This is a genomic window from Faecalibacterium sp. An77, from assembly GCF_002161315.1.
Classification (GTDB): Bacteria; Bacillota; Clostridia; order Oscillospirales; family Ruminococcaceae; genus Faecalibacterium.
Map to the genome: position 1 here is coordinate 1 of NZ_NFHK01000018.1, position 49,515 is coordinate 49,515.

Here is a 49,515-nt window from a genome sequence, read left to right on the forward strand (position 1 = left end):
GGTTCAGGGGGGGTACTGGGGCGCTGGGGTTGGGTCTGCATGGCCAGCAGCCGGGCTTTCAGCTCATCGGGGGCCTTCAGCTCGTCCACCTCCATTTGATATTCAAACCATTTCATCCTCGATTTCCTCCTCCAGCATGGTATGTAGAAGGGCCCGCGCCCGGTGCAGCCAGCTGAGCACCGTATTGGTGGGTGCGCCCACCAGCCGCCCGATCTCCGCCGCCGTATACCCCTCGTAGTAGTGCAGATAAACGGCATTTCGGTAATGTTCGGGCAGGGCGCGCACTGCGTCCAGCACGCTGCCGTCGGCAGCCGCCGGCGCCGGCATGGTCTCATCCAGAGGGACATCCTTCTGGCTGGCCGCGCGGGTCAGATCATGGCAGCGGTTGATGGTTACCCGCAGAAGCCATGCTTTCAGGTGTTCTTCGCTGGAAAAGCCGCCGCGGTACCTCAACAGCTTCTCAAACACATCCTGAACCACGTCCTCTGCATCGGCGGTACTGCTGCAGTGATGCACTGCTGCACGGTACACCGTGTCACTGTATTTCTCCACCGCAAGGCGGAACAATTCTTCCTGACTGATACGCCACATAGTCGCTCCTTTACCGGCTTTGCAGGCCCTTTCACCTGAGATACGTTTTGCCCCTGGCAAATATTGCATCCAACCGCCGGTGTTTTTTATGGTGACCGCCCGGGCGGGTCCGGGCAGGCTGTTCGCTTGAATCCGGCTCTATTGTACCATCTCCTGTGGTACAGAGCAGGCGCTTTGCGCCGATTTTGCATCCATATCCTTTGGACATTATACCAAAGCCAGTCCGCGCAACGCGCGCACCTCTGGGTCAAATAGCTGCTTTCGCAGTTATTATACCGTGTCCGCCAAAGCGGACAAAAACCAATCCGCGCGCTGCGCGTACTTCTGGGTCAAATAGCTGCTTTTGCAGCTATCTTTTGCAGCTATTATACCATGGCCCGGCCCAAAACAAAAGGCCCCCGCTCCCTGAAAAGAACTGCCAGCCCAGCCAGCCCCTGCCTGCAAAAAAGCCAGGCCCGGGGGCCGGGTCTGGCTGTGCCGATGCAAAAGTGTCAGAACTGGGACCGCCAGCCCGCCTCAAAGGCCTCCTCGAAGGCCTGTTCGGCGGGGGTGTCGGGGGCCGGAATCTCCACCGTCTCCCCCGTCCAGGAGGACAGGTAGATGGCATTGGAGAGGGTCAGGCTCTTGCGGCCCTCCTCCCAGGGGGCCAGCAAGTCCCCGCTGCGGCCGGTGCGGACGCAGTCTGCAAAGTTCCGCAGCACATCCGCATAGGCGTCGGGGTCCTTCTCCATGGGATGGGTCTCCCAGTGGGCGGAGGGCTTCTCAAAGCCGGTACCGGGGGCGTTGCGGTACTCCAGCTCGGGGCGGTCCAGGCGGGCAATCTTGACCCCGTCGGGCTCGCAGACGATGAGGCCGTCGTCCAGGGCGATTTCCAGCCGGTTGACCCCCGGTGCCTCGCCGGTGGAGGCAGTGAACACGCCGGTGGCGCCGCCGGGCCATTCCAGATAGGCGGTGACCTCGTCCTCCACCGGGATGGGATGGTATTTGCCGTTGTGGCAGAAGGCCCGGGTCCGGGCCGGCATGCCGCAAATCCACTGAAGCATATCCAGATTGTGGGGGCACTGGTTCAGCAGGGTGCCGCCGCCGTCCTTCTCCCAGCTGCCCCGCCAGCCGCTGCCGGCATAGTAGGCGTTGGACCGGTACCAGTCGGTCACCGTCCAGCTCACCCGCTTCACCTTGCCCAGCTGGCCGCTGTGCACCAGCTGATGAATCATACGGTAGGACGGGAAGGTCCGCTGCTGGAAGATATACCCGCACACCAGCCCTTCGGGGCGGGCCTGTTCCATCTGGCGGGCCTGGCTGCTGCGGATGCCGGCGGGCTTATCGCTCAGCACGCACAGCCCCCGCTGCATGGCGGCCTCCGCCTGCTCCTGATGGAGCCGGTGAGGGGTGGCGATGATGACCGCATCCAGCGCCAGCTGTCCGGCGTCCACCGCCCCAAACAGGGCGTCCGCCGTGGGGTACACCGGCAGATCCTCCGGCAAAGTCAGGCCCCGGGCCGCCAGCATCTCGGACTTTACCCGGGTGACCGCCGCCAGGGCCATCCCCGGCACCTTCCCCGCCAGCAGCAGGCCCGCATACTGACTGCCCATATTTCCCATGCCGATGACGGCGGCGCGAAGGATTTCTTGTTCTCTCATGGTGCAAACGCCTCCCTTTTACTTCCAGATCCGGGGGCCGCTCTGGCGCTGATACCAGCCGCCGGACATCCCCTGCCCTGTGGTTTCCTGTTCCAGTCCCGTCCCGGGGGTCACCGCCGGGGACGTCATCAGCAAAGCCGTATAGGCGTCCTCCAGCGCGTCGGCCAGGGGGTAAATCTCCTCCCCTGTCTCCATGTACCGCTTCATCCCCACCAGCATCCGGGCGATGGCGGTTTCGTCCTCCGGCAGGCCGCACCGGCCGAAGGGCGGCGCATACAGTTCCCGGCCCCGGAAGGTGATGCCCAGCACCTCCCCGCCGGGGTCCTGGCGGATGTCCAGGGTGTCCCATTCGGGCAGGTTGGCCTGGTTGAGCCAGCAGACCTCCCGGCCGTCCAGCTCGCCCCGGGTGCCCCGCAGGCGGAGGGTCCGGGGCCGGATGGGGCTGCGGTACTGGTCGGACATAAAGTCATAGGACCCGGTACGGCCACTCTCATACTCAAACAGGGCCTGGCGCTGTTCCTTCATCACCACCCGGCCCTCGGTGAGGACCTCGGTGCGGGTGCGGGTGTCGGTGACCGGCACCAGGAAGGTATTGCCGGTGACGCGGAACTCCTCCCGGCCCAGGCCCAGCAGGCCCCGCAGCATGCCGGCGGCGTGGTAGTCGTGCATGGCCGACAGGTACGCCGACACCGGTTCCCCCAGCAGGCCGCTGTCCACCAGCCGCAGCACCGCGGTATAGTAGGGGTAGAAGCGATACTGTTCCGCCACCTGGACCCTGGCCCCCGCCTGCTGCATCCGCCACAGGGTGTCCAGCTCCTCCCGGGTGAGGGCGGCGGGGGTCTCGGACAGCACCCCGAACCCACGGTCCAGCCACTGGCGGACCACCGGGGCCATATTCTGCTTGCTCACCGCCGACACCACAAAGTCGGGGCGGCTGTCGACCACGTCCGCCTCCCGGGAGGTGGCGGGCAGGCCGTATTCCTGCCGGAGACGGGCCGCCTTTTCCTCGGTGCGGCAATAAAGGGCGGTGAGCTCAAACTGCTGGGGCAGGGCCTGGGCGATCCGCCCGTAAAACAGGGACCGCCAGCCCGAGCCGATGACGGCATACCGGATTTTCTGCATGGTGCGCTACCTCCTGCTTGTTCTCTAAAACGCGAAAAGGCCCCACAACGTGCTCGTTGTGAGGCCTCCTCTTGGAGCTGGTGACAGGAGTTGAACCTGCAACCCACTGATTACAAATCAGTTGCGCTGCCATTGCGCCACACCAGCAGAAGTGAATACGCAGATAGTATACCACTTTGCCGGCGCTTTGGCAAGGCAAACTTATTTCCCGGCCCCGGCACGGAGGGCGGCGTCCACCGCCGCAAAGTCCTCCAGCGTCAGCTGTTCGGGGCGGACCCGGGGGTCCAGGCCGGCGGCTTCCAGGGCCGCGGTCACCTGGGGCCGGGGAATTCCCAGGCCGGCGGCGATGGAGTTGGCGGCGGTCTTGCGGCGCTGGCCAAAGGCCGCCCGCACCAGGGCGAAATAGGCTTTTTCATCCGGCACCGACACGGCGGGGGTGGGGCGGATATCCATCCGCACCACCGCACTGGTGACCTTGGGGGCGGGATAGAAGCTGCCGGCCTGGACGCTGAACATCATCCGGGGCTGGGCAAAATACCGGACGGCGCAGCTGACCGCGCCGCTCTCCCGGGTGCCGGGCAGGGCCGCCAGCCGCTCGGCGGCCTCCTTCTGGACCATGACGGTGATGTTGTCGATGGGGAGCTTGTCCTCCAGCAGCTTCATGATGATGGGGCTGGTGATATAGTAGGGCAGGTTGGCGCAGACCACCACCTTCATCCCGGGGAATTCCTGGGCGGCCAGGGCCTTCAGGTCGGTCTTGAGAACGTCCTGCAGGACCACCTTCACGTTGTCAAAGCCGGCCAGGGTTTCCTCCAGCACCGGGGGCAGCCGCTTGTCCACCTCCACCGCCACCACCTTGCCGGCGCGGCGGGCCATCTCCTTGGTCAAAACGCCGATGCCGGGGCCGATCTCGATGACGCCGCAGCTGCGGTCGATGCCGGCGGCGTCCACAATCTTGGGCGGGACCCCCGGGTTGACGATGAAGTTCTGCCCAAAGCCCTTGGACAGGGCGAAGTCGTATTTCTCACACAGGGCGCGGATGGTGGCAAGGTCGGTCAGCTCCATAGGGGGTCTCCTCTCTCTCAAACCCACAAAAGACCTCCGGCGCGGGCCGGGGGTCTTTTGCAAAAACAAATTCTTCTCAGGCGGCTTCATCGCCGGAGGCAGCTTCGCTGGAAGCAGCCTCACTGGATGCGGCCTCGGTGGAGGCGGCCGAATCGGCGCCGGCGTCCTCCGCGGGAGTCTCAACCGCTGCGTCCTCGGGGACGGCCTCACTGGAGGCGGCCTCGCTGGCAGCGATCATGCCGCTGACGGTGGCGCTGCCGGTCATGGTCTGGGCGGTGCTGACCGCGCGCTGGACCTGGGGATCGGTGTCCAGGGTGAAGTCGTAGAAGGCGCCCTGTTCATCGCTGTTCAGAGCCCGCTCCACGTCCACCGTCAGGCCGGTGCCGTCAAAGCTCTCGCCGTTGGAGGCCACCAGCTTGGCCACTGTGACCACCACGGCGCTGCCGTCGCTCAGGCGCTGGGGGCTGCTCTGGATGGTGCCCTTGCCGTAGGTGGTGGTGCCCACCAGGCGGGCGCCGCTCATATCCCGCAGGCAGCTGGCGAACAGTTCCGCCGCGCTGGCGGTGTTGCCGTTCACCAGGCAGACCATGGGCAGCTCCACCACGCTGTCCCCGCTGCTGCTGCCCAGGGCCTCACGGGTGCCGTCCTTGGCCTCGGCCCAGGCCATGACCCCCTCGGGGCAGACCAGGTCGATGCAGTTGAGGGCGGCGTCCAGCAGGCCGCCGGCATTGTCCCGCAGGTCAAAGATCAGGCTGGCCGCGCCGGCGCTGCGCAGGCTGCGGATGGCGTAATCCAGCTCGCTGAGGGTGGTGGCGTCAAACTGGCGGATCTTGATATAGCCCACGTTGCCCGCCGTCATCTGATAGTCCACGGTGGTGGCGATATAGCCCGAACGGGTCAGGTCCACCGCCTGTTCGGTGGAGGTGGAGTCCAGCCAGGCGATATGCACCGTGGTGCCCGCCTCGCCCCGGAGCCGGGCCTGGATGGCGTCGGCGCTGCTGAAGGTCTTTACATCCTCGCCGTCAATGGAGATGATGTAGTTGCCGGCGGTGATGCCGGCCTCCTGGGCCGGGGAACCGTCGTAGACCTTCAGGACCTTGGCGTAGCCGGTCTGGTCCTGGGCCAGCTCCACACCAATGCCCATCAGGACGCCGTTCTGGATGTCCAGCAGCTCGGTGTAGGCCTCGGCGGTGTAGTACCGGGCGTAACGGTCGCCGGTGCCCACCAGGTAGCCCGCCGCGATGGTGTCATACAGCAGGGTCTCGTCGATGGTGTAGTAGTCATTGCTGCGGACGTAGCGGTCCAGCTCAGCAATCTTGCTGTACATGTTCTCTTTTTCCTTCACGTTGCTGACGGTGCTGTCAAACAGCCGCATGGCCAGCAGCATGGTGACCGAGAAGGTCACGGTCATGGCCAGGATGACGATGGTCAGCATCATCCCCACCGAGATTTTCTTATTCATCGGCGCCTCCTATCAGCCCAGCAGCATCGCAACGGTGCTGCCCAGCAGCGACAGTGCCAGCAGCCCTGCCAGGATGATGCACGCGACGCGCTGAAAGCGCTTGTGTTTATCGGTTTTCATACTTTCATACCGCCTCTCTGCGTTTTGGGATCAACTTAAATGGGAATATAACTGCGGGGGTTCACCCGTCCGGCGTTGGTCTTGCCCTGCCAGACCTCCAGGTGGAGGTGGTTGCCGGTGGAGTTGCCGGTGGAGCCCACATAGCCAATGACTTCGCCCTGGCTGACGTAGGTTCCCTGCTTGGCGGCAATCCGGCTCATATGGCCGTACAGGGTGGAATAGGCCTTGCCGTCGCTCATGGTGCCGTGGTAGATGACCACGTAGTTGCCGTAGCCGCCGGTGCTCCAGCCTGCCACCGACACATAGCCGCCGGCGGCCGCATAGATGGGCGTACCGCCCGGGGCGGCAAAGTCGATGCCGCCGTGGAGCTTGTACACACCGGTGACGGGGTTGGTGCGGTAGCCGTACTCACTGGAAATGCGGCTGTAGGTCTTGAGGGGGCAGATGAACCCGGTGAAACTCAGCTGGCTCTGGCTGGCGGCCGCCGACGAAATGATGGACTGAATCTGCTGCTGCACAGCCTCATAGTCCATTTCATCCGACTCGATGGCCTCCTGGGCCTCCTTCTGGGCGGCCGCGGCCTCGTCCTGGGTCAGCTGGGCCTGGGAGATGCTGGCGTTCAGCTCGCTCTGCTTGGCCTGCATCTGGTAGTTTTTGGCGTCCAGGTTGGCCTTTTGGGTTTCCAGGGCGGCCTTTTCGGTCTCCAGCTGCTTATAGTCGTTCTCCAGATCCAGCTTGGCGGCCTCCAGGTCGTCCAGCATCTGGGTCTCCTTGACCGAGATATCCTGCATCATCTCGCTGAAGGTCAGCAGCTGATACAGGTCGGTGACCGCCGACAGCATGGCCACGCTGCCGCCTTCCCGCAGCTCCTGCATGGCACCCATAAAGGTCTTGAAGTCGGCCCACTGGTTGTCAATGTCGATTTCCTTCTGGTCGATCTCGGCCTGTTTGGCGATGATCTCCTGTTCCTTCTGGCCGATGGCGTTCTGGACCTGGGCGATCTCACCCTTCAGCACCGAAATCTGGCTCTGGATCACGGTGACCTGCTGGCGCAGCTCCTCCTCCAGAGCGGCAGCGGCGCTCTCCCGCTTTTTGGCGTCGGCCAGCTCCTGACGGTGCTGGGCCATGCTGGACTGGATCTGTTCCAGCTGTTTCTGCAGGTCGGACACGCTGGTGGCCGAGGATGCCTGCGGCACGGCGCTGAGGGCCGTCATCAGGCAGAAGGCCGCCGTCAGCAGACTGACCGTCCGCAGCAGCCGCTCCTTCAGCCGGATTCTCTTTCCATGCTTCGCCGTCTTCACCAATGTCCCTCCTTTTGTTGTCAACACGTTGTCGCACCCGGTCATCAGACGTTCAGGTGCTTGCGGATCGAGAACAGGCTGCCCAGGCCGCCCACCACGGCGCCGCCGGCCACGCTGCTGGTGAGCACGGTGGACCAGACATCGTCCACCGGCACCAGCGAGGTGCCCAGCAGGATCTCCCACACGCCGCTCAGGCCGCTGGCGGCGCTGATGAGGTAGTAGTACAGACCCAGCACGCTGCTGGCCGACAGCACGCCGGCAATCAGGCCGATGGCCAGGCCCTCCATCAAAAAGGGCAGGGTCACCAGCCAGTTGGTGGCGCCCACGTACTTCATAATCTCGATCTCACGGCGGCGGGCAAAGACGCTCAGGCGGATGGTGCTGCCCACCGTGATGACGCTGACCACCATCAGCACCAGCACGAAGGCCCGGCCCATCCGGGTGACGCCCTCCTGGATCTGGACAAAGATGCTGCCCATCTCCACCGGGGCGGTGACTTTCACCACGCCGGGTATCGTCTCCATCTGGCTGCTGATCTGGTTCAGCTGGCTCAGGTCCGCCACCGTCACGCGGTAGTTGGCCTTGAAGGGGTTGTCGTTTTCAAACTCGTCCCAGAGGGCTGCATATTCCTCCATGTAGCTCTCGTAGGTGTTGAGGACGTCCTGTTTGGACATATAGCTGACGTTGGTCACGCCGCTGATGGCGGAAATCTGCTCCCCCACCGCCGCGGCGGTGGCGTCGTCGCAGGCGGGGTCCAGGAAGACCACCGTCTCGTTCTGGCGGCCCAGGTAGCCGATCATGCTGTCCACATTGACCTCCACCAGGCTGGCCATGGTGTTCAGGCTCATACAGACCGCCAGGGACGCCACACAGGCGATGGTCATGGCCCAGTGGGTCCCCAGGTTGCGCAGGCCGCGCCCGGTCAGAAATCCAAAAGTTGAAAGTTTCACAGGACTGCCTCCTCACGCGCAGCAGGCACATCCGAGACGATCCTGCCATGATTCAATGTAACAACACGCTGATGGAACCGGTGGACCAGCTCGTGCTCATGGGTGACCACCAGGACGGTGATGCCGGTTTTGCTCACCTGCTCCAGCAGCTCCATCATCTCGAGGCTCAGCTCGGGGTCGATGTTGCCGGTGGGCTCGTCCGCGATGACCAGCTTGGGCGCATGAACCAGGGCCCGGGCCACCGCCACGCGCTGCTGCTCGCCGCCCGACAGGTAGTCGGGGTAGCAGTTGGCCTTGTCCTCCAGGTGCACCAGCTCCAGCATATAGGGCACCCGCTCGTCGATCTCCTTTTTGGCGATGTTGGTGACGTGCATGGCGAAGGCCACATTCTCATAGACCGTCATGCTGGGAATGAGGCGGAAGTCCTGGAAGATAATCCCCATCTGACGGCGTATGTAGGGGATCTTGTGGCGGCGCAGGGCGGCGATGTCGTTGCCGTTCACATACACCTTGCCCTCGGTGGGGACAATCTCCCGCAGAATCAGCTTGAGCAGGGTGGATTTGCCCGCGCCCGAGTGACCCAGCAGAAAGACGAACTCACCCGGGTCGGCGCGGAAGTTGATGTCCTCCAGCGCCAGGCGGCCGCCCTTTTTGTATTCCATGGATACGTGTTCAAAATTCACCATTGGTATATCTGGCATGGGTATACGTCTCCGTTTTTCAGATTTTTTGCCCTGAGGCAGTCAAAAACAAGACCGGCCCCACGGTGGCCGCCGGCCGGTCCGCACCGGCGCGCCGGGCGCCGGGATACGTCTTTGGTTGAGCTGGGTCCCCGCCGACCTGTGGGCCGGGCAGGGGCCAGGCCGCAAAAGGCGGAAACCCCCTGCCCCGCACTCAGGGCATGAGGTCCCGCCCCCACGGGCGCCGCCGGGCGCCTTAATATTTGGCCGGGTTGTTGGACAGGTACTTCTTGACCATCAGCGCCACCTTAAAGACGATGGCGTCGTCAAATTCCCGCAGGTCCAGGCCGGTCAGCTTTTTGATTTTTTCCAGGCGGTAGACCAGGGTGTTGCGGTGGACAAACAGGCCGCGGCTGGTCTCGGACACGTTCAGGTTGTTCTCAAAGAAGCGCTGGATGGTGAACAGGGTCTCCTGGTCCAGGCTCTCGATGCTGCCCTGCTTGAAGACTTCCTTCAGGAACATCTCACACACGGTGGTGGGCAGCTGATAAATCAGGCGGGCAATGCCCAGGTTGTCGTAGCGGATGATCTGCTTCTCGGTATCAAAGACCTTGCTGACCTCCATGGCGATCTGGGCCTCCTTGAAGCTGGTGGCCAGATCCTTGACGTTGGAGATGGGGGTGCCGATGCCCACCACCGCCTTGATGTAGTGCTCACCCGACAGGGTGTCCACAATGCTGGCGGCCAGCTTCTCCATGTCGGAGCGGTCGATGCCTTTGCGGATCTCCTTGACCAGGACGGTGTCGGTCTCGCTGATGTTAAAGACGAAGTCCTTCTGCTTATCCGGGAACAGGCTGCTCACCACGTCGTAGGCCGAGATGTCGCCGCCCGACACCACGCGCACGATGAACACCACCCGGGACACATCGGTGGCAAAGTGAAGCTCCCGCGCCTTGGCGTAGATATCGCCGGGCAGGATGTTGTCCAGGACCACATTCTTGATGAAATTGGCTTTGTCGAACTTTTCGTCGTGATACTGCTTGATGCTCTGCAGGCTGATGGCAAGCACCGCCGCAAACTGAGCCGCCACTTCATCGGCGCCCTCCACAAAGACCGCATAGTCATTGTGCTTGGCGCTGGAGAACTGCTGATAGCTGTAACCGCCCCGGGCAAAGCAGTCCTTACCGGACACACGCTCGGCCACAAAGTCCTCCTGCACCTCGCCGATCAAATTCAGCTCAGAGCAGGCGATCACGGCACCGGTCTCATCCACCACACCGACCACACGGTCGATCGCGTCCTTCATCTGGTAGATCACGCTCTGAAATACTCTGTTGGCCATAAACGCATACCCCTTTTCCTCGATTGTGCGGGCCCGGGAAGCTCCGATTGGCATATTTCCACAATTTCGCCGCACTACAATCTATATTTTACACAAAAGAATTTACTTTTGCAACATATTTCACCAAAAAAGATTGGTTTCTCTTGGTGAAATTATCTCCCAGGGCATTTTTCGGGCCAAAAACCCCTTGAAAGCGTGATTCTGACCTCTATTTTATCTTGAAAATGTGATGCTTGTTTGAAAGTCTGGTGAAAGCCGGCCCTCACCGGACGGCAATTTCCGCCACTTCGGCGGCGGTCAGCTCCCGCCACTGGCCGGGGGCCAGAACGTCATCCAGCCAGACGCTGCCGATGGCCTCGCGGTGAAGGGCGTTCACGCCGGCCCCATAGACCCCGAACATCCGCTTGATCTGGTGGTACACCCCCTGGCGCAGCACCACCCGCACCGTCAGGCCGTCCGCCGACAGGGGCGTCACCTGGGCCGGGGACAGTTCCAGCCCGTCGGCCAGGGTGACCCCGGCGGCAAAGCCCTCGGCCATCTCCCGGGTAAGGGGGGTGTCCAGGGTGACCCGGTAGGTCTTGGGCACATGGCGCTTGGGGGCCAGGATGTCGTGGGCAAAGGCCCCGTCGTCGGTGAGCAGGACAAAGCCTGTGCTGGTTTTATCCAGGCGGCCGGCGGGGAACAGCTCCCGCCGGGGGTAGGCGCTGCGCACCAGGTCCACCACGGTGGTGTCCCGCCGGTCGCTGGAGGCGCTGACCACCCCCTCGGGCTTGTTCAGCATGATGTAGACAAAGTCCTGATGGGTGCGGCTCTGGCCGTCCAGGCCGATCTCGTCCACCTCGCTGACCTGCTGGTCGGGCCGCTTGCAGACGGCCCCGTTGACGCTGACCCGTCCGGCGCGAATCATCTCCCGGCTCTCGCTGCGGGTGCACTGGGCGGCCTCGGCAATGTACTTATCCAAACGCATGGGATCTGTTCCCCTCCTCTCCCGGGCGGCAGGCCCGGACCCGCCGGCGGTGCGGCGGGGTGTATTGTGCCTCTTATTGTATCATATTTTGGGGCGTTTGGGAATGAATACATTTTTCTTTCGGGCCAAAACCCCGCCGCCAGCCAAAACCCCCGCCTTCCCGAGTCGGGAGGGCGGGGGTGAGGGTTACGGGGTCTCCCAATTCAGTTTGGGCGGGGTTTTTTCATTTACAGGAGAAGTATACCAGCCGCCGGCGGCCTGGCTCAGACCAGCCAAGCTTTCATTGCCATCAAAGGCGGTCTTCCAGGTAACGGTGCTGCCGTCCACCTTGGTGGCATTGATATCGCTTTCAGAGTCTCCTATACCATGTGTCGGGCCGGTGCAGCTCCAGTAGCAGGCAGTGACAGTGCTATAGTTGAGGCCCACCACGCCGCCGGCGGTGCCGGATGTGGAGGTCACCGTGCCGGTGGCATAGCAGGCGGTGACGGTGCCGGTGTTGCCGCCCACCACGCCGCCGGCGTAGGTGTCGCCGGTCACATCGCCGGCGGCATAGCAGGCGGTGACGGTGCTGTAGTTGACGCCCACCACGCCGCCGGCGGTGCCGGATGTGGCGGTCACATCGCCGGTGGCATAGCAGGCGGTGACGGTGCCTCCGTCGTTCCAGCCCACCACGCCGCCGGCGATGTTGTCACTCTCCACCTTGCCGGTGGCATAGCAGGCGGTGACGGTGCTGTAGTTGACGCCCACCACGCCGCCGGCGTAGGAGGTTTTACCGGTGGCGGTGACGCTGCCGGTGACATGGCAGTTCTCGACGGCACCGAAGTTTTCGCCCGCCACCGCGCCGACGTAGCCGTCGGCATTGGTGCTGCTGACGATGGGGCTGTCCAGGGTCAGGTTTTGCACCTTGCCCTTCTCGCCGATATAGCCGAACAGGCCGGCGTAATCATCGCTGCTGCTGACGCTCAGCCCAAAGATGGTGTGCCCCTGGCCGTCAAAGGCGCCAGTGTAGGGGGATTGTCTGGTGCCGATGGGGGTCCATTCGCCCGTGATGGTGATATTACTGCCCAGGGTGCAGCTGGTGGAGGGGTCTGCCTTTGCCGCCTCGGCCCACTTCTGCAGGCCTGCGGCGGTGTAGACGGTGTAGGTGTTGGAGGCCTCATCATAGGTGTAGTCCGGCTTGGGCTCGGGGTCGTCCTTGTCGGGGGTGCCCGCCTTGAGCACCTCCACGTCCACCGCGATGTAATAGCCGCCCTCGGCCTCGATCATGGCCACCCGGGCGGTGTAGCTGCCGTCATCGGGCAGGGCGCCAAAGGCGCTGGCCCAGCCGTTGACGGCGCTGCGGGCTGCGGCGTCGGGGTCAGTACCGGGCTGGAACACCAGCTCCACCCCGTGGTCCCCCTGCCGGCCCTCCTCCAGCTGGCGCAGGGTCAGCCGGACGCCCGAGAGGTTCAGCTCCTCCACCAGGGCCGCCAATACCTCCTCCTGGGTGGAGCCGGCCGCGGCGGCCTTTTTGAGGGCGGCGGTGAGGTCGGGGTCCACCTCCACCGTGACATTGTTGTACATACCGCTGAGCAGGTCGGCGATCACCTGGGACAGGGCTTTGCTGCCGCCGCAGCCCGCCAGGAGGCTCAGCGCCAGCGCCGCCGACACCAGTAGCGCCGTCAGCTTTTTCATACAGGTCATGGGTTCCTCCTTTGGTTGGCATCCGAAAAGGTGTACTTTTCCAGGCAAGGGTGTTCGGACATCTGTCATGTAAAATTATACCAGAAAAAACGCCGGGCATCAATTCATTTAAAGCAATAAACCGGCCCCTTTGGGGTGTTCAAAAAGGTATACTTTTTTGAACGGACAGCCGGGCCGTGCAAAAACTGCTGAAACCAAAAAAGTCCCAGCCGGACGACATGTGCGTACGGCTGGGACACCTACAGGGAAATTTGCCGCAGAGAGTGTGCGAGGCCGCGAGGCCGAGTGCGCGGTTCTGCGGCAAATTTTGTCCCCAGGGGCAAACACAGCGACCGCGTCCTGTGGACGAAACAGGGAGCTGTGTTTGGCTGCGCAGCCGAGGCGCTGCCTGCGGCAGAAACAGCCGAGGCGGAGCAGGGGCCGCCGTCCAAATTTTCAAGCGGACTGCGTCCGGCGCAGAAAATTTGGGTAACGGCAACCCGGGGCAGCGCTCCAATTTTCGCAAGGGCGCACCTGCGGCCCGCCGGGAAAATTGGCCAAGCGCAAGAGGACAGCGGTCTGTTTTTTGCAAGGGCGCCGCGACGCCCGCCGCAAAAGCAGGGAACCGCAACCAAGGAATTTCTGTCACGCGCATGCGTGCAGAAATGGGTTCCCCCTAAAGCGTGTCGTTTTTCGACACGCTCAAACACCCCCCGCCCCAATCCGGGGCAGAGGGTGTTTTTTTATTTATACCGTTTCAGGCGGGCGGGATCAGACGCTCAGGTCGGCGTTCTGGTCCAGGGCCTCGGGGTACCGGGCAAAGATGGGCTGCAGCACATTGGCCAGGAACTCCTCCACCTGCTGGGGGGCGCGGCCCACAAAGTTCTCGGGGATGAAGCCGGCCTCGATCTCCTCGCGGGTCAGGCCAAAGGCCGGATCTCCCGCAATCCGCTCCACCATGTCGTTGGGCAGGCCCTCTTCCTTGACCTGCTTGCCGGCGGCGATGGCGTGCTGGCGCAGGCGCTCGTGGAGCTCCTGACGGTTGCCGCCCTTCTCCACCGCCTGCATCATGATGTTCTCGCTGGCCATGAAGGGCAGCTCGGCCATCAGACGGCTGCGGACCACCTTGGGGTAGACCACCAGGCCGTCGGTGACGTTCAGCATGATGTTCAGGATGGCGTCGGTGGCCAGGAAGCCTTCCGCCATGGCCACGCGCTTGTTGGCGCTGTCGTCCAGGGTCCGCTCAAACCACTGGGTGCCGGCGGTGAAGCTGGGGTTCAGCACATCCGCCATCAGGTAGCGGGACAGGGCGCAGATGCGCTCGCAGCGCATGGGGTTGCGCTTATAGGGCATGGCCGAGGAACCGATCTGGTTCTTCTCGAAGGGCTCCTCCATCTCCTTGAAGTTGGCCAGCAGGCGCAGGTCGGTGGCAAACTTCATGCAGCTCTGGCCGATGCCGGCCAGGGCGTTGAGGATGAAGGCGTCCACCTTGCGGCTGTAGGTCTGGCCCGACACCGGGATGACGGCGCTGGGATCAAAGCCCATCTCTTTGGCGATCTCGGCGTCCACGGCGCGGATCTTGTCGGCGTCGCCCTTGAACAGCTCCATGAAGCTGGCCTGGGTGCCGGTGGTGCCCTTGACGCCCCGCAGCTGCAGGGTCTCCAGGCGATGCTCGATCTCGCCCAGGTCCATCACCAGCTCATTGGCCCACAGGGTGGCGCGCTTGCCCACGGTGGTGGGCTGGGCGGGCTGGCCGTGGGTGTAGGCCAGGCAGGGCATATCCTTGTATTCCCTGGCGAAGCGGGCCAGCTTGGCCAGCACGCCCACCAGCTTGGTGCGCACCAGTTCCAGGCCCTGGCGCATCACGATGATATCGGTGTTGTCGCCCACATAGCAGCTGGTGGCGCCCAGATGGATGATGCCGGCGGCCTGGGGGCACTGCTGGCCATAGGCGTAGACGTGGCTCATGACGTCGTGGCGGACCAGCTTCTCCCGGGCGGAGGCCACATCGTAGTTGATGTCGTCCAGGTGGGACTCCAGCTCGGCGATCATGGCGGGGGTGATGTTGTCCAGGCCCTGGTTCATCTCGGCCCGGGCCAGGGCCACCCACAGGCGGCGCCAGGTGCGGAACTTATTGTCGTCCGAGAAGATATACTGCATCTCGTCCGAGGCATAGCGGGTGGAAAAAGGACTGATATAGCGGTCATGCTGAGACATTGGTTTCTCTCCTATCTGGCCCGGCCGGCTGGGGCCGGGCCCTGCAACGTCGAACCTTACAGGCGGAAGTAATCCACGCCGCCCTCAAAGATGGGCTGGAACTTGTCGCCGGTGACGTTCTCACACAGACGGTCGCCGCGGCGCTCCGAATGACCCATCTTGCCCAGGATACGGCCGTCGGGGCTGGTGATGCCCTCGATGGCCAGCAGCGAGCCGTTGGGGTTGTAGCGCTGGTCCATGGTGGGCTGGCCGTCCAGGCCGATGTACTGGGTGGCCACCTGGCCGTTGGCCACCAGCTGATCCAGAACCGCCTGGGGCGCCACAAAGCGGCCCTCGCCGTGGCTGATGGGCACCAGGAACTCCTCGCCCAGCTGGCACCGGCTCAGCCAGGGGCTGCCGGTGGAGGCGATGCGGGTGCGCACCAGCATGCTCTGGTGGCGGCCGATGGTGTTGAAGGTCAGGGTGGGGTCCTCCGCCGTGATGGGCCGGATATCGCCGTAGGGCACCAGACCCAGCTTGATGAGGGCCTGGAAGCCGTTGCAGATGCCCAGCATCAGGCCGTCCCGCTGGAACAGCAGGCGGCGGACCGCCTCGGTGACGGCCGGAGACCGGAAGAAGGAGGCGATGAACTTGGCGCTGCCGTCCGGCTCGTCGCCGCCCGAGAAGCCGCCGGGCAGCATGACGATCTGGGAGGCGTCGATGGCCTTGACCAGGGCCTCGCAGCTGGCGGTGACGTCGGCGGGGGTCAGGTTGCGGATGACCAGGATCTCGGGGTCTGCGCCGGCGGCACGGAAGGCCTTGGCGGTGTCATACTCGCAGTTGGTGCCGGGGAACACCGGGATGATGACCTTGGGCTTGGCCACGCCGATCTTGGGTGCGGCGGGCGGGGTAATCCTGCCCGAGATGGGCTCCACGGCGGGGCCGGCCTTCCGGTAGGGGTAGACGGGCTCCAGCTTGGACTCCCAGACCTCCTGCAGGGCGGCCATATCCAGGGTCTCGCCGCAGGCGGTGAAGGTGTAGTCGTGGACGGTGACGCCCAGCAGCTTGCCGGCGGGGGCGCCGGTGGCAATCTCCAGCACCAGAGAACCATAGGCGGGCTCGAACAGCTCCTCCATGGACATGTCGGCGATCATCTCAAAGCCCACATGGTTGCCCAGGCCCATCTTGAACAGGGCCTCGGCGATGCCGCCGTAGCCCACGGCGGAGGCGGACAGGACAATGCCCTTCTCCATCATCTGGGCGACGATGAAGTAGTTGGACTTGAGGGATTCAAAGTTGGGGGTGATGCCGTCCTCCTTGTAGAAGGGGCGCAGCAGCACCACCGAGCTGTGGCTCTTCTTGAACTCGGTGGAGACCACATGGTTGGTCTTGCCGATGGCGGTGGCGAAGGACACCAGCGTGGGAGGCACATCCAGGTCCTCGAAGGAGCCGGACATGCTGTCCTTGCCGCCGATGGCGCCGATGCCCAGGCCGATCTGGGCGTCCAGAGCGCCCAGCAGGGCGGCCAGCGGCTTGCCCCAGCGCTCGGGCTTGTCGCCCAGGCGCTCAAAGTACTCCTGGAAGGTCAGGTAGGCGTCCTCATACCGGAAGCCGGCGGCCACCAGCTTGGTGACGCTGTCCACCACCGACAGCATGGCGCCCTTGTACTGGTCGGCGCTCATGAGGTAGGGGTTATAGCCCCAGGCCATGCCCGAGCAGGTGGTGGTCTCGCCATCCACCGGCAGCTTGGCCACCATGGCCATCTGGGGGGTCAGCTGGTACGTGCCGCCGAAGGGCATCAGGACGGTGGCGGCGCCGATGGTGGAGTCAAACCGCTCGCTGAGGCCCTTCTTGCTGCAGACGTTCAGGTCGCCCACCATGGACTTCATCTTCTCGCCGAAGGTCTCGCCGGCCCACTGGGGCTGCCAGACGGTGCCCCGCTCCACATGGACCTTCTGGTGCTTTTCGGCGCCGTTGGAGTTCAGGAACTCGCGGCTGATGTCCACGATGGACACGCCGTTCCAAACCATCTTGAGGCGCTTTTCCTCGGTGACGGTGGCCACCACGGTGGCCTCCAGGTTCTCCTCCGAGGCCAGGGCGATGAACTTGTCCACATCCTCGGGGGCCAGGGCCACGGCCATCCGCTCCTGGCTCTCGCTGATGGCCAGCTCGGTGCCGTCCAGGCCCTCATACTTCTTGGTGACCTTGTTCAGGTCGATGAACAGGCCGTCGGCCAGCTCGCCGATGGCCACCGACACGCCGCCGGCGCCGAAGTCGTTGCAGCGCTTGATCATCCGGCAGGCGTCCTCACGGCGGAACAGACGCTGGAGCTTGCGCTCGATGGGGGCGTTGCCCTTCTGGACCTCTGCGCCGCAGCTCTCCAGGCTCTCATGGTTGTGGGCCTTGGAGGAACCGGTGGCGCCGCCGATGCCGTCGCGGCCGGTGCGGCCGCCCAGCAGGACGATCTTGTCGCCGGGGGCGGGGCACTCGCGGCGGACATGGCTGGCGGGGGTGGCGCCCACCACCGCGCCGATCTCCATCCGCTTGGCCACATAGCCGGGATGGTAGATCTCATCCACCTGGCCGGTGGCCAGGCCGATCTGGTTGCCGTAGGAGGAATAGCCGGCGGCTGCGGTGGTCACCAGCTTGCGCTGGGGCAGCTTGCCGGGCAGGGTCTCGCTGACCGGAACCAGGGGGTCCCCTGCGCCGGTGACGCGCATGGCCTGATAGACATAGCTGCGGCCGGACAGGGGGTCACGGATGGCGCCGCCGATGCAGGTGGCTGCGCCGCCGAAGGGCTCGATCTCGGTGGGGTGGTTATGGGTCTCGTTCTTGAACAGGAACAGCCAGTCCTGCTCCTCGCCGTCCACGTCGCACTTGATCTTGACGGTGCAGGCGTTGATCTCTTCGCTCTCGTCCAGGTTCTTCAGGATGCCGCGCTGCTTCAGGGCCTTGGCGCCGATGGTGGCCATATCCATCAGGCAGCGGGGCTTTTTGTCCCGGCCGGTCTCCTGGCGCAGGGCCATGTAGCGGTCAAAGGCGGCCTGGACCACTTCGTCGTCGATCTGGACGTCGTCCAGGATGGTGCCGAAGGTGGTGTGGCGGCAGTGATCCGACCAATAGGTGTCGATCATCTTGATCTCGGTGATGGTGGGGTCACGGTGCTCGCTGCGGAAATACTCCTGGCAGAACTTGATGTCGCCATAGTCCATGGCCAGGCCCTTTTCGGCGATGAAGGCCTTGAGGCCGGCCTCGTCCAGCTCACCAAAGCCGGTGAGGGTGGCCACGGCCTGGGGCACGGCGTAGGTCATCTTGAGGGTTTCCCGCACATCCAGAGAGGCCTCCCGGGCCTCCACCGGGTTGATGACGTACTTCTTAATCTCGGCCAGCTCGGCCTCGGTCAGGCTGCCTTCCAGCAGGTAGACCCGGGCCGACCGCACCAGCGGGCGCTCGCCCTGGCTGATGAGCTGGATGCACTCAGCGGCCGAATCGGCCCGCTGGTCAAACTGGCCGGGCAGGTACTCCACCGCAAAGGCTGCGCCCTCGTGGGCGGGCAGGGTATCATAGGTATTGTCCACCGGGGGCTCGCTGAACACGGTGTTGGCGCACTGGCGGAACAGCTCCTCCGAAATATCCTCGACGTCGTAGCGGTTGAGCAGCCGCAGGCCGGTCAGGCTGCGGATGCCCAGCAGGGTGGTCAGCTCATTCTGGAGCTGACGGACCTCGCCGTCGAAGCCCGGCTTTTTTTCCACATAAATTCTGTAAACCATAGGCTCATCTCCTCTGTACTGGATACAGCTTTTTATCCGTCCGGCCCCCGACGGGGCAGCCCGATTTCCATACCGGGCGGCCCGCAAGGGGTCCTTTTTTGCTTCTTGTCTTCCCTGCCGCCGGGGTTACTTCCGGGCCTCCAGGGCCTGGAGGGCCCGCCGGCCGATGTCGCTGCGGCGGTGGAGCTTGTCAAAGTGAATCTGGTCGGCAGCCTGATAGGCCTTGGCCAGGGCGGCGGGCAGGTCCCCGCCGGTGGCGGTGACGCCCAGCACGCGGCCGCCGGAGGTGACCAGCTTGCCGTCCTTGACGGCGGTGCCGGCGTGGTAGACGGTGACGTCCTCTGCGCCGGGCAGCTGGCCTTCGGTCAGGCCGGTGATCTCCTTGCCCTTCTCATAGCTGACGGGGTAGCCGCCCGACGCCAGAATGACGCAGGCCGCCGCGCCGTCCCGGAACTTCACCTCGGTGTCGGCCAGGGTGCCGTTGGTGCAGGCGTTCATGACGGTCAGCAGGTCGCTGTCCAGCAGGGGCAGCACCACCTGGGCTTCGGGGTCGCCGAAGCGGCAGTTGTACTCGATGACCTTGGGGCCGTCGGGGGTCAGCATCAGGCCGAAGTACAGGCATCCCTTGAAGGGGCAGCCCTCGGCCTCCATGGCCCGGATGGTGGGCAGGAAGATCTCCTCCATGCACCGCTGGGCCACCGCCGGGGTGTAGTAGGGGTTGGGGGCGATGGTGCCCATGCCGCCGGTGTTCAGGCCGGTGTCGTTGTCGCAGGCCCGCTTGTGGTCCATGGAGGACACCATGGGCTTGACCACCTTGCTGTCGGTGAAGCTGAGGACGCTGACCTCCGGGCCGGTGAGGAACTCCTCCACCACCACCCGGCTGCCCGATGCGCCGAACTTCTTGCCCAGCATGATCTCCTGGATGCCGGCCTCGGCGGCGGGCTCATCCTCGCAGATCAGCACGCCCTTGCCCAGGGCCAGGCCGTCGGCCTTGATGACCACCGGCCAGCGGTTTTGGGCCCGGATATACTCCATGGCCTTGGCGGGGTCGTCGAAGGTCTCATAGGCGGCGGTGGGGATGCCGTATTTCTTCATCAGGTTCTTGGAAAAGACCTTGGAGGCCTCGATCCGTGCGGCAGCCTTGTCGGGGCCAAAGGCGGGGATGCCCACCGCGGCCAGGGCATCCACCATGCCCAGGGCCAGGGGGTCGTCCTGAGCCACCACCACGTAGTCGAACTTTTCCTCCTGGGCGAAGGCCACCATGGCCTCCACGTCGGTGGCCTTGATGTCCTTGCATTTGGCGTCATAGCCGATGCCGCCGTTGCCGGGGGCGCACCAGATCTCACCGCAGTCCGGGCTCTTTTTCAGGGCGCGGATGATGGCATGTTCGCGGCCGCCGCCGCCCACTACCAGAATTTTCATCGCAGTATCCCTCCCCTTTCCGGCTCAGTGATGGAACAGCCGCAGGCCGCAGAAGGCCATGGCGATGCCGTACTTGTTGCAGGTATCGATGACCTGCTGGTCGCGGATGGAGCCGCCGGGCTGGACAATGGCGGTGACGCCGCTGCGGCGGGCCCGCTCGATGTTGTCGCCGAAGGGGAAGAAGGCGTCCGAGCCCAGGCAGACGCCGGTGACGTGGCTGAGGTACTCTTTCTTTTCCTCGGCGGTCAGGGGCTCGGGCTGGCGGGTGAAGGTCTCGGCCCACACGTCATCGCCGATGACGTCCTCGGGGGTGTCGCCGATGTAGACGTCGATGGCGTTGTCACGGTTGGGCTTGGAGACGTCGTCCCGGAAAGGCAGGTTCAGCACCTTGTCCATGTGGCGCAGCTGCCAGTTGTCGGCCTTCTGGCCGGCCAGGCGGGTGCAGTGGATGCGGCTCTGCTGGCCGGCGCCCACGCCGATGGTCTGGCCGCCCGAGACGTAGCAGACGCTGTTGGACTGGGTGTACTTCAGGGTGATGAGGCTGATGATCAGATCCCGCTTCTGCTCCTCGGTCACCTCTTTGTTCTCGGTGACGAAGTTGTTCAGCATGGTGTCGGCGTTGATCTCCAGCTCGTTGCGGCCCTGCTCAAAGGTGATGCCGTAGACCTGCTTGCGCTCGATGGGGGCGGGGCGGTAGGCCGGATCAATGGCCACCACGTTGTAGTTGCCCTTCTTCTTGCTGGCCAGGATGGCCAGGGCCTCGGGCTCATAGCCTGGGGCGATGATGCCGTCCGACACCTCGTGCTGAATCAGCTTGGCGGTGGGCACGTCGCAGACGTCGCTCAGGGCGATCCAGTCGCCGAAGGAGGACATGCGGTCGGCGCCGCGGGCCCGGGCGTAGGCGCAGGCCAGGGGGGACAGCTCCATGGCGGGGTCAATGTGGTACATCTTCCGCTCCACCTCGGTCAGGGGCAGGCCCAGGGCCGCGCCCGCCGGGGAGACGTGCTTGAAGGAGGCAGCCGCCGGCATCCCCAGAGCCTTTTTCAGCTCAAACACCAGCTGGATCGAGTTGAGGGCGTCCAGGAAGTTGATGTAGCCCGGGCGGCCGTTCAGGACGGTGACGGGCAGGTCCCCGCCGTTCTCCATATAGATGCGGCTGGGCTTCTGGTTGGGGTTGCAGCCGTATTTCAGAGCAAGTTCGTTCATTGCAATACCTCCGCGTTCAAATAAGTCATCCGGTTGAAAGGATGGGTTATTCCATTTCCTCGGGCAGGAGGGCAGGCTCCTCGGGGTCGTCCATCGAGCTGTCCACGGCTTCGTACTTGTTGTAGATCAGATCGCCGCTCTCGCCGCTCTCCAGGTCGATGACCCGGGCGAACAGGCTGACCTTGTTGTCCGGGTTCAGGTTCTCCCACAGGCCCTTGGCAAAGTCGCCCACCGTGCGGGGGCAGGCAAACCGCAAAGGCTCGCCCTCAAAGCTGGGGATGGGGTTGCCGTTGCACTTGTAGGTGCTGATGAAGTGGCCCTCCCCTGCCACCGGCTGGGGATAATCAAAGAAATAGCGCTGGACGCTGTCCCCGTTGCCGTCGGCGGACTTGAGAATGCTCATCTGGTAGCTGCCGTCGGCGTAGACCACCGCCGAGATGCGGGGGGTCCAGTTGGGGCCGTCCGGCTCAAAGGTGCGGGTGCGCAAAGCATCCGCAAAGCTCTGGCCGCGGCACATGCCGTCGTAGATGGTGTCGGTCTGGTCGCCGTTGGTGACGATATGGGTGGAGCCCAGGGTCAGCACCGGGTTATAGATGATGAGGCTGGGGTCCTCCAGCTTGGCGGGGTCGGCGGCCATGGTGCAGATGCCGCCCCGCTCGGGCAGCGGATCAAAGACGCGGTTGCGGCTGTTGGCGCTGCGGCCCATGATGAAGTAGCCGATGAATATCTGGCGTCCGTCGGGGGCCATGGCCACGGCAATGCCCCGGCCGGGATATTCGTTGTTCGCCAGGTAGGCGTTCAGGTCGATCTTTTCCATTTGCAGATTCCTCCTGTCATCACACGATCTCGCCGCTGCAGACCATGGCCACGGCCTGGGGCAGCAGCTTCCATTCGGCCTGCTCCATCACACGCTTCTGGAGCACCTCGGGGGTGTCCCCGGGCAGGATGTCCACCGCCTTCTGCAGCAGGATGGGCCCGCCGTCGCACTCCTCGTTGACAAAGTGGACGGTGGCGCCGGTGACCTTGCAGCCCCGGGCCAGGGCGGCCTCATGGGGCCGCAGGCCGTACATGCCCGGCCCGCAGAACGAGGGGATCAGGGCCGGGTGAACGTTGAGGATGCGGCGGGGATAAGCCTGGACCACGCTGGGGCCCAGCACCGACAGGAACCCTGCCAGCACCACCAGGCCGATGTCGTGGCTCTTGAGCACATCCAGCAGCGCCGCGTCAAAATCGGCGGCGGTGGCGTAGTCCTTGCGGCGGACCACACAGTGCTCCACCCCGGCCTTTTCGGCCCGCTCCAGGGCGTAGACCCCGGGCTTGGAGGCCACCACCAGGGTGATTTTGCCGTTGGGGTTTTCACCCCGGGCCTCGCTGTCCAGCAGCGCCTGCAGGTTGGTGCCGCCGCCCGAGACCAGAACCGCGATCTTTACCACAGTTCAACCCCCTCGCCCTCTGCGATGACGCCCAGGCGGTAGGCCTCCGGCTCGCCGTTGGCGTGGAGGATCTCCAGGGCCTTGTCTGCCTGATCGGCGGGAACGGTGAGGATCATGCCCACGCCCATGTTGAAGGTGTTGAACATATCACGCTCGGGAATGTTGCCGGCCTTCTGCAGCAGGGCGAACAGGCCGGGGGTGCGCACGTCGGATTTCTTGATCTTGGCGCAGCAGCCCTTCTTCAGGCTGCGGGGGATATTCTCGTAGAAGCCGCCGCCGGTGATGTGGGAGATGCCGCGGACGGCCACCTGCTCCAGAACGGCCAGAACCGGCTTGACGTAAATCTTGGTGGGGGCCAGCAGGGCCTCGCCCAGGGTGCGGCCCTCCAGCTCGGCGGGGGTCTCCTTCAGGACTTCGGGGTGGTTCTCCAGGTCAAAGACCTTGCGCACCAGGGAGAAGCCGTTGGAGTGGACGCCCGAGGAGGGCAGAGCCAGAATCACATCCCCCGGGACCATGGTGTTGTTGTCCAGGATCTTGCTCTTGTCCACCACGCCCACCGTGAAGCCGGCCAGGTCGTACTCGTCCTCGGGGTAGAAGCCGGGCATTTCGGCGGTCTCGCCGCCCACCAGGGCAGCGCCTGCCTGGACGCAGCCCTCGGCCACGCCCTTGACCAGGTCGGCGATCTTCTCGGGGACGTTCTTGCCGCAGGCGATGTAATCCAGGAACACCAGGGGCTTGGCGCCGGCGCAGATGACGTCGTTGACGCACATGGCCACGCAGTCAATGCCCACCGTGTCGTGCTTGTCCATCAGCATGGCGATGCGCAGCTTGGTGCCCACGCCGTCGGTGCCCGAGATCAGCACCGGGTGCTGGATGCCGGTGCAGTCCAGCTCGAACAGGCCGCCGAAGCCGCCCAGACCGCCGATGCAGTGTTCATTCATGGTGCGGCTGACGTACTGCTTCATCAGCTCGACCGAGCGATAGCCCGCGGTGATGTCAACGCCGGCTGCCTTATAGCTTTCCGAATAGCTCTTTTCCATGATTTACTCTCCTAACTTTTTCTCCCCCTTGGGCCGCTGGCGCAGGGGACGGTCGTGGATGTCGGTCGAGAGCACCACCTCGGGCTTGACGGCGTATTCGCCGGTGAAGCAGGCGGTGCAGAAGCCGCAGCCGGCCCCTTTGGCCAGCTGGACAACGTGTTCGGTGGACAGGTACCCCAGGGTGTCGGCGCCGATGATCTCATTGATCTGGTCGACGCTGCGGCCGGTGGCCACCAGCATCTTCTGGTCGGGGATATCGGTGCCGAAGTAGCAGGGGTACTTGAAGGGCGGGGCCGAAACCCGGAAGTGCACTTCCCTGGCGCCGGCGTCCCGCAGCAGCTTGATGATGCGGGCGGAGGTGGTGCCGCGGACGATAGAGTCGTCGATCAGGACCACCCGCTTGTCCCGGACGGTGCTGGCAATGACGTTCAGCTTGATGCGGACGCTGTTCTCCCGCTGTTTCTGGTTGCCCTGGATGAAGGTACGGCCGATGTACTTGTTCTTGATGAAGCCGATGCCGTAGGGGATGCCGCTGGCCTCGGCGTAGCCCAGGGCGGCGTCCAGGCCCGAGTCGGGCACGCCGATGACCACGTCGGCCTCCACCGGGTGTTCCTGGGCCAGGAACCGGCCGGCCTGCATCCGGGCCTCGTGGACCGAGCAGCCCTCGATGACGCTGTCGGGCCGGGCAAAGTAAATATACTCAAAGACGCACATCTGGCGGGGCTGTTTGCCGCAGTGTTCCCGGTTGCTGCGCAGGCCGTCGGGGCCTGCCACCACGATCTCGCCCGGCTCGATGTCCCGCAGGTAGGCCGCGCCCACGGCGTCCAGGGCGCAGCTCTCGCTGGCAAAGACGTAGCCGCCCCCCGGCAGGGTGCCGATGCACAGGGGCCGGTAGCCCCGGGGGTCACGGACGGCGATCAGCTTGGTGGCCGACATGATCACCAGGCTGTAGGCGCCGTCCAGCTGGTCCATGGTGGCGGCCACGGCCTGCTCGATGCTCTGGTGCTTGAGGCGGTTGCGGGTGAGCAGGTAGCAGATGACCTCGGTGTCGGAGGAACCATGGAAGATGGCGCCGTCGTTCTCCAGGGCGTTGCGCAGCTGGACCGCATTGGTCAGGTTGCCGTTGTGGCACAGGGCCATGGTGCCGCGGCCATGGCGGACAATCATGGGCTGGGCGTTGGCCCGCACACGGCTGCCGGCGGTGGCGTAGCGGACATGGCCGGTGGCCATGTGGGCTTCGGGCTTGTGGAGGGAGGCCATCACCTGGGGGGTGAACACTTCGTTCACCAGGCCCAGGTCCCGGTGGCCGGTGATGACGCCGTCCTCGTTGACGGCCATGCCGCAGCTCTCCTGGCCGCGGTGCTGCAGAGCATACAGGGCGGAGTACACCGCCACCGACACGTCCTCGGTGCCGGCCTTATCGTAAATACCAAAAACACCGCACTCCTCGTGGAGGGGGTATGCAAAATCAGACATTCTGGCTCCTTTGCTGTTCCGTAATATTCCGGTCGGGGGCGGCGCTTACAGGGCGGCCAGCTCCTGCTGAAGCTTCTCTTCCTTGGCGGCGATCTCGCGGCCCATCTTGGCCCGCTCCTCCTCCAGCCGTGCGGCCAGGCCCTCGTCCGACAGAGCCAGGATCTGGGCTGCCAGCCAGGCGGCGTTCTTGGCGCCGTTCAGGGCCACCGTGGCCACAGGGATGCCGCTGGGCATCTGGACGGTGGCCAGCAGGGCGTCCAGGCCGTCCATGGCGCCGCCCTTCATGGGGATGCCGATGACCGGCAGGGTGGTGTTGGCGGCAAAGGCGCCGGCCAGGTGGGCAGCCATGCCGGCTGCGCAGAGGATCACACCAAAGCCCGCCTCCCGCGCCTGCCGGGCAAAGGCTGCGGCCTCGGCCGGAGTGCGGTGGGCCGACAGGATGTGGGCCTCAAAGGGAATGCCCAGCGCCTTCAGCTGGCTGCAGGCACCCTTGACCACCGGCCAGTCACTGTCCGAACCCATGATAACGGCTACTTTACGAATCATACTCTTTATCCTCCATCCTTTTCCTGAAAAACGGGCCGAAGCCCCCAGCAAAACAAAAAAGGCTGTGATGCGGCTACACCACGGCCTTATTCTGCAACCAGGACGGTACGGCAAAGCACGGCGGGAGCATTCGGCGTCCGCCGGCTGAATCCCTTGAGCCAGAACAGCAGCGCCTGCGCGCCCTGCGGCTCAACCAAGCTCTTTGTCTGCAAGCCCATTGCACCGTCCATCCCCGGCGCCCCGCGGGACGCCTGTTTTTTTGCTGTCGGGAGCGCCGGGCGGCGCCCCTTCTCATCTACAGTGTACGGCAAACCGACGCCTTTGCAAAGGGATTTTACACAAATTCTCCCTTGTGTTTTACCTGTTCGGAGCACATTCGGAAAGTTTTGTGCAATTTCCCCACGTAAACTTACAATAGTACGACTTCTTTTTTACAAAGGGTCGGGCGGGGTGCGGGCTTTCTTTTTTTAAACAAACTGCCGTCAAATAAAACCGCATTTATTCCGCCGCACGGTGGGTGATGGCAGCGGTTTTGGCCTGGGCCGCCCGGATCAGATCGGCCGGGGCGCAGCAAATCTGCAGGCCGATCCGTCCCGCCGACACATACACTTTCTCCTGGGTCAGGACGCTGTCGTCAAACACCGTGACGTATTGTTTTTTCATCCCCACCGGGCTGCATCCGCCCCGGATGTAGCCGGTGACCTTGTTGATGTCGGCCACGTGGATCATGGCCACGCTCTTCTCCCCCACGCTGCGGGCCGCGGCCTTCAGGTCCAGCTCGGCCTCCACCGGGATGACGAACACGAAATAATTCCGGCTGGCGCCCTGGGTCACCAGGGTCTTGAACACACAGGCCGGGTCTTGCCCCATGCTGCGGGCTACCGTCGCCCCGTCCACAGCCACCCCTTCTTCGTGGGGGTACTCGTGGGCGGTATAGGCCACCTTGGCCTTTTCCAGCATCCGCATGGCGTTGGTTTTGGCTTCCTTTGCCATTGTTTGATACTTCCCTCTATCTGGTTTTTGCGCCGGACTTCGCCGGCTGATTTTATTTTACCACACTTTTCTTATAAAGAACACCCGGCGCGGGCCAACCGGGGGAAAATTTTTCCGTTTTCCCTCTTGACTTCACTGTCATGAAGTGCTATAGTATCCTCAACAATTCACTGTACTGAATCAAGCACATTTCACACACGGCCAAGCAAAGGAGAGGGAACCTATGATTATCATTCTCAAGCAGGACGCGCCGGAGGCGCAGGTCCGTGAATTCTGCCACGAACTGACCACCATGGGCTTCGAGATCAACGACTCGAAGGGCCGCGACACCCACATTCTGGGCCTGATCGGCGACACCAAGGCCATAGCCGAGAGCTGGGTGTTGGCTAACCCCGTCGTGGAGACAGTGCGCCGGGTGTCGGAGCCCTACAAGAAGGCCAACCGGAAGTTTCATCCCGACGACACGGTGGTGGACATTGAAGGGGTCAAGATCGGCGGCGGGAACTTTGCCATGATTGCGGGTCCCTGCAGCATCGAGAGCGAGGAGCAGATCACCTACTGTGCCCAGCGGGTAAAGGCGGCGGGAGCCAGCCTGCTGCGGGGCGGGGCATTCAAGCCCCGCACGTCTCCCTACTCGTTCCAGGGGATGCGCAGCGAGGGTCTGGACCTGCTCAAGCTGGCCCGCCGGGCCACCGGCAGCCCCATTGTCACCGAAATCATGAACACCGAGCACCTGCCCCTGTTTGAAAACGTGGACCTGATCCAGATCGGGGCCCGGAACATGCAGAATTTCGAGCTGCTGAAGGCGGTAGGACGCCAGAACAAGCCGGTGCTGCTCAAGCGGGGTCTGGCCAACACCCTGGAAGAGCTGGTGATGAGCGCCGAATACATCATGGCCGAGGGCAACGAAAATGTGATCCTCTGCGAGCGGGGCGTCCGGACCTTTGAGACCAGCATGCGCAACACGCTGGACCTGGCGGCGGTGGTGATGCTGCACAAGATGACCCATCTGCCGGTGGTGGTGGACCCCAGCCATGCCTGCGGCCAGGCCTGGATGGTGCCCCAGCTGGCCAAAGCGGCGGTGGCGGCGGGGGCCGACGGACTGATGATCGAGGTGCACAACGACCCGGCCAAGGCCAAGTGCGACGGAGCCCAGAGCCTGACCCCCGACCAGTTCGATGAGCTGACCGCCTTCTTAAAGGAAGAAGTCACCTTCTTCGGCAAAACCTGGAACTAACCTACTTTTTCGGAGAAAAAGTAGGCAAAAAGCTTTTCACACGGGACCGTTGACTGCTGTGGGCTTCACAAGGCCCTGCCGGCGGCAAGCTTTCAGCCGCTTTATAAGGTTCCCGGCCTGCGGCCCGCTTTTTCGTGAAAAAGCTTGGCAAAAAGCTTTACCTGGTACCGCTGACTGCTGTGGGCTTCACGAAGTCCTGCCGGCGGCAAGCTTTCAGCCGCTTTATAAGGTTCCCGGCCTGCGGCCCGCTTTTTCGTGAAAAAGCTTGGCAAAAAGCTTTACCTGGTACCGCTGACTGCTGTGGGCTTCACAAGGCCCTGCCGGCGGCAGACTTTCAGCCGCTTTATGAGGCTCCCGGCCTGCGGCCCTGTGAGTCCAAGGCTTTGTGCAGCCTGTTTTTCACACGGTACCGCTGACCGCTGTCTGCTTCACGAAGTCCTGCCGGCGGGTTTGGTCCGCACATGTTTATATTCTTCCTGCAATCCTCCCCTGTGCCCCGGGTCCGCCCGGGGCTTTTTTGATGCGGCGGTGTTTTCTTTCGGCGGGGTTTGTGGTATACTCTGAACGATTCATCATCGGAAAGAGGTACACCCTATGAAAGCTCATATTGCCCGCAACCAGAACGCCGGGGTTCCCATGGTCCTGGCCTGGAATCTGGCCCCCGGGGACCGGGGCATCCTGGACGGGATGGCCGACGCCTTCGGGATGAAGGTACAGGTGGTCGCCCCGGCCCAGGCCGGCCAGACGGTGGCCCAGCTGCTGGGAGAGGTGCCGGTGAACGCCGGCCGCACCCTGGCTCTGGAGCCGGGAGCCTGTCCGCCGGCCATCGTGCTGGCCAACTTCCGCCCGCGGGACGCCGCCACCCTGTTTGACCTGCTGGACCAGGCCAAGGCCCAGATTCCCCTGCGGGCCACCGTGACGCCGGCCACCCGGCAGTGGGTCTTTGGGGACCTGCTGGCCCAGATGCTGGCCGAGAAAGGACAGGTAACCGCCCTGTGAAAACCATCCAGCGCCTTTTTGCCCTGGGGGCCTGTCTGGCCCTGACGATGGCCATGCTGGCGGGCTGCAGCCGCAGCCCCAAGACCACCGTCAGCGACAACGCCCAGCGGTTCAACGCCTACTATTTTGATGTCTTTGACACCATGACCCAGGTCATCGCCTACTGCGACAGCCAGGCCGAATTTAACAAGCAGATGGAGGCCCTCCACGCCGATCTGGTGGAGTATCACCAGCTCTATGACATTTATAATGATTACGAGGGCGTCAACAACATCAAGACCATCAACGACAACGCCGGCGTGGCCCCGGTGAAGGTGGATCAGAAAATCATCGACATGCTGGACGAGGCCCTGGAGCTGTACGACACCACCAACGGCCAGCTGAACGTGGCCATGGGCAGCGTGCTGGCCATCTGGCACGACTACCGCGAGGCCGCCGAGGCCGACCCCTCGGACGCCGACAACGCCCTGCCCACCCAGGAGGAACTGGAAGCCGCCGCCCAGCACTGCGACATCAACGACATCATCATCGACCACGAGGCCGGCACCGTCTATCTGGCCGACCCCGAGATGCGGCTGGACGTGGGCAGCGTGGGCAAGGGCTATGCCGTGGAGCAGGTCTGTCAGGCCGCCCAGGCCCGGGGCCTGGTCAGCGCCTCGGTGAGCGTGGGCGGAAACCTGCGTTCCATCGGCTCCAAGCCCAAGGGCCAGTCCTGGGAGAGCGGCGTGGTCAGCCCCTGGGATGACTCCATGCTGTACGACAGCTCCTCCTCCCTGATTGCGGTGGTCCAGTCCAACGACATGGCCCTGGTCACCAGCGGCGACTACCAGCGCTACTACACGGTGGACGGGGTGCGGTATCATCACATCATCGACCCCGACACCCTTTGGCCCGCCGATTACTTCACGGCGGTCACCATCCTCTGCCCCGACTCGGGCCTGGCCGACTGCCTGTCCACCGGCATCTTCTGCATGCCGCTGGAGGAAGGCATGGAGCTCATCGAAAGCCTGGACGGCGTCGAGGCCCTCTGGTGCACCAAGGACGGCCAGATCTACAAGTCCAGCGGCTTCGCCGCCTACGAGAGCCCGCTGGAGGAATAATCCCCCGCCAAAATCAAAAAGCCCGCCCTTCCGGAGCGTCAGCTCCCGGCAGGGGCGGGCATTTTTATGCGCGCGGCGCAATACACTTTATACCAACAGGCAAACCGTCAGGGCTGGAGCTTCTGGGGCGGCTCCAGCAGGTGGGTGGAACGGTACTCCCGGGGGGAGATGCCGTGTACATTCTTAAAGGCGCGGGAAAAATGCAGCTGGTTGTCGTAGCTGACCTGGGCCGCAATTTCCCCGATGGACAGGCGGGTCTCCTTCAGCAGCTGGGCGGCCCGGGCCATCCGGTAGTGGAGCAGGTAGGCCTGGGGGCTTTCGCCCACGGCGTCCCGGAACACTTTGCCGAAATAGCTGCGGTTGAGGCCGCTGACCGCCGCGATTTCCTCCACCGAGATGTCACGCTGATAGTTCTGCTCGATGAAGGTCAGGGCCTCCTTGACGTAAAAGTCCCGGACCCGGCGCTCGCCGCCGCACCGGCGGCCCGCCGAGCACTGGACCAGGCTGTCCAGAAACAAAAAGCCGTGGGCGATCAGGTGCACCGGGCTGGCGTCGGCGTGGTTGACGATGTACAGCATCTGCTCCTGCACCTGGCGGCCCGCCTCGGCGGTGCGGGGGGTATAGACCGGCTGGCTGCCGCTGATTCCCGCCAGATGGAGGCTCTCGTGGGCGCGCAGGCCGTCAAATTCCAGCCAGGTGTATTCCCAGGGGTCCTCCGGGTCGGAACGGTAGGTGGTGATATGGCCCGGCACAATCAAAAAGCCGTGTCCCGCCGGGATTTCGTATTCGTTGCCGTTGGCCAGCAGCACCCCCCGGCCCGCAATGGCGTAGTGAAACAGGTAATGGTTGCGGGCGTAGGGCCCATAGGAATGGGTGGGACTGGTGCGCTCCCAGCCGAACTGATACAGGTTCAGATCAATGAAACGCTCGTCCTTGAATACATGAAACTTCAGTTTTTCGGGGTCTTTCATCTCTTGATCCACGACAAACACCTCCCGGGTTTATTATATACCATAATGCGTCCCCATTTCAACTAAAAAGCTATATTTCCTAGAAAATGGAATATAAAAAACTGCATTGTGGCATTCAAAATCCTCTCCATACAATGTATAATATTTCCACAAGAGTGGAGTAAAAATTATGCAACGTGCACAACGCATAATTTTCTGTTCATATTTTCATCACAATGACGAAATAGGAACAGTCCTGTCTGACCAGCTGTCCGGACAAGCGCATTCCCATCCTTCAACCCCTTACCCAAGCAAATCAAAGGAGATGGCTTATGAAGAAGATTTCTCGCCGTTCGTTCCTTGCGGCTACAGCCGCGCTGGCGGCAGCAAGCCTGACCACCGGCTGCGGCGGTGCGAGCGATGGCAAGACCCATCTGACGTTCCAGATCTGGGACGTTGCCCAGCGCGACGGTATGCAGGCCATGTGCGACGCCTACACGGAACAGCACCCCGACGTCGTCATCGAGGTGCAGGTCACCAGCTGGGACGAGTACTGGACCAAACTGGAAGCGGCCACCATGGCCAAACAGGCCCCCGACATTTTCTGGATGCACACCAACGAGATCCTCAAGTACGCCGACAACGGCAAGCTGCCCGACTGCTCGGCCATCGTCGAGACCGAGCACTTTTCCGACATTTCGCTGGCCAACGCCAGCGGCTCGGACGGCAAGCTGTACGCCGTCCCCAAGGACAAGGACTCGGTGGGCCTGGTCTACAACAAAGAAATGTTTGACGCCGCCGGCGTCAGCTACCCCGACGAGACCTGGACCTGGGACACCCTGGTGGAAGCTTCCCAGAAGATCTACGACGCCACCGGCTACTACGGCTACATGGCCTACGGCGACGACCAGCTGGGTTACTGGAACTTCGTCTATCAGGCCGGCGGCAGCATCCTGACCGAGGACAAGACCCGCGCCAACTTCACCGATCCCGCCACCAAGATGGCCATGGATTTCTACATCGGCCTGCAGAAGTACGACTGGTGCCCCACCCAGACCTACTTCGCCGAGACCGCCCCCGGCACCGCCTTCTTCTCCGAGAAGGGCGCCATGTTCCTGGAGGGCGACTGGAACATCCTGCCTGAGCTGCAGAACTATCCCGACATGGTGGGCAAGTGGGACGTGGCCGTCCTGCCCAAGTGCCCCAACCCCATGAGCGGCGATGGCCGGGCCACCATTTCCAACGGCCTGTCCTACGCCACCACCAAGACCAACAAGCATCTGGATGTGGTCATGGACGTGCTCAAGTTCTTCGGCAGCGCCGAGGGCCAGCGCATCCAGGGCGAGAGCGGCGCCGCCATCCCGGCCTACATCGGCATGGAGGACAGCTGGGTCAGCTGCTTCGACCAGTACCCCATCAACATCACCTGCTTCATTGATATGTTCGACTACTGCGTCCAGAGTGTCAACAACGCCGCCCGTCCCGAGTGGAAAACCCCGGTCAGCGACACCCTGCTGAAGATCTACACCGGCGCCCTCTCCCTGGACGACGGCCTGAACCAGATGCAGCAGATTGTGGACCAGGCCAGCGCCGAGTACTACGAAGAATAAAGGAGGCACATCATGGAAAAAACGTCCAAACTGGGCCGCGACGGAGCCGTCTGGGGTCTGATCATGGTGGCCCCCACCATCATCGGTCTGATCGTGCTGAACATCTGGCCCTTCATCGAGACCATTTACATGAGCTTTTCCAAGTCCCTGCCCTTCGGCGAGTTCGAGTTTGAGGGCATCGACAACTACATCGAGATGTTCCAGAACGCCGAGTTCTGGAAGGCCACCGGCAACACCATCTTCTTCTGCATTATGACGGTGCCCGTGGGCATCTTCCTGTCCCTGATCGTGGCCGTCCTGCTGAACAGCAAGATCCGCGGCCGCACCACCTTCCGCGCCATCTTCTTCCTGCCCATGGTCGTCGCTCCCGCCGCCGTGGCCATGGTTTGGAAGTGGATTTTTAACTCACAGTATGGTATTATTAATACACTGCTGGGCCTTGACATCGGCTGGCTGACGGATTCCCACATCGTGCTGATTACCTGCTCCATCGTCCAGATCTGGAGCAACATCGGCTACGACGCGGTCCTGCTGCTGGCTGGCCTGCAGAACATCTCGGTCAGCCTGTACGAGGCAGCGGATCTGGACGGCGCTTCCAAGGTGCGCCAGTTCTTCAGCATCACCCTGCCCATGGTCTCCCCCACGTTGTTCGTCGTGCTGATTATGCGTCTGATGTCCTCCCTGAAGGTCTTTGATCTGATCTACATGATGGTGGACGACGCCAACCCCGCCCTGAACGATGCACAGAGCCTTATGTCCCTGTTCTACCGCGAGAGCTTCATCGCCGGTGACAAGGGCTATGCCTCCGCCATCGTCGTCTGGACCGTCCTGCTGATCGGTGCCGTGACCCTCATCCAGTTCATCGGCCAGAAGAAGTGGGTCAATTACGAGGTGTAAAAGATGGATACTACTGCAACCAAAAGCATGAAAAACTCCAAGCGGGTTACCAAGGCTCTCACTTATGCAGTCCTGATCCTGGGCAGCATCCTCATGATCTTCCCCTTTGTGTGGATGGTCCTGACCTGCTTCAAGACCCAGGCCGAGAGCATGGCCATTCCGCCCCAGATCCTGCCCTCCCAGTGGAACTTTGACAACTTCGTCACCGCCCTCGAAAGCCTGCCCTTCGTCAACCTGTACATCAACACCGCCCTGCTGATCTTCTTCCGCGTGGTGTGCGCTGTGATCTTCAGCTCGATGGCCGGCTACGCTTTCGCCAAGCTCCACTTCCCCTTCAAGAACGCCCTGTTCGCCATCATCCTGGTTCAGATGATGCTGCCCAGCCAGATCTTCATCACTCCCCAGTACCTGATGCTGGCCAAGGTGGGCATGACCAACTCCATCTTCGCCCTGGTGTTCCCGGGCCTGGTCTCCGCCTTCGGCACCTTCTTCCTGCGGCAGGCGTATCTTGCCATCCCCAACGACATCGCTGAGGCCGCCTATCTGGACGGCTGCAACAAGTGGCAGGCTTTCTACAAAGTCATGCTGCCCCTGACCGGGCCCAGCATGGCCGCTCTGGCCATCTTCACCGCGGTGTTTGCTTACTCCGACCTGATGTGGCCTCTGATCTGCAACACCGACCTGAACATGATGACCCTGTCCGCCGGCCTGTCCACCCTGAACGGCCAGTTCACCACCAACTTCCCCGTCCTGATGGCAGGCAGCCTGCTGGCTATGGTTCCCATGGTCATCATCTACCTGCTGTTCCAGAAGCAGTTCATCCAGGGCATTGCCATGACCGGCGGCAAGTAAGCCGACGCGTCACCCTCTGCACTGTTTGACCGGCAGCGTCCGGCCCGCCTGCCCTGCCCCCCGCGGGCGCAGGCGGCGGCCTGCCACCCCATTTGCCGCAATGGTGCCCGGCCCCCAGATTGGCTGGGCGCCATTTTCAGGTTATAATGCTGAAAGAAGGAGGATACTGTCTATGAGTATCCGCAAAGACCCCGAAACCGGCCTGATCACCCTCCACACCGCCCATACCAGCTATCAGCTGTGGGCCGATGAGCTGGGCATTGTGCATCATCTGTACTACGGTCCCTCCATCGGCGAGGCCGACCTGCGCGGTCTGGAGTTCCGCTCCGACTGCGGTTTTTCGCCCCAGCCCGCCGGGCTGGACGCCCAGCGCGACTACTCCCTGGACACCCTCTGCCAGGAATACACCGGCAGCGGGGTGGGCGACTACCGCATCGGCTGCCTGCGCCTCACCGCCGCCGACGGCAGCCGTGCCGCCGACCTGCGGTTTGCCGGGGCGGAGATCCTGCCCGGCAAGTACGAGCTGCCCGGCCTGCCCGCCGCCTTTGACAACGGCGGCGAGTGCGAGACCCTCCGCCTCACCCTGAAGGACCCGGTGACCGGCCTGACGGTGGTGCTGCTGTACGGCGTCTACCACGACGCCGACGTCATCACCCGGGCCGCCCTGGTGGAAAACGGCGGCTCCGCCGCCATCCAGCTGGACAAGGCCGCTTCGGCCTGCCTGGACCTGCCCTTCGGCGAGTGGGAGCTGATCCACTTCCACGGGCGCCACTGCATGGAGCGTCAGCCTGAGCGCACCCCGCTGGCCCACGCCATCCAGACCCTGCGGTCGGCCCGCGGCGCCAGCAGCCACCAGCACAATCCCTTCGCCATTCTGGCCGCTCCCCACACCACCGAGGACGCCGGCGAATGTCTGGGGGCCATGCTGGTCTACTCGGGCAACTTCAAGATCGAGTGCGAGGTCAGCCAGATGCACTCCACCCGTCTGGTGGCAGGCATCAGCGACGACGACTTCCGCTGGACCCTGGCCCCGGGCGAGCAGTTCGTGACGCCGGAAGTGCTGTTCAGCTACAGCGCAAAGGGTCTGAGCCAGCTGTCCTGGCAGTATCACCACTTCCTCCAGCACAACATCATCCGCAGCGTCTGGCGGGACCACCCCCGCCCCATCCTCATCAACAACTGGGAAGCCACCTACATGGACTTTGACGCCCAGCGCATCTGGGACATCGCCCGCCAGGCCAAGGAGCTGGGCGTGGAGATGCTGGTGCTGGACGACGGATGGTTCGGCAGCCGGGTGGACGACCGCAGCGGCCTGGGCGACTGGCAGTTCAACGAGAAAAAGCTGGGCTGCACCTTCAACGAGCTGATCGGCAAGATCCGGGAGATGGGCCTGCTGTTCGGCCTGTGGATCGAACCTGAAATGGTCAGCCCCAACGCCGAACTGTACAAGGCCCACCCCGAATGGGCACTGACCATTCCCGGCCGGGCCCCCACCACCGGCCGCAGCCAGCTGGTGCTGGACATGGGCCGTCCCGACGTGGTGGACTACCTGTACGGGCTGTTCCATCAGCTGCTGGCCGACCACGACATCTCCTACATCAAGTGGGACATGAACCGCAACATGACCGATGTGTTCAGCCGGCTGCTGCCCACCGAGCGCCAGGGCGAGGCCGCCCACCGCTATATGCTGGGCCTGTACGACCTGCTGGGCCGCCTGACCCGGGACTTCCCCGAAGTTCTGTTTGAGGGCTGCGCCGGCGGCGGCGGACGGTTTGACGCCGGCATACTGGCCTACTGCCCCCAGATCTGGTGCAGCGACGACACCGACCCCATCCACCGCATCAAGATCCAGTACGGCACCTCCTTCGGCTATCCTCCCGCCGCCATGGGCAGCCATGTTTCGGCTTCCCCCAACCACCAGACCGGACGCAGCACCCTGCTGTCTACCCGGTCCACCGTGGCCATGGCCGGCACCTTCGGCTACGAGCTGGACCTGCAGCGCCTGACCGAGGACGAAAAGGACGAGGTCCGCTGCCACATCCAGCAGTGCAAGGAGATCCAGCCCCTGGTGCTGAACGGCCGCTATGACCGCCTGACCGACGCCATGACCGACACCTGCTTCACCGCCTGGCAGTTCACCGCCCAGGACCAGAGCCGCGCCATGGTCAGCGTGGTGGTCATCGACCCCCAGGCCAACCCCTGGCCCATCCATGTCCGCCTCAAGGGCCTGGACCCCAGCGCCCTCTACCATGAGACCCTCACCGACCACACCTACACCGGCGCCGCCCTGTGCCATGCCGGGCTGACACTGCCCATCATGCAGGGAGACTACCCCGCCGTCCAGATCATGATTGAAAGGATCGATGCCGTATGACCGAACAGGAAAACGCACTCTTTCGGGCCCGTTTGGCCCGCCACCACGACGAACTGCGGTGGCTGTACATGGAGCTGTACGACAATGGCTCCATGTTCGCCGAGCTGTGCAACCAGATGTACCGCTTTGCCGAGATGCGCAGCGCCGCTCTCAAGGCCCGGGACGCCGCCCGTGAGGCCGAGCCCGAGTGGTACAAGCACCGTGACCTGCTGGGCATGATGCTCTACATCGACAACTTCGCCGGCAACCTGAACGGCGTCCGCGGCAAGCTGGACTACCTGCAGGAGGCCGGGGTCAACTGCCTGCACCTGATGCCCTTCCTGAACACGGTGAAGGGCCGGGACGACGGCGGCTACGCCGTGGCGGACTTCCGCACGGTGCGGCCCGACCTGGGCACCATGGAGGACCTGGAAGCCCTCACCGCCGCCTGCCATGACAAGGGGATCAACGTCTGCATGGACTTTGTCATGAACCACACCAGCTGCGACCACGAGTGGGCCCAGCGGGCCCTGGCGGGGGACGGCGAGTACATGAGCCGGTATTTCTTCTTTGACAACCCCGAAATCCCCGCCGAGTACGAAAAGACGGTGCCCCAGGTGTTCCCCACCACCGCCCCCGGCAACTTCACCCGCCTGGAGGACGGCCGCTATGTGATGACCACCTTCTATCCCTACCAGTGGGACCTGAACTACCGCAATCCCCGGGTGTTCAACGAGATGATGTACAATTTCCTGTTCCTGGCCAACCAGGGCATGGACATCATCCGGATCGACGCGGTGCCCTACATCTGGAAGGAGCTGGGCACCAGCTGCCGCAACCTGCCCCGGGTCCACACCATCGTCCGGATGATGCGGATGATCGGCGAAATCGTCTGCCCCAGCGTCATCCTGCTGGGTGAAGTGGTGATGGAGCCGGTGAAGGTGGTTCCCTACTTCGGCACGGTGGACAAGCCCGAATGCCATCTGCTGTACAACGTCACCACCATGTGCACCACCTGGCATACGGTGGCCACCCGCGACACCCGCCTGCTGCGCAAGCAGCTGGACAGCGTCAGCACCCTGCCCAAGGAATATGTGTTCCTGAACTATCTGCGGTGCCACGACGACATCGGCTGGGGCCTGGACTACGACACCCTCAAGACCTGGGGCATGGACGAGGTGCCCCACAAGAAGTACCTGAATGACTTCTTCCAGGGCCGCACCGAGGGCAGCGTCAGCCGGGGCGAGCTGTACAACGACGACCCCACCACCGGCGACGCCCGGTTCTGCGGCACCACCGCCAGCATGTGCGGCCTGGAGTCGGCCCAGACTCCCGCCCAGGTGGACACCGCCATCGGCTTTGACCTGACCCTCCACGCCATGATGCTGTTCCAGTCGGGCATTCCCATGCTGTACAGCGGCGACGAGATCGGCCAGCTGAACGACTACACCTACAAGGACGACCCCGCCAAGGCCGCCGACAGCCGCTACGTCCATCGCGGCGCCCTGCCCTGGACCCGGGCAGCCCAGCGCACCGACAAGACCGCACCGGCCGGCCGGATCTTCCAGGGCCTCCATCAGCTGGAAACCCTCCGCCGCACCAACCCCGCCTTTGAGGCGTCGGCTCAGGTCCGCACCCTGGACACCGGGGACGTGGCCGTCCTGGGCCTGGTGCGCACCGGCGGGGACCAGACCCTGGTGGGCCTGTTCAACTTCGGCGGCGACACCCACGAGGTGGCCCTGCCCGCCGGCACCTACCGCGACATGACCGCCGCCGGACGCAAGAAAAAGACCTTCTCCGGCTCGGTGACCCTGCCGCCCTACGGCTTCTTCTGGCTGCAGCAGCAGGGCTGACACACGCAATTTCAGCTTTCTGCACAGGCAGCGTTTCCCCCATACACCGCCAGCCCCCCGCCGGGGCCGGCGGTTTTTGTTGTCCGGGGCACAGCCGGGCTTTTTTCCGCGGGGGGCTTGACATTGACGCGGCGTCAACGGCTATACTGGCCTCAAGGAGGGAACCACACCATGGAATACACCATTCAGGAACTGTCGCGCCTGTCGGGGGTGACCACCCGCACCCTGCGCTGGTACGACCAGATCGGCCTGCTGAAGCCCAGCCGCATCGCGGCCAACGGCTACCGCTGCTACGGTCCGGCCCAAGTGGACCGGCTGCAGGATATTCTCTATTACCGGGCCCTCGGGGTGGAGCTGGCCCGGATCAAGGCGTATCTGGACGACCCCTCCTTTGACCGCCGGGCGGCCCTGAAAAGCCATCTGGCCGCCCTGGAAACCCGGCGCCGCCAGCTGGACCGGCTGATTGATTCGGTCCAGCGGACCATCGACGCCCAGGAAAGGAACGAGATCATGAACGACCACGAGAAATTTGAAGCCTTCAAAGAGGAAACCATCCGGCGCAACGAGGCCGACTACGGCCCGGAGGCACGCCGCCGCTACGGGTCCGGCCCAGTGGACGCCGCCCACAAGGCCATCCGGGGGATGACTCCTGCAGCCTATCAGGAATGGACCAGCCTGGACCAGGAAATCCTCGCCCGGCTGGAAGACGCCGTCCGGTCCGGGGCCTCCCCCGACGGGCCGGAAGGCCAGGCCCTGACCCGGCTCCACCGCCGGTGGCTGACCTTTACCATTCCCGCCTGCGACGCGGCCCAGCACCGGGGCATCGCCGCCCTCTATGTGGCGGACCCCCGCTTCACCGCCTACTACGACCGCAATCTCCCCGGCTGCGCCCGGTTTTTGTCCGAGGCCGTGGCCCGCTGGGCGGAGTAAGAGGGCCAACAGCTGATAAAGAGGCCGGAGCACCGCACTCCTGCGGTGCCCTGCATGTTCGGTGCATCAAGGCGGGGGCGCGCAAAACCGAGGTACAGCTCCGGGCCGCCGCTGCCCGAATTCTCTGCGCCGAACATGGCCGTGGTGTTTATCGCAGGGCAAATATAGGGAGCTGTCCGGACGTGACGAAAAGCCAGGCCACGCAAAACCTTGCATCGTACCGCGCCGCAGGCGCAAACGCCGGGAGCGAGCCGGAGCGTACATGTTCCGCGGAACGGCCGGAGACCCGGAAAGTGTATGGTACCCAGTGAAAAGCTTTTTGCCTACTTTTTCTCGAAAAAGTAGGCAGGTTTGGATTGAAGCCGGATGCAAAACCTGATATAATCGGTCAAAAACATTCCAGGAGGCAGCTTCATGCAGGAGCACATCTTCTCTACCCTCAGCGGGGATATTCATTACTGGACCGATTTCAGCGCGCCGGAGGCTATGACTTTGGTCTTTTTGCCCGGCCTCACCGCCGACCACCGTCTGTTCCAAAAACAAATCGAATCCTTTGAGGGCCGGTATCGCCTGCTGGTCTGGGACGCGCCCGGCCACGGGGCATCCCGGCCTTTCCATCTGGACTTCACCCTGCGGGATATGGCCGACTGGCTCCACGAAATCCTCCAGCAGGAACAGGTGGACACCTTCTGCCTGATCGGCCAGTCCATGGGCGGATATGTGGCCCAGAGCTTGCTCCAGACCTATCCCGACGAGGCCGCCGGCTTCATCTCCATTGATTCAGCCCCCCTCAAGCGGCCCTACACCACCAGCGCCGAAATCTGGATGCTGCGCCACTGCGAACCGGTATACCAGGCCATCCCCTGGGACCTGCTGCGGAGCGCCGGTCCCATCGGCTGCGCCGAGACCCCCTACGGCCAGGCCCTGATGCGCCAGATGATGGACTGCTACGGCCATGCGGAATACGCCGCCCTGTCCGGGCACGGCTTCCGCATTCTGGCCGACGCCATGGCCGCCAACCTCCCCTACCGGATCGACTGTCCCGCCCTGCTGCTGTGCGGCATCCGGGACCACGCCGCCTCCACCCAGCGCTATAACCGGGCCTGGGCCCAGGGCGAGGGCCTGCCGCTGGTCTGGGTGCCCGCCGCCGGCCACAACTCCAACACCGACAACCCGGTCTTTGTCAACCGGCAGATCGACCTCTTTGTCCGCAAGCTCTCCCCGCTGCTGTGACGCCGGGCCCTGCTGCAACACGAAATCACCTTTTTGGGACGGAGAAACGGAGGCATCATCCCATGAACAAACACACCGGCACCTTATGCGTCTTTCTGGCGGCGCTGCTGTACAGCATCGGCGGTCTGTGCATCAAGGTCATCCCCTGGAACGGCATGTCCATCAACGGCGCACGCACCCTCATCGCCCTGGTGGTCATCGGCATCTATCTGGCCATCATCCGCCACAAACCCCGGTTCAACCGGTGGATCTTCCTGGGCTCGCTGTGCATCTTCGGCACCAACGCCCTCTATTCCGTGGCCAACAAGCTGACCACCGCCGCCAACACCATCGTCCTCCAGTTCACCGCCCCCATCTTTGTCATTGTCTTTTCGGCCCTGTTCTGGAAGCGCCGGCCCCAGAAACTGGATATCTCCGCCTGCGTGGTGGTGTTCGGCGGGGTGCTGTTCTTCTTTGTGGACAGCCTGGAGGCCGGCGGCGCCCTGGGCAATGTGCTGGCCATCCTGTCCGGCGCGGCCTACGGCGGCGTCTTCCTGCTGAACGATTTCCCCGACAGCGACGCCATCTCGGCGGTCTTCTGGGGCGACGTGCTGTCGGCGGTGACCGGCCTGCCCTTCCTGCTGCAGGAACAGCCCCTGGCCCCCACCGCCCTGTTCAGCCTGGTGATTCTGGGCGTCTTTCAGGTGGCGGTGGCCTACATCCTGCTGACCATCGGCCTGCGCACCACCCCCGCCGTCACCGCCAGCCTGGTGTCCGGCATTGAGCCGGTGCTCAATCCCCTGCTGGTGGCGCTGTTTTACGGCGAGACCATCGGCCGGTTCGCCTTCATCGGCGCGGCGGTGGTCATCTGCGGCGTGGTGGGCTACAACGTCCTGAAAGGCATGCAGGACAAGACCGCCCAAAGCCAAAAGACAGCCTGAGTCTTTAACCTATAGGAACTTCCAATTTTTCACCTTGATCCGCTCCGCTGGATGCAGTCGCCGTTCGCGCCTCTTGCGCTTAGCCGATTTTTGCGGCGCGCCGCGGAGGGCGCTTGCAAAAACCGGAGCGCTGCGCCAGCTTTGGCCCGACTGTTTCGTCCACTGGACGCGCCAGGCCAAAGCTGCCCTGGACCCAAAAGAGGAAGTCGCGGCGTTCAAAAGCCTAAAAAACACTGTCATGCCTGGCCCGTAAAAACTTACAGGGCCTCAAATGGCGGCACGGGTGTTTTTCTTAACGGCTTTTGCCCGCCGCTCCAATAAAATCCCCCGCGGCTGCGCCGCCGCCCCCAATGGGGGCTTGCGGCCACTCCACTAACCTAGAAACCGCAAAAAGACCCCGTTTCCATCAGGAACCGGGGTCTTTTCTTATAAAAAATGTCCAGACCGGACGACATGTGCGTACGGTCTGGACAGATACAAAGAAGCAGCGCTTACTTCAGCACCGCGCCCAGGTTGGCGCTGGTGACCATCCGGGCATAGCGGCTCAGCCAGCCGGTGCGGATGTTGGGTTCGGGGGCCACATAGCGGGCACGGCGGGCGGCCAGCTCCTCCTCCGACACTTCCAGGTTGATGCTGGCGTTGGGGATGTCGATGGTGATGGTATCCCCTTCCTCAATCAGGCCGATGGGGCCGCCCGAAGCGGCCTCGGGGCTGACGTGGCCGATGGCCGCGCCGCGGGATGCGCCCGAGAACCGGCCGTCGGTGATGAGGGCCACGGTGGTGTCCAGCTTCATGCCGGCCAGGGCCGAGGTGGGATTCAGCATCTCACGCATGCCGGGGCCGCCGCGGGGGCCTTCGTACCGGATGACCACCACGTCGCCGGGAACGATCTTGCCGCCGTAGATGGCGGTGATGGCCTCCTCCTCGCTGTTAAAGACCCGGGCCGGGCCGCTGTGCTGCTGCATCTCGGGGGCCACGGCGCTGCGCTTGACCACGCAGCCGTCGGGGGCAATGTTGCCCCACAGGATCTGCAGGCCGCCGGTCTCACTGTAGGGATTGGTGATGGGCCGGATGGCGTTCTCGTTCAGGATGCGGGCGCCCTGGATGTTCTCGCCCAGGGTCTTGCCGGTGACGGTGGGGACATCCAGGTCCAGCAGGCCCTTCTTGGCCAGCTCCGCCTGCACCGCCGGGATGCCGCCGGCGGCGTACAGGTCGGGCATATGGGTGGGGCCGGCGGGGGCCAGGTGGCACAGGTTGGGGGTGCGGGCCGAAATCTCATTGAACATCTTCAGGTCGATGGGCACCCCTGCCTCGTGGGCGATGGCCAGCAGGTGCAGCACCGTATTGGTGGAGCAGCCCAGAGCCATATCGCAGGTCAGGGCGTTGCGCAGGGACCGCTCGTTGATGATCTGGCGGGCGGTAATGTTCTTGCGCACCAGCTCCATCACCGCCATGCCGGCGTGCTTGGCCAGCTGCAGGCGCTTGGAGTACACCGCCGGGATGGTGCCGTTGCCGGGCAGGGCGATGCCCACCGCCTCACACAGGCAGTTCATGCTGTTGGCGGTATACATGCCCGAGCAGCTGCCGCAGCTGGGGCAGCAGTTGCAGGTGCAGTCCTCCAGCTGGTCGTCCGAGATCATGCCCGCCTTATAGGCGCCCACCGCCTCGAACATCTTGGACAGGCTGACCTCCTCGCCGCCGTAGCTGCCCGCCAGCATGGGGCCGCCCGAGCAGACCACCGCCGGCACGTCCAGGCGGACGGCAGCCATCACCATGCCGGGAACGATCTTGTCGCAGTTGGGCACCAGCACCAGGCCGTCCAGCTGGTGGGCCTGGCACATGGTCTCGACGCTGTCGCAGATCAGCTCACGGCTGGGCAGGCTGTACTTCATGCCCACGTGGCCCATGGCGATGCCGTCGCACACGCCGATGGCCGGCATCAGGATGGGGGTGCCGCCGGCCATCTGGACGCCGGCCTTGACCGCATCCGCGATCTTGTCCAGGTTCATGTGGCCCGGCACAATCTCGCTGTAGGCCGACACCACGCCGATCAGGGGGCGGTCCAGCTCTTCGGGGGTATAGCCCAGGGCATAAAACAGGCTGCGGTTGGGCGCCCGCTCCGAACCCTTCTTCACATTATCGCTTCTCATGGGGTGTATCTCCCTTCTGCCAAATCAAAAAACCGGTCCCGGCGTCGCCACCGGGGCCGGAAAGAAACAGTCTCTTACTTCTTCAGCCAGCTCATCATGCTGCGCAGCTCAGAGCCAACCTTCTCGATGGGGTGCTCGGCCTCCATGCGGCGCTGGGCCAGGAAGTGGACCTTGCGGCCGCCCTTGTCGCTCATCTCGGTGAGGAACTCGGAAGCAAAGGTGCCGTCCTGGATCTCGGTCAGGACCTTCTTCATCTCCTTGCGGGTCTCCTCGGTGATGAGGCGCTTGCCGGTGCGGTAGTCGCCGTACTCGGCGGTGTTGGAGATGGAGTAGCGCATCTTGGAGAAGCCGCCCTCGTTGATCAGGTCGACGATCAGCTTCATCTCGTGGCAGGTCTCAAAGTAAGCCATCTCGGGGGCGTAGCCGGCCTCCACCAGGGTGTCGAAACCGGCGTGGATCAGCTCGCAGACGCCGCCGCACAGGACAGCCTGCTCACCGAACAGGTCGGTCTCGGTCTCCTCACGGAAGGTGGTCTCCAGGATGCCGGCGCGGCCTGCGCCGATGCCGGAAGCATAAGCCAGGGCGATCTCCTTGGCCTTGCCGGTGTAGTCCTGCTCCACGCAGATCAGAGAGGGGCAGCCCTCGCCCTCGGTGTACAGGCGGCGGACAATGTGGCCGGGGCCCTTGGGGGCGATCATGATGACGTCCACGTTCTTGGGAGGAGTGATGGTCTTGAAGTGGATGTTGAAGCCGTGGGCAAAGGCCAGGGCCTTGCCCTCGGTCATGTAGGGAGCCACCTGCTTATAGTAAATGTCGGCGCACAGCTCGTCGGGCACCAGCATCATGACCACGTCGCCGGCCTTGGCGGCGTCCTCAACCTCCATCACCTGGAAATTGGGGTGGTTGGCGGCAAACTCAGATGCCTTGGCCCAGTGGCTCGAGCCCTTGCGCAGGCCCACCACCACGTTCACGCCGCTCTCGGCCAGGTTCTCGGAATGTGCATGGCCCTGGCTGCCGAAGCCGATGATGGCAACGGTCTTGCCGTCCAGAACACCCAGGTTGCAGTCGCTGTCGTAATACTTCTTGATTGCCATAATCGTTGTCTCCTTTTACTGTTTCTCGTTTCAGAATGCCAGAAGATCTATTTCTCTCCGTCCCCCTCTCGAGGAGCGAAAAACCAATGTTATTTGGGGCAGCTCTGGCCCGGCAGCGGGAACTGGACCGCCCGGATTTCCTGGGGCGGCTTCTGCATCCGCTGGTGCATCCCGCCCCGCTCCATGGCCGTCACGCCGGTACGGCACTGCTCCAGAATGGTGTAGCCCTCGAACATCCGCAGGAAGGCGTCCACCTTGTCGGGCTTGCCGGTCAGCTCAAAGACCATGCTGTCGGGGGACAGGTCGATGATTTTCGCCTTGTAAATGCTGGCGATCTCCCGCAGCTCGGCCCGGTTGACCACGGTGGCCGCCACCTTCAGCAGCAGCAGCTCCCGCTGGAGGGCCTTGCGGTCGTCCAGCACAAACACCTGGCGGGTTACCTCCAGACGCTCGGTCTGGAGCAAAAGCTGATTGAGGCGGTTTTCATCGCCGTACACCGTGACGGTGATGCGGCTGATGGTGGGGTCGTTGGTGGCCGAGACGGTCAGGCTCTCGATATTGAAGCCGCGGCGGGTGAACAGGCTGGACACCCGTGCCAGAACGCCGGTCTGGTTATCCACCAGCAGGCTGACCACCTTGCGCTGTTCCGTATGTTCCATGCTGGTCCCTCCTTTATTCCATCATAATATCCCGGATGTCGCCGCCGCCCGGAATCATGGGCAGCACCTTTTCGTCCTTGCCGATCATGCATTCGATCCAGGTGGGGCCGTCGTTCTTGAGGGCCTCGGCGAATGCGGCCTGGAACTGGGCCAGGTTTTCGCAGTGGTAGCCCTTGAGGCCGAAGCCCTCGGCCAGCTTGACGAAATTGGTGTGGCGGTGGGGGTCGGTCTGGGAGTAGCGCTTGCCGTAGAAGGCGGTCTGCCACTGGCGGACCATGCCCAGAACCTGGTTGTTGAAGATGACGGTGATGATGGGCAGGTTGTAGCTGACGGCGGTGCAGGCCTCGTTGAGGTTCATATGGAAGGAGCCGTCGCCGGTGAGCATCACCACCCGCTGGTCCCGGCCCAGAGCCATCTGGGCGCCGATGGCGGCGCCGTAGCCGAAGCCCATGGTGCCCAGGCCGCCGCTGGTGATGAAGCCGCGGCTCTTGGTGTGGCGCAGGTACTGGGCGGCCCACATCTGATGCTGGCCCACGTCGGTGACGTAGACGGCCTCGGGGCCGCACTGGCTGCAGATCTCGCCGATGACCTGATGGGGCATCAGGCGGCTGGGGTCGGACACCGGGTGGTAGTCGTGGGCCTGCCAGTCATGGATCTGGGCCATCCACTCGGGGTGCTGGGCCTCCTTGATCTTGGGGAGCATGGCCTGCAGGATATAGGCTGCGTCGCCCACCACCGACAGGTCCACCTGCACGTTCTTGTTGACCTCGCTGGGGTCGATGTCGATCTGGATGATGGTGGCCTTCTTGGCGAAGGTGCTGGGCTTGAGGGCCACCCGGTCGGAAAAGCGGGTGCCGATGGCCACCACCACGTCCGCCTCGCTGACCGCCCGGTTGGCGGTGTAGCAGCCGTGCATGCCGATCATGCCCAGGCTCAGAGGATCGCCGTAGGGCACCACGCCGGCGCCCATCAGGGTGTAGGTGGCGGGGATGCCGGCCTTATGGATCAGGTCCCGCAGGGGCTGGCAGCTGGCCGCGCTGCGGACGCCGCCGCCGAAGTAGACCAGGGGCCGCTCGGCGCCATTGATCAGGTCCGCCGCCCAGGACACTTCCTTTTCATCAAAGGTGGTGACGGTGCGGATGGGCTCGGACTGCTTGGGGGTGAACTCGCACTTGTTGGCGGTGACGTCCTTGGGGATATCCACCAGGACGGGGCCCTTGCGGCCGCTCTGGGCGATGCGGAAGGCCGCCCGCATGGTGTCGGCCAGGTCCTCCACCCGGCGGACGGTGAAGTTGTGCTTGGTGATGGGCATGGTGATGCCCTCGATGTAGGCCTCCTGGAAGCTGTCGCGGCCCAGCAGGTCGGTGGAGACGTTGCCGGTGAAGGCCACCATGGGGATACTGTCCATATAGGCGGTGGCGATGCCGGTGACCAGGTTGGTGGCGCCCGGACCGCTGGTGGCCAGCACCACGCCGGTGCGCCCGGTGGCCCGGGCGTAGCCGTCCGCCGCATGGGACGCGCCCTGCTCGTGGGCGGTCAGCACATGGGTGATCCGGTCTGCATTTTTATACAGTTCGTCGTACAGGTTCAGCACTGCGCCCCCAGGGTAGCCGAAAATGGTATCGACGCCCTGCTCGCAGAGGACCTCGACGAAAATTTGAGAACCGTTGAGCAGCATGTTTTTCCCTCCTCTTTACTCCTAACCAAAGCCAACGTCCAGGGGCCGGCCGCAATAAATAAAAAAGCCCTCGTCCCCTGTTGCCCAAGAGACAAAGACCTTAATACGTAAGTTCTCTGCGGTACCACTCTCGTTGACACGGCGTTGGCCGCGCCCTCTCACGGGCCTCACTTCCCCTCTGGTTCCGATAAGGCCCTGCACGATAACGGGTGCACCCGGCACTGCTTACGGGACCCGCGACGGGCCGCTCAGCAGGCTGCTCCGGGAGGACTTGGCGCGCGGGCCACCGGCCGCCTTGCACCGTCCGGCGGCTCTCTGAACAGCAAATCTCCCGCGGGTTACTTGTTCCCATCCACGCATTTTTGTTGTTTGTGTTGAAACTTACTATACTAGAAAAAGGGCGTCTTGTCAATCAATATATTTTGCAACGCGATTCGTCTTTCACATGAAAATAATTCACTGTGCTAAATTCCCCCGCACCGCTCCAAAACCCAGTCCCCGGGCCGAAAAACCGGTTTTTCACGTCTCTGTGGCCTCCGGCCGCCGGGCTGGACTTTTCCCCTGCCCTGCACTATACTTAAAAGGTATATATACCATTTCCACTGTTTGATGCGAGGGGGATATTCCAATGAAAATACAGGATCTCAGCGCGCGGCTGGGAGGGTTGGCGGTCTTTCGCGGGCTGCTGGAAGACCCTGTGATTGCGGCCTACGCGCATTTTGTCCAGGCCCTGGCCGACGGGGCGGGCCGCGGTGCGGTGTGCCAGGCGGCGGGGCAGTTTGAGGCGCTGCTGTTCGGGGCCGACACCGACGATTTCAGCGAGTACCTGACGGCGGCGGTGCTGGAATGCGAAAACATCTGCGCCCGCCGGGCGGCCCGGGGCGCTTTGTCCCCGGCCCTGGAAAAGGCCCTGGACAGCGAGCTGCACTTTCTGGAGGAGCTGTCGGGGCTGGGCCTGGACCAGCTGCTGCTGGCCGCCGGCCTGACCCCGGCCCAGCGGGAGGAACTGGCCTTCCTGCCCCGGTGGACCGCCCATCCCACCGGCCTGGCGGCCAGCTACGAGGCCCGTCTGTCCGAGATGGGCCGGCTGGGATACGGCATGTTTGCCCGCCACCACGTCTTTACATTGAATGAGGAGGGCAGGCTGACCCCGGTGCGGCATCCCGATCCCCAGCGGCTGGCCGACCTGCCCGGCTACGAGCGGGAGCGGGAAAAGATCCTGGCCAACACCAAAGCCCTGCTGGCGGGCCTGCCGGCCAACAACGTCCTTCTGTACGGCGACGCCGGCACCGGCAAGTCCAGCGCGGTGAAAGCCATCGTCAACGAGTACGCCCCCGAGGGGCTGCGTCTGGTGGAGGTGAAGAAAAACCAGCTCTACCTGCTGCCCGACCTGATGGACCAGCTGGCGGCCAACCCGCTCAAGTTCATCCTGTTCATCGACGACCTGAGCTTTGCCTCCAACGACGACAATTTCGCCGCCCTCAAGGCCATTCTGGAGGGCAGCGCCGGAGGCCGGGCCGCCAACATTGCGGTGTACGCCACCTCCAACCGCCGCCATCTGGTGAAGGAAACCATGACCGACCGCACCGGCGACGACATCCACGAGGCCGACACCCGCCAGGAAATGATGAGCCTGTCGGCCCGGTTTGGTCTGGTGGTCACCTTCCAGCGGCCCGACAAGGCCCTCTACAGCCAGATTCTGCTGGAACTGGCCCGTCAGTATCAGCTGACCATCCCGGAACAGCAGCTGGTCACCATGGGCGAGGCCTTCGCCATCCGGGCCGGCGGCCGCAGCCCCCGGGCCGCCAAGCAGTTCATCGAACAGTGCCGCGCCGGGGTGGTCTGAGCCGCCCGCTTCCAATCCATATAAAACAAAAATCCGCGCGCTCTCCGGTTTGTGAACTGCACCCCATTTGTTAGACAGTATGGTATACTGGATAACAAGTGGGGTGTTTTATTATGCCAAAAGGAATACCGAACAAACGCTACACGCCGGAATTTAAGCAACTGGTAGTA

39 protein-coding genes and 1 tRNA gene are annotated in these 49,515 nt (G+C 63.5%); 12 read left to right on the top strand and 28 right to left on the bottom strand.

The window, feature by feature from the left end:
• Positions 1-102 precede the first annotated feature (102 nt).
• The 23 genes from B5G28_RS07665 to ybaK all read right to left on the bottom strand — a co-directional run bounded on the left by B5G28_RS07665 (position 103) and on the right by ybaK (position 26,984).
• Entirely contained in the window at positions 103-591 is a 489-nt protein-coding gene (locus tag B5G28_RS07665) for an RNA polymerase sigma factor (protein WP_087247514.1), read from the bottom strand.
• A gap of 491 nt (positions 592-1,082) precedes the next feature.
• The gene (locus B5G28_RS07670; protein WP_087247516.1) at positions 1,083-2,231 is read right to left on the bottom strand and encodes a Gfo/Idh/MocA family oxidoreductase; all 1,149 of its coding nucleotides are present in this window, start codon (positions 2,229-2,231) and stop codon (positions 1,083-1,085) included.
• Positions 2,232-2,249: 18 nt separating this feature from the next.
• Positions 2,250-3,353, bottom strand: coding sequence for a Gfo/Idh/MocA family oxidoreductase (locus B5G28_RS07675; RefSeq protein WP_087247518.1), 1,104 nt, complete (start codon positions 3,351-3,353; stop codon positions 2,250-2,252).
• A gap of 72 nt (positions 3,354-3,425) precedes the next feature.
• Positions 3,426-3,500, bottom strand: a tRNA-Thr gene (locus B5G28_RS07680).
• 54 nt (positions 3,501-3,554) lie between these two features.
• On the bottom strand, positions 3,555-4,418 hold the full coding sequence (rsmA, locus tag B5G28_RS07685) for a 16S rRNA (adenine(1518)-N(6)/adenine(1519)-N(6))-dimethyltransferase RsmA (protein WP_087247520.1): 864 nt from the start codon (positions 4,416-4,418) through the stop codon (positions 3,555-3,557).
• 76 nt (positions 4,419-4,494) lie between these two features.
• Positions 4,495-5,880: a S41 family peptidase gene (locus B5G28_RS07690; protein WP_087247522.1), complete on the bottom strand. Its 1,386-nt coding sequence runs from the start codon at positions 5,878-5,880 to the stop codon at positions 4,495-4,497.
• 155 nt (positions 5,881-6,035) lie between these two features.
• Positions 6,036-7,301 (bottom strand): M23 family metallopeptidase, encoded by a 1,266-nt coding sequence (locus B5G28_RS07695; RefSeq protein ID WP_242967514.1) that lies wholly within the window; start codon positions 7,299-7,301, stop codon positions 6,036-6,038.
• A 44-nt stretch (positions 7,302-7,345) separates the two neighbouring features.
• A complete protein-coding gene (locus B5G28_RS07700; protein WP_242967516.1) occupies positions 7,346-8,251 on the bottom strand; it encodes a permease-like cell division protein FtsX in 906 nt (301 codons plus the stop codon).
• On the bottom strand, positions 8,248-8,937 hold the full coding sequence (gene ftsE, locus B5G28_RS07705) for a cell division ATP-binding protein FtsE (RefSeq protein ID WP_087247526.1): 690 nt from the start codon (positions 8,935-8,937) through the stop codon (positions 8,248-8,250). The genes B5G28_RS07700 and ftsE overlap by 4 nt, the downstream gene beginning before the upstream one ends.
• 250 nt (positions 8,938-9,187) lie before the next feature.
• Positions 9,188-10,273 carry a helix-turn-helix domain-containing protein gene (locus B5G28_RS07710; protein WP_087247528.1) on the bottom strand — a complete coding sequence of 362 codons (1,086 nt, stop codon included), beginning with the start codon at positions 10,271-10,273 and terminating at the stop codon, positions 9,188-9,190.
• Between the two features lie 262 nt (positions 10,274-10,535).
• On the bottom strand, positions 10,536-11,240 hold the full coding sequence (locus B5G28_RS07715; RefSeq protein ID WP_087247530.1) for a pseudouridine synthase: 705 nt from the start codon (positions 11,238-11,240) through the stop codon (positions 10,536-10,538).
• Positions 11,241-11,426: 186 nt separating this feature from the next.
• On the bottom strand, positions 11,427-12,923 hold the full coding sequence (locus B5G28_RS07720) for a GLUG motif-containing protein (RefSeq protein WP_087247532.1): 1,497 nt from the start codon (positions 12,921-12,923) through the stop codon (positions 11,427-11,429).
• A 750-nt stretch (positions 12,924-13,673) separates the two neighbouring features.
• Entirely contained in the window at positions 13,674-15,119 is a 1,446-nt protein-coding gene (gene purB, locus B5G28_RS07725) for an adenylosuccinate lyase (protein WP_087247534.1), read from the bottom strand.
• 56 nt (positions 15,120-15,175) lie between these two features.
• Positions 15,176-18,868 (bottom strand): phosphoribosylformylglycinamidine synthase, encoded by a 3,693-nt coding sequence (locus B5G28_RS07730; protein ID WP_087247536.1) that lies wholly within the window; start codon positions 18,866-18,868, stop codon positions 15,176-15,178.
• Between the two features lie 126 nt (positions 18,869-18,994).
• Complete coding sequence (gene purD / locus B5G28_RS07735; RefSeq protein WP_087247539.1) at positions 18,995-20,290, bottom strand: phosphoribosylamine--glycine ligase; 1,296 nt, start codon at positions 20,288-20,290, stop codon at positions 18,995-18,997.
• Between the two features lie 24 nt (positions 20,291-20,314).
• Entirely contained in the window at positions 20,315-21,496 is a 1,182-nt protein-coding gene (locus B5G28_RS07740; protein WP_087247541.1) for a phosphoribosylaminoimidazolecarboxamide formyltransferase, read from the bottom strand.
• Between the two features lie 46 nt (positions 21,497-21,542).
• The gene (locus B5G28_RS07745) at positions 21,543-22,313 is read right to left on the bottom strand and encodes an IMP cyclohydrolase (protein ID WP_087247543.1); all 771 of its coding nucleotides are present in this window, start codon (positions 22,311-22,313) and stop codon (positions 21,543-21,545) included.
• Positions 22,314-22,332: 19 nt separating this feature from the next.
• Positions 22,333-22,929: a phosphoribosylglycinamide formyltransferase gene (gene purN, locus B5G28_RS07750; RefSeq protein ID WP_087247545.1), complete on the bottom strand. Its 597-nt coding sequence runs from the start codon at positions 22,927-22,929 to the stop codon at positions 22,333-22,335.
• On the bottom strand, positions 22,923-23,969 hold the full coding sequence (gene purM, locus B5G28_RS07755) for a phosphoribosylformylglycinamidine cyclo-ligase (RefSeq protein WP_087247547.1): 1,047 nt from the start codon (positions 23,967-23,969) through the stop codon (positions 22,923-22,925). The genes purN and purM overlap by 7 nt, the downstream gene beginning before the upstream one ends.
• 3 nt (positions 23,970-23,972) lie before the next feature.
• Positions 23,973-25,445: an amidophosphoribosyltransferase gene (purF, locus tag B5G28_RS07760; RefSeq protein ID WP_087247549.1), complete on the bottom strand. Its 1,473-nt coding sequence runs from the start codon at positions 25,443-25,445 to the stop codon at positions 23,973-23,975.
• Positions 25,446-25,490: 45 nt separating this feature from the next.
• On the bottom strand, positions 25,491-25,991 hold the full coding sequence (purE, locus tag B5G28_RS07765; RefSeq protein ID WP_087247551.1) for a 5-(carboxyamino)imidazole ribonucleotide mutase: 501 nt from the start codon (positions 25,989-25,991) through the stop codon (positions 25,491-25,493).
• A gap of 86 nt (positions 25,992-26,077) precedes the next feature.
• Positions 26,078-26,221: a hypothetical protein gene (locus tag B5G28_RS14685; protein WP_158098879.1), complete on the bottom strand. Its 144-nt coding sequence runs from the start codon at positions 26,219-26,221 to the stop codon at positions 26,078-26,080.
• Positions 26,222-26,489: 268 nt separating this feature from the next.
• The gene (ybaK, locus tag B5G28_RS07775) at positions 26,490-26,984 is read right to left on the bottom strand and encodes a Cys-tRNA(Pro) deacylase (protein WP_087247555.1); all 495 of its coding nucleotides are present in this window, start codon (positions 26,982-26,984) and stop codon (positions 26,490-26,492) included.
• 223 nt (positions 26,985-27,207) lie between these two features.
• On the opposite strand from ybaK, the gene aroF reads away from it, so the two are divergent.
• From aroF to B5G28_RS07790, 3 genes are all read left to right on the top strand, one after another.
• A complete protein-coding gene (aroF, locus tag B5G28_RS07780; protein WP_087247557.1) occupies positions 27,208-28,221 on the top strand; it encodes a 3-deoxy-7-phosphoheptulonate synthase in 1,014 nt (337 codons plus the stop codon).
• A 594-nt stretch (positions 28,222-28,815) separates the two neighbouring features.
• Positions 28,816-29,220, top strand: a complete 405-nt coding sequence (locus B5G28_RS07785; RefSeq protein WP_087247559.1) for a DUF3783 domain-containing protein — start codon at positions 28,816-28,818, stop codon at positions 29,218-29,220.
• Positions 29,217-30,320: an FAD:protein FMN transferase gene (locus B5G28_RS07790; RefSeq protein WP_242967522.1), complete on the top strand. Its 1,104-nt coding sequence runs from the start codon at positions 29,217-29,219 to the stop codon at positions 30,318-30,320. Before B5G28_RS07785 ends, B5G28_RS07790 begins: the two co-directional genes overlap by 4 nt.
• A 107-nt stretch (positions 30,321-30,427) precedes the next feature.
• Here B5G28_RS07790 and B5G28_RS07795 read toward each other — a convergent pair whose 3' ends face one another.
• Entirely contained in the window at positions 30,428-31,303 is an 876-nt protein-coding gene (locus tag B5G28_RS07795) for an AraC family transcriptional regulator (protein WP_343215547.1), read from the bottom strand.
• A gap of 299 nt (positions 31,304-31,602) precedes the next feature.
• On the opposite strand from B5G28_RS07795, the gene B5G28_RS07800 reads away from it, so the two are divergent.
• From B5G28_RS07800 to B5G28_RS07835, 8 genes are all read left to right on the top strand, one after another.
• Entirely contained in the window at positions 31,603-32,880 is a 1,278-nt protein-coding gene (locus B5G28_RS07800) for a sugar ABC transporter substrate-binding protein (RefSeq protein WP_087247563.1), read from the top strand.
• Positions 32,881-32,892: 12 nt separating this feature from the next.
• Positions 32,893-33,777 carry a sugar ABC transporter permease gene (locus tag B5G28_RS07805; RefSeq protein ID WP_087247565.1) on the top strand — a complete coding sequence of 295 codons (885 nt, stop codon included), beginning with the start codon at positions 32,893-32,895 and terminating at the stop codon, positions 33,775-33,777.
• A gap of 3 nt (positions 33,778-33,780) precedes the next feature.
• A complete protein-coding gene (locus B5G28_RS07810) occupies positions 33,781-34,629 on the top strand; it encodes a carbohydrate ABC transporter permease (protein ID WP_087247567.1) in 849 nt (282 codons plus the stop codon).
• Between the two features lie 172 nt (positions 34,630-34,801).
• On the top strand, positions 34,802-37,003 hold the full coding sequence (locus tag B5G28_RS07815) for an alpha-galactosidase (protein WP_087247569.1): 2,202 nt from the start codon (positions 34,802-34,804) through the stop codon (positions 37,001-37,003).
• The gene (locus B5G28_RS07820) at positions 37,000-38,835 is read left to right on the top strand and encodes an amylosucrase (protein WP_087247571.1); all 1,836 of its coding nucleotides are present in this window, start codon (positions 37,000-37,002) and stop codon (positions 38,833-38,835) included. Before B5G28_RS07815 ends, B5G28_RS07820 begins: the two co-directional genes overlap by 4 nt.
• Positions 38,836-39,006: 171 nt before the next feature.
• Positions 39,007-39,765, top strand: coding sequence for a MerR family transcriptional regulator (locus B5G28_RS07825; protein ID WP_087247573.1), 759 nt, complete (start codon positions 39,007-39,009; stop codon positions 39,763-39,765).
• A 414-nt stretch (positions 39,766-40,179) separates the two neighbouring features.
• Positions 40,180-40,998 carry an alpha/beta hydrolase gene (locus B5G28_RS07830; protein ID WP_087247575.1) on the top strand — a complete coding sequence of 273 codons (819 nt, stop codon included), beginning with the start codon at positions 40,180-40,182 and terminating at the stop codon, positions 40,996-40,998.
• A gap of 62 nt (positions 40,999-41,060) precedes the next feature.
• The gene (locus tag B5G28_RS07835) at positions 41,061-41,918 is read left to right on the top strand and encodes a DMT family transporter (RefSeq protein WP_087247577.1); all 858 of its coding nucleotides are present in this window, start codon (positions 41,061-41,063) and stop codon (positions 41,916-41,918) included.
• Between the two features lie 491 nt (positions 41,919-42,409).
• On the opposite strand, the gene ilvD is transcribed toward B5G28_RS07835, so the two are convergent.
• The 4 genes from ilvD to ilvB all read right to left on the bottom strand — a co-directional run bounded on the left by ilvD (position 42,410) and on the right by ilvB (position 47,499).
• Positions 42,410-44,068: a dihydroxy-acid dehydratase gene (gene ilvD, locus B5G28_RS07840; RefSeq protein WP_087247579.1), complete on the bottom strand. Its 1,659-nt coding sequence runs from the start codon at positions 44,066-44,068 to the stop codon at positions 42,410-42,412.
• Positions 44,069-44,142: 74 nt separating this feature from the next.
• Positions 44,143-45,162, bottom strand: a complete 1,020-nt coding sequence (gene ilvC, locus B5G28_RS07845; RefSeq protein ID WP_087247581.1) for a ketol-acid reductoisomerase — start codon at positions 45,160-45,162, stop codon at positions 44,143-44,145.
• 89 nt (positions 45,163-45,251) lie between these two features.
• Complete coding sequence (ilvN, locus tag B5G28_RS07850; protein ID WP_087247583.1) at positions 45,252-45,821, bottom strand: acetolactate synthase small subunit; 570 nt, start codon at positions 45,819-45,821, stop codon at positions 45,252-45,254.
• 13 nt (positions 45,822-45,834) lie between these two features.
• Positions 45,835-47,499 (bottom strand): biosynthetic-type acetolactate synthase large subunit, encoded by a 1,665-nt coding sequence (ilvB, locus tag B5G28_RS07855; RefSeq protein ID WP_087247586.1) that lies wholly within the window; start codon positions 47,497-47,499, stop codon positions 45,835-45,837.
• A gap of 628 nt (positions 47,500-48,127) precedes the next feature.
• Between ilvB and B5G28_RS07860 the strand changes: the two genes are divergently transcribed.
• Positions 48,128-49,345, top strand: coding sequence for an ATP-binding protein (locus B5G28_RS07860; protein ID WP_087247588.1), 1,218 nt, complete (start codon positions 48,128-48,130; stop codon positions 49,343-49,345).
• Positions 49,346-49,515 lie beyond the last annotated feature (170 nt).

What these genes read in the sequence shown, in the direction of transcription:
- B5G28_RS07825 (WP_087247573.1), top strand. Translation starts at nt 39,007, where the DNA reads ATGGAATACACCATTCAGGAACTGTCGCGCCTGTCGGGGGTGACCACC.
- ilvD (WP_087247579.1), bottom strand. Translation starts at nt 44,068, where the DNA reads ATGAGAAGCGATAATGTGAAGAAGGGTTCGGAGCGGGCGCCCAACCGC.
- purE (WP_087247551.1), bottom strand. Translation starts at nt 25,991, where the DNA reads ATGATTCGTAAAGTAGCCGTTATCATGGGTTCGGACAGTGACTGGCCG.
- B5G28_RS07745 (WP_087247543.1), bottom strand. Translation starts at nt 22,313, where the DNA reads ATGGAAAAGATCGACCTGAACGCCTACCTGGCGAACAACGAATATCCC.
- B5G28_RS14685 (WP_158098879.1), bottom strand. Translation starts at nt 26,221, where the DNA reads ATGGACGGTGCAATGGGCTTGCAGACAAAGAGCTTGGTTGAGCCGCAG.
- B5G28_RS07740 (WP_087247541.1), bottom strand. Translation starts at nt 21,496, where the DNA reads ATGAACGAACTTGCTCTGAAATACGGCTGCAACCCCAACCAGAAGCCC.
- B5G28_RS07690 (WP_087247522.1), bottom strand. Translation starts at nt 5,880, where the DNA reads ATGAATAAGAAAATCTCGGTGGGGATGATGCTGACCATCGTCATCCTG.
- B5G28_RS07670 (WP_087247516.1), bottom strand. Translation starts at nt 2,231, where the DNA reads ATGAGAGAACAAGAAATCCTTCGCGCCGCCGTCATCGGCATGGGAAAT.
- B5G28_RS07800 (WP_087247563.1), top strand. Translation starts at nt 31,603, where the DNA reads ATGAAGAAGATTTCTCGCCGTTCGTTCCTTGCGGCTACAGCCGCGCTG.
- B5G28_RS07710 (WP_087247528.1), bottom strand. Translation starts at nt 10,273, where the DNA reads ATGGCCAACAGAGTATTTCAGAGCGTGATCTACCAGATGAAGGACGCG.
- B5G28_RS07860 (WP_087247588.1), top strand. Translation starts at nt 48,128, where the DNA reads ATGAAAATACAGGATCTCAGCGCGCGGCTGGGAGGGTTGGCGGTCTTT.
- ybaK (WP_087247555.1), bottom strand. Translation starts at nt 26,984, where the DNA reads ATGGCAAAGGAAGCCAAAACCAACGCCATGCGGATGCTGGAAAAGGCC.
- B5G28_RS07730 (WP_087247536.1), bottom strand. Translation starts at nt 18,868, where the DNA reads ATGGTTTACAGAATTTATGTGGAAAAAAAGCCGGGCTTCGACGGCGAG.
- purB (WP_087247534.1), bottom strand. Translation starts at nt 15,119, where the DNA reads ATGTCTCAGCATGACCGCTATATCAGTCCTTTTTCCACCCGCTATGCC.
- B5G28_RS07815 (WP_087247569.1), top strand. Translation starts at nt 34,802, where the DNA reads ATGAGTATCCGCAAAGACCCCGAAACCGGCCTGATCACCCTCCACACC.
- purM (WP_087247547.1), bottom strand. Translation starts at nt 23,969, where the DNA reads ATGGAAAAGAGCTATTCGGAAAGCTATAAGGCAGCCGGCGTTGACATC.
- ftsE (WP_087247526.1), bottom strand. Translation starts at nt 8,937, where the DNA reads ATGGTGAATTTTGAACACGTATCCATGGAATACAAAAAGGGCGGCCGC.
- B5G28_RS07835 (WP_087247577.1), top strand. Translation starts at nt 41,061, where the DNA reads ATGAACAAACACACCGGCACCTTATGCGTCTTTCTGGCGGCGCTGCTG.
- purF (WP_087247549.1), bottom strand. Translation starts at nt 25,445, where the DNA reads ATGTCTGATTTTGCATACCCCCTCCACGAGGAGTGCGGTGTTTTTGGT.
- ilvC (WP_087247581.1), bottom strand. Translation starts at nt 45,162, where the DNA reads ATGGCAATCAAGAAGTATTACGACAGCGACTGCAACCTGGGTGTTCTG.
- B5G28_RS07805 (WP_087247565.1), top strand. Translation starts at nt 32,893, where the DNA reads ATGGAAAAAACGTCCAAACTGGGCCGCGACGGAGCCGTCTGGGGTCTG.
- B5G28_RS07675 (WP_087247518.1), bottom strand. Translation starts at nt 3,353, where the DNA reads ATGCAGAAAATCCGGTATGCCGTCATCGGCTCGGGCTGGCGGTCCCTG.
- aroF (WP_087247557.1), top strand. Translation starts at nt 27,208, where the DNA reads ATGATTATCATTCTCAAGCAGGACGCGCCGGAGGCGCAGGTCCGTGAA.
- ilvN (WP_087247583.1), bottom strand. Translation starts at nt 45,821, where the DNA reads ATGGAACATACGGAACAGCGCAAGGTGGTCAGCCTGCTGGTGGATAAC.
- B5G28_RS07830 (WP_087247575.1), top strand. Translation starts at nt 40,180, where the DNA reads ATGCAGGAGCACATCTTCTCTACCCTCAGCGGGGATATTCATTACTGG.
- B5G28_RS07720 (WP_087247532.1), bottom strand. Translation starts at nt 12,923, where the DNA reads ATGACCTGTATGAAAAAGCTGACGGCGCTACTGGTGTCGGCGGCGCTG.
- B5G28_RS07665 (WP_087247514.1), bottom strand. Translation starts at nt 591, where the DNA reads ATGTGGCGTATCAGTCAGGAAGAATTGTTCCGCCTTGCGGTGGAGAAA.
- B5G28_RS07810 (WP_087247567.1), top strand. Translation starts at nt 33,781, where the DNA reads ATGGATACTACTGCAACCAAAAGCATGAAAAACTCCAAGCGGGTTACC.
- rsmA (WP_087247520.1), bottom strand. Translation starts at nt 4,418, where the DNA reads ATGGAGCTGACCGACCTTGCCACCATCCGCGCCCTGTGTGAGAAATAC.
- B5G28_RS07715 (WP_087247530.1), bottom strand. Translation starts at nt 11,240, where the DNA reads ATGCGTTTGGATAAGTACATTGCCGAGGCCGCCCAGTGCACCCGCAGC.
- B5G28_RS07785 (WP_087247559.1), top strand. Translation starts at nt 28,816, where the DNA reads ATGAAAGCTCATATTGCCCGCAACCAGAACGCCGGGGTTCCCATGGTC.
- ilvB (WP_087247586.1), bottom strand. Translation starts at nt 47,499, where the DNA reads ATGCTGCTCAACGGTTCTCAAATTTTCGTCGAGGTCCTCTGCGAGCAG.
- B5G28_RS07820 (WP_087247571.1), top strand. Translation starts at nt 37,000, where the DNA reads ATGACCGAACAGGAAAACGCACTCTTTCGGGCCCGTTTGGCCCGCCAC.
- purD (WP_087247539.1), bottom strand. Translation starts at nt 20,290, where the DNA reads ATGAAAATTCTGGTAGTGGGCGGCGGCGGCCGCGAACATGCCATCATC.